The 57671-nt window shown below is 50.2% G+C and carries 51 protein-coding genes and 2 pseudogenes (1 of these 53 cut by a window edge); 24 read left to right on the plus strand and 29 right to left on the minus strand.

Annotated elements, in window-relative coordinates; genetic code table 11:
• The 7 genes from katG to M8T91_RS03070 all read right to left on the minus strand — a co-directional run.
• Positions 1 to 1595, minus strand: partial view of a catalase/peroxidase HPI gene (gene katG, locus M8T91_RS03040; RefSeq protein WP_301416700.1) — the 5' portion only. Its footprint begins 679 nt before the window's first position; 1595 of the gene's 2274 nt are visible here — the first part of the coding sequence; its start codon is at positions 1593 to 1595; its stop codon lies beyond the left edge, outside the window.
• A 339-nt stretch (positions 1596 to 1934) separates the two neighbouring features.
• A complete protein-coding gene (locus tag M8T91_RS03045) occupies positions 1935 to 2537 on the minus strand; it encodes a glutathione S-transferase N-terminal domain-containing protein (RefSeq protein ID WP_301416702.1) in 603 nt (200 codons plus the stop codon).
• An 84-nt stretch (positions 2538 to 2621) separates the two neighbouring features.
• A complete protein-coding gene (locus tag M8T91_RS03050) occupies positions 2622 to 2873 on the minus strand; it encodes an HP1242/YdcH family protein (protein ID WP_301416704.1) in 252 nt (83 codons plus the stop codon).
• 480 nt (positions 2874 to 3353) lie between these two features.
• Positions 3354 to 4046, minus strand: a complete 693-nt coding sequence (locus tag M8T91_RS03055) for a TetR/AcrR family transcriptional regulator (protein ID WP_301416706.1) — start codon at positions 4044 to 4046, stop codon at positions 3354 to 3356.
• A 204-nt stretch (positions 4047 to 4250) separates the two neighbouring features.
• A complete protein-coding gene (locus tag M8T91_RS03060; RefSeq protein WP_301416708.1) occupies positions 4251 to 5270 on the minus strand; it encodes a cytochrome d ubiquinol oxidase subunit II in 1020 nt (339 codons plus the stop codon).
• Positions 5267 to 6658, minus strand: coding sequence for a cytochrome ubiquinol oxidase subunit I (locus tag M8T91_RS03065; protein ID WP_301416710.1), 1392 nt, complete (start codon positions 6656 to 6658; stop codon positions 5267 to 5269). The genes M8T91_RS03060 and M8T91_RS03065 overlap by 4 nt, the downstream gene beginning before the upstream one ends.
• A 227-nt stretch (positions 6659 to 6885) precedes the next feature.
• On the minus strand, positions 6886 to 7458 hold the full coding sequence (locus tag M8T91_RS03070) for a GbsR/MarR family transcriptional regulator (RefSeq protein ID WP_301416713.1): 573 nt from the start codon (positions 7456 to 7458) through the stop codon (positions 6886 to 6888).
• A 451-nt stretch (positions 7459 to 7909) separates the two neighbouring features.
• Here M8T91_RS03070 and M8T91_RS03075 point away from each other — a divergent pair, with 451 nt between their 5' ends.
• Both M8T91_RS03075 and M8T91_RS03080 read left to right on the plus strand, forming a co-directional pair.
• On the plus strand, positions 7910 to 9220 hold the full coding sequence (locus M8T91_RS03075) for a parallel beta-helix domain-containing protein (RefSeq protein ID WP_301416715.1): 1311 nt from the start codon (positions 7910 to 7912) through the stop codon (positions 9218 to 9220).
• On the plus strand, positions 9213 to 10367 hold the full coding sequence (locus tag M8T91_RS03080; protein ID WP_301416717.1) for an SO2930 family diheme c-type cytochrome: 1155 nt from the start codon (positions 9213 to 9215) through the stop codon (positions 10365 to 10367). The genes M8T91_RS03075 and M8T91_RS03080 overlap by 8 nt, the downstream gene beginning before the upstream one ends.
• Before the next feature lie 107 nt (positions 10368 to 10474).
• On the opposite strand, the gene M8T91_RS03085 is transcribed toward M8T91_RS03080, so the two are convergent.
• The gene (locus M8T91_RS03085; RefSeq protein ID WP_301416719.1) at positions 10475 to 11182 is read right to left on the minus strand and encodes a TetR/AcrR family transcriptional regulator; all 708 of its coding nucleotides are present in this window, start codon (positions 11180 to 11182) and stop codon (positions 10475 to 10477) included.
• A gap of 47 nt (positions 11183 to 11229) precedes the next feature.
• On the opposite strand from M8T91_RS03085, the gene M8T91_RS03090 reads away from it, so the two are divergent.
• Complete coding sequence (locus M8T91_RS03090; RefSeq protein ID WP_301416721.1) at positions 11230 to 11535, plus strand: hypothetical protein; 306 nt, start codon at positions 11230 to 11232, stop codon at positions 11533 to 11535.
• 21 nt (positions 11536 to 11556) lie between these two features.
• On the opposite strand, the gene M8T91_RS03095 is transcribed toward M8T91_RS03090, so the two are convergent.
• The 6 genes from M8T91_RS03095 to rsxA form a co-directional block, all read right to left on the minus strand.
• Positions 11557 to 12270, minus strand: coding sequence for an electron transport complex subunit E (locus tag M8T91_RS03095; protein WP_301416723.1), 714 nt, complete (start codon positions 12268 to 12270; stop codon positions 11557 to 11559).
• A complete protein-coding gene (gene rsxG, locus M8T91_RS03100; RefSeq protein ID WP_301416725.1) occupies positions 12270 to 12974 on the minus strand; it encodes an electron transport complex subunit RsxG in 705 nt (234 codons plus the stop codon). The genes M8T91_RS03095 and rsxG overlap by 1 nt, the downstream gene beginning before the upstream one ends.
• The gene (locus tag M8T91_RS03105) at positions 12974 to 14026 is read right to left on the minus strand and encodes an RnfABCDGE type electron transport complex subunit D (protein ID WP_301416727.1); all 1053 of its coding nucleotides are present in this window, start codon (positions 14024 to 14026) and stop codon (positions 12974 to 12976) included. The genes rsxG and M8T91_RS03105 overlap by 1 nt, the downstream gene beginning before the upstream one ends.
• Entirely contained in the window at positions 14026 to 16077 is a 2052-nt protein-coding gene (rsxC, locus tag M8T91_RS03110; RefSeq protein ID WP_436970331.1) for an electron transport complex subunit RsxC, read from the minus strand. Before rsxC ends, M8T91_RS03105 begins: the two co-directional genes overlap by 1 nt.
• A 92-nt stretch (positions 16078 to 16169) precedes the next feature.
• Positions 16170 to 16784, minus strand: coding sequence for an electron transport complex subunit RsxB (gene rsxB, locus M8T91_RS03115; RefSeq protein ID WP_301416731.1), 615 nt, complete (start codon positions 16782 to 16784; stop codon positions 16170 to 16172).
• 9 nt (positions 16785 to 16793) lie between these two features.
• Complete coding sequence (gene rsxA / locus M8T91_RS03120) at positions 16794 to 17369, minus strand: electron transport complex subunit RsxA (protein ID WP_301416733.1); 576 nt, start codon at positions 17367 to 17369, stop codon at positions 16794 to 16796.
• A gap of 1171 nt (positions 17370 to 18540) precedes the next feature.
• On the opposite strand from rsxA, the gene M8T91_RS03125 reads away from it, so the two are divergent.
• Entirely contained in the window at positions 18541 to 19149 is a 609-nt protein-coding gene (locus tag M8T91_RS03125; protein ID WP_301416735.1) for a hypothetical protein, read from the plus strand.
• Positions 19150 to 20303: 1154 nt separating this feature from the next.
• A complete protein-coding gene (locus M8T91_RS03130; RefSeq protein WP_301416737.1) occupies positions 20304 to 21281 on the plus strand; it encodes a quinone oxidoreductase family protein in 978 nt (325 codons plus the stop codon).
• Positions 21282 to 21695: 414 nt separating this feature from the next.
• Here M8T91_RS03130 and mnhG read toward each other — a convergent pair whose 3' ends face one another.
• From mnhG to M8T91_RS03175, 9 genes are all read right to left on the minus strand, one after another.
• Positions 21696 to 22040, minus strand: a complete 345-nt coding sequence (mnhG, locus tag M8T91_RS03135) for a monovalent cation/H(+) antiporter subunit G (protein WP_301416739.1) — start codon at positions 22038 to 22040, stop codon at positions 21696 to 21698.
• 22 nt (positions 22041 to 22062) lie between these two features.
• Positions 22063 to 22365 carry a monovalent cation/H+ antiporter complex subunit F gene (locus tag M8T91_RS03140; RefSeq protein WP_301416741.1) on the minus strand — a complete coding sequence of 101 codons (303 nt, stop codon included), beginning with the start codon at positions 22363 to 22365 and terminating at the stop codon, positions 22063 to 22065.
• On the minus strand, positions 22365 to 22838 hold the full coding sequence (locus tag M8T91_RS03145; RefSeq protein ID WP_301416744.1) for a Na+/H+ antiporter subunit E: 474 nt from the start codon (positions 22836 to 22838) through the stop codon (positions 22365 to 22367). The genes M8T91_RS03140 and M8T91_RS03145 overlap by 1 nt, the downstream gene beginning before the upstream one ends.
• Position 22839: 1 nt before the next feature.
• The gene (locus M8T91_RS03150) at positions 22840 to 24363 is read right to left on the minus strand and encodes a Na+/H+ antiporter subunit D (RefSeq protein ID WP_301416746.1); all 1524 of its coding nucleotides are present in this window, start codon (positions 24361 to 24363) and stop codon (positions 22840 to 22842) included.
• Entirely contained in the window at positions 24360 to 24734 is a 375-nt protein-coding gene (locus M8T91_RS03155) for a Na+/H+ antiporter subunit C (protein ID WP_301416748.1), read from the minus strand. Before M8T91_RS03155 ends, M8T91_RS03150 begins: the two co-directional genes overlap by 4 nt.
• A 1-nt stretch (position 24735) precedes the next feature.
• Positions 24736 to 25155 (minus strand): Na+/H+ antiporter subunit B, encoded by a 420-nt coding sequence (locus tag M8T91_RS03160; protein ID WP_301416750.1) that lies wholly within the window; start codon positions 25153 to 25155, stop codon positions 24736 to 24738.
• Positions 25152 to 27437, minus strand: coding sequence for a hydrogen gas-evolving membrane-bound hydrogenase subunit E (gene mbhE / locus M8T91_RS03165; RefSeq protein WP_301416752.1), 2286 nt, complete (start codon positions 27435 to 27437; stop codon positions 25152 to 25154). The genes M8T91_RS03160 and mbhE overlap by 4 nt, the downstream gene beginning before the upstream one ends.
• Before the next feature lie 666 nt (positions 27438 to 28103).
• Entirely contained in the window at positions 28104 to 30227 is a 2124-nt protein-coding gene (locus tag M8T91_RS03170; RefSeq protein ID WP_301416754.1) for a di-heme oxidoredictase family protein, read from the minus strand.
• 809 nt (positions 30228 to 31036) lie between these two features.
• Positions 31037 to 31315 (minus strand): ArsR/SmtB family transcription factor, encoded by a 279-nt coding sequence (locus tag M8T91_RS03175; protein WP_301416756.1) that lies wholly within the window; start codon positions 31313 to 31315, stop codon positions 31037 to 31039.
• A 352-nt stretch (positions 31316 to 31667) separates the two neighbouring features.
• Here M8T91_RS03175 and M8T91_RS03180 point away from each other — a divergent pair, with 352 nt between their 5' ends.
• Both M8T91_RS03180 and M8T91_RS03185 read left to right on the plus strand, forming a co-directional pair.
• Positions 31668 to 32078 (plus strand): thioredoxin family protein, encoded by a 411-nt coding sequence (locus M8T91_RS03180; protein WP_301416758.1) that lies wholly within the window; start codon positions 31668 to 31670, stop codon positions 32076 to 32078.
• On the plus strand, positions 32071 to 32772 hold the full coding sequence (locus tag M8T91_RS03185) for a cytochrome c biogenesis CcdA family protein (protein WP_301416760.1): 702 nt from the start codon (positions 32071 to 32073) through the stop codon (positions 32770 to 32772). The genes M8T91_RS03180 and M8T91_RS03185 overlap by 8 nt, the downstream gene beginning before the upstream one ends.
• Positions 32773 to 32972: 200 nt before the next feature.
• Here M8T91_RS03185 and M8T91_RS03190 read toward each other — a convergent pair whose 3' ends face one another.
• The 3 genes from M8T91_RS03190 to M8T91_RS03200 form a co-directional block, all read right to left on the minus strand.
• On the minus strand, positions 32973 to 33905 hold the full coding sequence (locus M8T91_RS03190; protein ID WP_301416762.1) for a hypothetical protein: 933 nt from the start codon (positions 33903 to 33905) through the stop codon (positions 32973 to 32975).
• 600 nt (positions 33906 to 34505) lie between these two features.
• Entirely contained in the window at positions 34506 to 37721 is a 3216-nt protein-coding gene (locus M8T91_RS03195) for a gluzincin family metallopeptidase (RefSeq protein WP_301416764.1), read from the minus strand.
• Positions 37721 to 38590 carry an ATP-binding cassette domain-containing protein gene (locus tag M8T91_RS03200; RefSeq protein ID WP_301416766.1) on the minus strand — a complete coding sequence of 290 codons (870 nt, stop codon included), beginning with the start codon at positions 38588 to 38590 and terminating at the stop codon, positions 37721 to 37723. The genes M8T91_RS03195 and M8T91_RS03200 overlap by 1 nt, the downstream gene beginning before the upstream one ends.
• A gap of 213 nt (positions 38591 to 38803) precedes the next feature.
• Here M8T91_RS03200 and M8T91_RS03205 point away from each other — a divergent pair, with 213 nt between their 5' ends.
• The 7 genes from M8T91_RS03205 to M8T91_RS03235 all read left to right on the plus strand — a co-directional run bounded on the left by M8T91_RS03205 (position 38804) and on the right by M8T91_RS03235 (position 46275).
• Positions 38804 to 40321, plus strand: coding sequence for a sensor histidine kinase (locus tag M8T91_RS03205; RefSeq protein WP_301416768.1), 1518 nt, complete (start codon positions 38804 to 38806; stop codon positions 40319 to 40321).
• Entirely contained in the window at positions 40318 to 41007 is a 690-nt protein-coding gene (locus M8T91_RS03210) for a LytR/AlgR family response regulator transcription factor (RefSeq protein WP_301416770.1), read from the plus strand. Before M8T91_RS03205 ends, M8T91_RS03210 begins: the two co-directional genes overlap by 4 nt.
• A gap of 811 nt (positions 41008 to 41818) precedes the next feature.
• Positions 41819 to 43324 (plus strand): tryptophan halogenase family protein, encoded by a 1506-nt coding sequence (locus M8T91_RS03215; RefSeq protein WP_301416772.1) that lies wholly within the window; start codon positions 41819 to 41821, stop codon positions 43322 to 43324.
• 452 nt (positions 43325 to 43776) lie between these two features.
• A complete protein-coding gene (locus M8T91_RS03220) occupies positions 43777 to 43905 on the plus strand; it encodes a hypothetical protein (RefSeq protein WP_301416774.1) in 129 nt (42 codons plus the stop codon).
• Between the two features lie 213 nt (positions 43906 to 44118).
• A complete protein-coding gene (locus M8T91_RS03225; RefSeq protein ID WP_301416776.1) occupies positions 44119 to 44583 on the plus strand; it encodes a DUF3224 domain-containing protein in 465 nt (154 codons plus the stop codon).
• Positions 44584 to 44701: 118 nt separating this feature from the next.
• Positions 44702 to 45097, plus strand: a complete 396-nt coding sequence (locus M8T91_RS03230; protein WP_301416778.1) for a VOC family protein — start codon at positions 44702 to 44704, stop codon at positions 45095 to 45097.
• 239 nt (positions 45098 to 45336) lie between these two features.
• Positions 45337 to 46275, plus strand: a complete 939-nt coding sequence (locus M8T91_RS03235) for an esterase-like activity of phytase family protein (RefSeq protein ID WP_301416780.1) — start codon at positions 45337 to 45339, stop codon at positions 46273 to 46275.
• 105 nt (positions 46276 to 46380) lie between these two features.
• On the opposite strand, the gene M8T91_RS03240 is transcribed toward M8T91_RS03235, so the two are convergent.
• Positions 46381 to 47790 carry an NAD(P)/FAD-dependent oxidoreductase gene (locus M8T91_RS03240; protein ID WP_301416782.1) on the minus strand — a complete coding sequence of 470 codons (1410 nt, stop codon included), beginning with the start codon at positions 47788 to 47790 and terminating at the stop codon, positions 46381 to 46383.
• Positions 47791 to 48668: 878 nt separating this feature from the next.
• On the opposite strand from M8T91_RS03240, the pseudogene M8T91_RS03245 reads away from it, so the two are divergent.
• The 5 genes and pseudogenes from M8T91_RS03245 to M8T91_RS03265 form a co-directional block, all read left to right on the plus strand.
• Positions 48669 to 48866: pseudogene (locus M8T91_RS03245) on the plus strand (IS5/IS1182 family transposase); the annotation flags it as partial.
• A 283-nt stretch (positions 48867 to 49149) separates the two neighbouring features.
• Positions 49150 to 49524: a succinate dehydrogenase, cytochrome b556 subunit gene (gene sdhC, locus M8T91_RS03250; RefSeq protein WP_301416784.1), complete on the plus strand. Its 375-nt coding sequence runs from the start codon at positions 49150 to 49152 to the stop codon at positions 49522 to 49524.
• Positions 49512 to 49886 carry a succinate dehydrogenase, hydrophobic membrane anchor protein gene (gene sdhD / locus M8T91_RS03255; protein ID WP_436970316.1) on the plus strand — a complete coding sequence of 125 codons (375 nt, stop codon included), beginning with the start codon at positions 49512 to 49514 and terminating at the stop codon, positions 49884 to 49886. The genes sdhC and sdhD overlap by 13 nt, the downstream gene beginning before the upstream one ends.
• 3 nt (positions 49887 to 49889) lie before the next feature.
• Positions 49890 to 51662: a succinate dehydrogenase flavoprotein subunit gene (sdhA, locus tag M8T91_RS03260; protein ID WP_301416788.1), complete on the plus strand. Its 1773-nt coding sequence runs from the start codon at positions 49890 to 49892 to the stop codon at positions 51660 to 51662.
• Positions 51663 to 51681: 19 nt separating this feature from the next.
• A complete protein-coding gene (locus M8T91_RS03265; RefSeq protein ID WP_301416790.1) occupies positions 51682 to 52386 on the plus strand; it encodes a succinate dehydrogenase iron-sulfur subunit in 705 nt (234 codons plus the stop codon).
• Positions 52387 to 52790: 404 nt separating this feature from the next.
• Here M8T91_RS03265 and csrA read toward each other — a convergent pair whose 3' ends face one another.
• The gene (gene csrA / locus M8T91_RS03270; protein ID WP_301416792.1) at positions 52791 to 52979 is read right to left on the minus strand and encodes a carbon storage regulator CsrA; all 189 of its coding nucleotides are present in this window, start codon (positions 52977 to 52979) and stop codon (positions 52791 to 52793) included.
• Between the two features lie 986 nt (positions 52980 to 53965).
• Here csrA and M8T91_RS03275 point away from each other — a divergent pair.
• From M8T91_RS03275 to M8T91_RS03295, 5 genes and pseudogenes are all read left to right on the plus strand, one after another.
• A complete protein-coding gene (locus M8T91_RS03275; protein ID WP_301416794.1) occupies positions 53966 to 54157 on the plus strand; it encodes a hypothetical protein in 192 nt (63 codons plus the stop codon).
• Positions 54158 to 54248: 91 nt separating this feature from the next.
• Positions 54249 to 54653: a hypothetical protein gene (locus tag M8T91_RS03280; protein ID WP_301416797.1), complete on the plus strand. Its 405-nt coding sequence runs from the start codon at positions 54249 to 54251 to the stop codon at positions 54651 to 54653.
• A gap of 290 nt (positions 54654 to 54943) precedes the next feature.
• Positions 54944 to 55465: a hypothetical protein gene (locus M8T91_RS03285; protein ID WP_301416799.1), complete on the plus strand. Its 522-nt coding sequence runs from the start codon at positions 54944 to 54946 to the stop codon at positions 55463 to 55465.
• 70 nt (positions 55466 to 55535) lie between these two features.
• On the plus strand, positions 55536 to 56024 hold the full coding sequence (locus tag M8T91_RS03290) for a hypothetical protein (protein ID WP_301416801.1): 489 nt from the start codon (positions 55536 to 55538) through the stop codon (positions 56022 to 56024).
• Between the two features lie 187 nt (positions 56025 to 56211).
• Positions 56212 to 57308: pseudogene (locus tag M8T91_RS03295) on the plus strand (IS3 family transposase).
• Positions 57309 to 57311: 3 nt separating this feature from the next.
• Here the strand turns inward: M8T91_RS03295 and M8T91_RS03300 are convergent.
• Positions 57312 to 57587, minus strand: coding sequence for a phage portal family protein (locus M8T91_RS03300; protein ID WP_301416802.1), 276 nt, complete (start codon positions 57585 to 57587; stop codon positions 57312 to 57314).
• Positions 57588 to 57671 lie beyond the last annotated feature (84 nt).

The following is a 57671-nucleotide window of genomic DNA, read 5'->3' on the forward strand; positions in this document are numbered from 1 at the left end:
AGCACCTTGGCCAACTCATCGGGATCATTGACGGGCCAGTCCTTTTGGGGTGCCAATCGTATACGCGCTCCATTTGCGCCACCGCGCAGGTCCGAGCCGCGAAAGGTGGAAGCTGATCCCCAGGCAGTTCTCACCAGTTCCGGTATGCTCAATTCTGAATCGAGAATTTTGGATTTGAGCTGGGAGATATCCTCGTCATTGATCAGGGGATGATCCACTTTTGGTACCGGGTCCTGCCAGATGAGATCCTCGTCCGGGACTTCAATACCGAGATAACGTGCTCGGGGGCCCATATCGCGATGTGTGAGTTTAAACCAGGCCCTGGCGAAAGCACGCTGAAATTCTTCCGGGTTGTCCCGAAAGCGTTGGGCAATTTCCTTGTAAACCGGGTCAAACTTCAGTGACAGGTCGGTTGTAAACATAATGGGCGCATGGCGCTTGTTTTTATCGAAGGCATCCGGCACCAGGTTGGCTGCACTGGGATCGTCGGGTACCCACTGAACGGCTCCGGCGGGACTTTTTGTTTTTACCCAGTTGAAGTTAAACAAATTGTTCAGATATTGCTGGCTCCAGTTAATGGGCGCGGCCGACCATGCACCCTCCAGTCCAGAGGTCATGGTGTCCTCTGCATTGCCTTTACCACACTTGTTTTTCCAACCGAGCCCCTGTTGTTCTATGGGTGCGGCTGCGGGTTCGGGACCCAGGCAATCCGCCTTGACCGCACCGTGGGTTTTGCCGAAAGTATGACCACCGGCAATCAGTGCCACTGTTTCTTCATCGTTCATGGCCATACGACCGAAGGTATCGCGAATATCCTTGGCGGCAGCGATTGGATCTGGTTTGCCATTGGGCCCCTCGGGGTTTACATAAATCAGGCCCATCTGTACCGCGCCAAGGGGTTTTTCCAGATTGCGATCTCCCGTGTAACGCTCGTCAGCCAGCCAGGTGGTTTCAGGTCCCCAGTAGACCAGGTCCGGCTCCCAGTCATCCTCCCGACCGCCGGCAAAACCGAAAGTCTTGAAGCCCATGGATTCCAGGGAGACATTGCCAGTGAGAATCATCAAGTCACCCCAGGACAACTTGCGACCGTATTTCTGCTTGATTGGCCAAAGGAGTCGCCTTGCTTTATCCAGACTGGCGTTATCCGGCCAGCTGTTGAGGGGCTCGAATCGCTGTTGCCCACCGCGGGCGCCACCGCGACCGTCGCCGATCCGGTAGGTTCCAGCGCTATGCCAGGCCATGCGGATCATGAATGGGCCGTAGTGGCCAAAATCTGCCGGCCACCAATCCTGGGAGGTCTTTAACAGTACCTCAATATCACTCTTTACCGCCTTGAGGTCGAGGGTTTTGAATGCCTCGGCATAATCAAAGTCTTCGCCCATGGGATTGGACTTGGGAGAGTGTTGGCGAAGGGGTCTGAGATCAAGTTGATCTGGCCACCAAAACAGGTTTGACTTTGGTTGCCCCTCAACGGGGCCTTCACGGGTTACGGGAGCAGTCACAACTTCCTCCTCATTGGCAGCGAAGCTTACTGGCGCCAGTATGAATAGATTGAGTAAAAAAGCGACATAAAAAGAATTTTTTTTTATTAACATCGGAATCATCTCCCTCTAATAAGAAATGCAGACCTCAGCTCTTTACTATATAAGGTTTTTCTGTTGTTGTAGAAATAAATCATACATTGGGTATTTTTTACCAGTGGAAACTTGTCAGCTCTTTCATTTCAGCAGTGGGTTGCGGCTGTCGGCGCAGGGTCGGCCAGGATGATTCAATACATCCGATAAATTGTGAATATTCCAAAGGAAAATCATCCGCAAAGTGTCAGGCCATAGTGGCGCCACTAAAGTGCTCGGGTTAGCGGAGGTGGATATGACAGTTTAGTGAACAACTTCCTGACAGGATGGGAATATCCGGCCAAAGTGCGAAGGTTGGGGCTATTCGTGCAGGGTATTGGCGCTGAAGCTTTCAAGTGCTTCCAGATTCTTGGAAAAAACAGCTAACTGTGGCCGCTCATTACGCCATTCAAAATCTTCGTGCCGGAAGTCCAGGTAAGACAGCGCAGAGCCAAGGTTGATATGAAGTAGGCTGAGTGTATCGGGGAGCTGGGTAATTCTGGATTCGAAAAAATTTAATGTGCGAACAATTGCGTTATTATAGCGTTGCCACCAAAATTCTGAGGCCAACCCCTCTCGCTCCCGTACCTTTTCCACCTGCCGCAATACCAGTGTCTCCATAAGCCCGGTGCCGGCACTGTAAAGTGTTTTCAGGTTCCAGTCATTGTCCAGAGCTTTGCTTAAACGGCCATCGCCCAACTGTTTGTCCAGATAGGCGCAGATGACTTCGCTATCCATAATGGTAGTTCCATTATCCAAGCTCAGGCAGGGCACCTTGCCGAGAGGATTGCTGGAGGTTAACTCTTTGCCATTATGAAATGGGTGGGAGAAGTGCTCCGAGACACAGGATTGTAGCCCGTGTTCATAGACCACGATACGAACATTGCGGGCAAAAGGGGAGGAATAGGTCAAATAGAGTTGCATGGCACTACCTACCCGGTCTGATTGTCACTCCTGTTGAGTATGCTGAGGGGTGCTGGCGATGTCCAGAAAAAAGTTTGCACCAGCCTAGTGATGCGTAATAGTGCCAATAATGCGGTTATACAGATGCTGCTTCAGGTAGGCTCGCTGTTTTTTCAGGCTGGCATAGTGATCGTCGTCAGTGCCGATACCGCTTTCCTGAAGCCCGCGAATTCGTTTGTCCAGCCTTTGGTAAAGATCGTTTTCCAATTTGAAATTCATGTCTTCGTTGAGCAAACGCCTGATAATATCGGCATATTCGGGAAAATCCAGCAACAGTTCGTGTGAGGCTATGGACATAATAGAACCTCCACCTGGCTCAGTTAGAATTGTGCTTTCTATTCTAGTTTAGGTCCGAGCAGTCACAAACTGGCAGTTTCTGCAGGGTGCGGGAAAGAGATGACACCCAAAGAGGCCTTCCGCAACTGGGTTGTCAGCCTGCGCTGAAATACTGGATTAATGTGGGAAAATGATTTTCCTCAAGGGATTGTACAGCAGTGATCTGACAGTCAGTTGTGATGTGGGGTTGAGAACATGCTTTGCGGAAACTGTAGATAGGAAACAGGATGTTTACTGGTGCAGGCAATGGTTTGATCCAAAGAGCTATTCAGCAGATGGGGTGCTGCTAGAAAACTGTGCAAAAAGCACAAATAGAATAAGCGTCTGAAAGAATGGGCTGGCGCAAGAGAAAAAATAAACCCGATAACAGAAATTGTCGGTTTTATTGCCGGGTGGCGGGTTCGCCACCCGGGGTTTGCTGTGCAAGTGCCTGCGAATGTCTCAGGCCGATGCTTCCATAGGGGCAAAGCGCAACTGACGCCGCTGCAGCAGTTCTCCCAGATACAGTTTCAGATAGGCTGCTGCCGCCCGCTTTCCTTCAGCTGCGGCTTCGTTGGTAATTCGTCCAAAGCGCGAGTAAGCCTGGGAACAAAAGGCATCATTGATGTTGATGGCGCACATAAAGCGGTCGCGCCAGTCCTGTGATGGTGGCAACTCGAACTCGCGAGATAGATTCTTGATCAGAGTATCGGCAAGGCGCCAGTTATTTTCCATCTGCAACTGGCGTAGTGCCCAACTGGACTGCGGGCCATAGTGCACCTTTAATGCAGAAATATTGTCCTCGTAGTAGTTGCGCACCAGATCACAAAGCTGGTAGAGCATATCCTGCCAGCTTTCCGTAGGCAGAAAATCTGAATATTCTAGTACCAAATCGCCAAAAGATTTGTAGTGGCGCTCGGCCAGTGCGGTGAGACTGGCATCTACACTGGGAAAAAAATGATAGACAGAGGCTGCGGGAACTCCGGCTACCTGGCTTAAGTTGGCCAGACTGATATCAGTAGAGTCCTGGTCGGAAATCAGCGTTTCCAGTGCGTCGAGGAGCTTTTCGTACTTCTCGCGACCGTTTTTACGTTGAGGCTTGCGTGGACTGGCAGTATCGCGCCGGCTGATAGCGCGTCGATCAATTTGATTCAAGTTGCATTCCCCCCTTAGACAAGCGCAGGCTAGTACGTGCTAAAAATGCGCTTTACTTCCTTGTAAAAAATTGTCTTCTGGAACTGATCATTATCATCGTACCAATTTCGAAGAGCAAGAGAATTTTGTTAGATTTGTGGGATAGTTCCGTATTAAAAGAAATAATTTGATTAACTAAAGGTTTCGCAAATGGATTTTTTTCTGTTAGTGGTAGCGCAGCTTTGTTGATTTACCGCGAAATACCCAATAGGAAAAAGCGGTATATCCAAGAATAAACGGTATCACAATCAACGCGCCCACCAAAATAAACTGGAGAGAGGCATTGGCACTGGCCGCCTGCCAGATGTTCAATTGCCCCGGCACTATATCGGGATAGAAACTGAATGCCAGCCCGATAAAGCACATTAAGAAAATAATCACCACCGTGGCGAATGGCACTGCGCTGTGCCTGTCATTGGTTTTGGGGACTCGTGCAAGTAGAAAGTCATTGAAAATAAACGCCAGGAAACACAGGGTTGGGATCAGAAGGACAAACATGACCAGTGGGTAAGTGAACCAACGGTCGAAGACACTGGGATTGACCAGGGGGTTGATTGCGGACACAGCGATCACTCCCACCAGCATTGCGCGCCCGGCGCGACGCGCCCAGCGTGCCGCACGTTTCTGCAGATCTGCTTCGGCTTTCAGGATCAGCCACGTACCCCCCAGGTAGCTGTAGGCCGCGGTCACGCCCAGGGCGCTGACCGCGGAAAATAGCTGAGTTTCCCAGCCCGACCTGAACCCCATTACATACAGGCCCAGCATATAGCCCTGGGCGAGGCTGGTGGTGAGAGATCCCGCCTTGAAGATCCTGTCCCAGGCCAGCTTGTGATTTACCGCAGCTTTTGTGCGAAAGTCGAAAGCCACTCCGCGCATTATCAGACCTATGAGCATAATCGCAGCGGGTATATACAGGTGCATGAGCACCTGGTTATAGGCCATGGGAAAGGCGATCAGCAGCAGGCCAATGGCCAGCACCAGCCAGGTTTCGTTGGCATCCCAGAAAGGTCCGATAGATGCGATCATGATATCCCGCTGTGACTCTTCCTGTTCACCCAGGGGCAGAAGAATGCCCACGCCCAGATCGTAACCGTCCAGCACTGCGTAGACCAGAACTGCCAGGCCCATCAGGCCGATGAAGACAACCGGTAACCAATAGGTGGCTGCAGAGGCGCTCTCACTCATTGAGGCTCTCCCTTGGAATGCTTTTGGGTTGAGTTGGGCAGGTTGGTCAGGCTTCCTCCGGCTTGGGGTTCCTCGGTTTCAAATTCTTCCACTTTGACGGATTTCAATGCCATTACTTTTAATGTGTGTATGTAGGCGAATAGCAAAATGGCGTAGACAATGAGGTACAGGGCCAGGGAGAGACCGACACGCGAGGCAGGTATCTGGGTAACAGCGTCGGCGGTTTTCAGTACCCCTGTAACCAGCCAGGGTTGGCGACCGATTTCGGTAACGTACCAGCCGGCCAGGGTGGACACCCAGCCGGAGAAGGTCATTACTACCAGGGTTTTCAGTGCCCAATGGGGTAATTCCTTGCGTCGCAACAGCAGGTAACAGCCCCCCCAGGACACGACCAGCATAATGAGGCCCATGCCGACCATAACCCGAAAGGCGAAAAATACCGGCGCTACCGGTGGGTGATCACCGGGAAACTCTTCAATGCCTTTGACTTCTCCATCCAGGTTGCGGGTGAGGATCAAGCTGGCCATCTTGGGAATGGCAATCTCGAAATGATTGGTTTTTTCCTTGCCGTCGGGAATGGCGAAGAGCAGTAGGGGCGCCCCGCTTTCCGTTTTCCAGGCACCTTCCATGGCCGCCACTTTTTGCGGCTGATATTCAAGCGTATTCAGGCCGTGTAAATCCCCCACAAAGATTTGCACAGGAATAAATACCGCTGCCAGTATCAGACCGGTCTTCAGGGTCAGGCGCGGTGCACGCTTGGGATCTCCCTTCAGGATACGGTACGCGGAGATGCCTGCGACAAAGAAAGCTGCGGTCAACCCGGAGGCCAACAGCATATGAGTAAGGCGATAGGGAAAGGAGGCGTTAAAAATAATATCCAGCCAACTCTCAGGGTAAGCGACACCCCCGCGCAGTTCAAAGCCAGCGGGGGTCTGCATCCAGGAGTTGAGTGCAATGATCCAAAAGGCCGAGAGCGTGGTGCCAAATGCTACAACAAATGCGGAGAATGTATGTACTTTACTGGGAACGCGCTTGATGCCAAACAGCATAATACCGAGGAAAGTGGCTTCCAGAAAAAATGCTGTGAGCACCTCATAACCCAAAAGTGGCCCGGCGATATTCCCCACTTGCGCCATAAAGCCCGGCCAGTTGGTACCAAACTGAAAAGACATCGTGATACCGCTGACTACCCCAAGGGCGAAGGTCAGGGCAAATACCTTGACCCAAAAACGGTAGGCGCGCATCCAAATGGGGTTGTTGGTCTGATCGTAGCGCAGCTTGAAAAAAACAATGATCCAGGCGAGTGCGATAGTGATCGTGGGAAAGAGGATATGGAAGCTGATATTGGCGGCGAACTGTATTCTGGAGAGGATCAAAGTATCTAGCATGGAAGCCTCTGCTGGTCGGACATTGTGTTAACAGGATCACCAAGCGGCTCTTTCCGAGCGGCTGGGTTGTTGTCCAAAAATCCCTGGAAGCTGTGTGCCCCGAACGGTGTTCTCGGACTGGTATATCAGTGCAGGATAGGCGGCATTTCCGTTTGCCATGCCCAGAAAATACCCACTCAAGATTTCCTGCATTGTTTTAAGGCGTAAAGTTGCAAAGACCCTTGGATTCAGGGGGAGTGCTTTGGTTTGGCGCTTGGCACACCCCCGCTCATTTTGCTTCTGAACTCCAGCAGTTTGCTAATACCGGAGCCCAGCTTCATCAATTTAAGCAGATCCTTGTGTTCTAGTTTGCTCAAGGTGTTGGAAAATTCTTCCAGTAATTCCAGCAGGCTGTATACCTCCTGAATTTTCTCCTGAGCCTGGGTATCCTGTTTGTCCTGGGGCTCGCTGAGCAGTAGTTGGCGCAGCAAACTCAAAGTGGGGTCCAACTCTCGCTTGCGGCGCTCTGCAAACACTGTGCGGGCCAGATCCCAGATGGAGCCGGCGGTGGTAAAGTAGTCTCTGCGGTCCCCGGGTTGGTGATGTAGTTCCACCAGGCGCCAGGCCTGTAATTCTTTGAGGCCCATGCTGACATTACTGCGACTGATTTTCAGGGCCTTGGCCAATTGCTCGGCGTTGAGAGGGCTGGAGTGGATGGTAAGCAGAGCAAACAGTTGGCCGACGGTGCGATTAAATCCCCAGCGGCTGCCCATCTCACCGAAATGCAGAACAAAGGCCTGGGTTTGACTGGAAAGTATCATTTTCTAAATTTTCAGAAATTTCTGAAAATTATAGAGATGAATTGATCTGCGTCAATAGCAAATTGCCGGTATGCCATTTGGATTGGTGGTCAGGACTTAGAAGCCGTGGTGGATCAGTCATAAAATTGTATGACCAGGCAGCCAAAAACCGATTGCCGGTTTTTGGCAATGGGGCGAGGCTGTGCCACCAACCTGCAGTCGGCGCGATTACTTGAAAACCAGTTCGCTCTGTATCGCCGCGCGGGTCTCTCAACGGTAGCAATACAAGAGGTTGATGGAATACCTGACGGGGAAGCGGGTACACAATCGTGCCTTGAAGCGGGAATAAGGGTTGGATACTATCAACAGGCTTGCGTATGGTTGTTATTTTATGCGATTTAATTGGTACAAACGTACTTATTGATACCTGATTCAAGCAGCTACAGACAATAATCCGAATAAAGGAAAAAGCATGAAAACCTTGTCTCGCATGGGAGTGATCCTGGTGATGGTATTTGCCTCAGCGTGCTCCCAAGATGATAAAACAGATCGGGCAAATGTGGTTGATGCCGCAGTAGATTCCGATTTTCAAAAACAACTGCTCAGACAGCTTATTTCAGCAAAGCCCGGAGATGTTGTGCAGATACCCGAGGGGAAATTCCAGCTCAATCGCAGTCTTTCTCTGAATATCGACGGAGTGACCATTCGCGGCGCGGGAATGGATAAGTCGATCTTGTCGTTTAAAAATCAGATACAGGGAGCAGAAGGGTTACTGGTCAATGCCAGTAATTTCACTATTGAAAATCTGGCCATTGAAGACACCATTGGTGATGCACTCAAAGTTAATGAAGGTGAGAATATCGTTATTCGCAATATTCGTGTTGAGTGGACCAACGGTCCCGCGACAGAAAACGGCGCTTATGGTATCTATCCGGTGCAGACCAAAAATACTCTGGTCGAGGGCTCTGTTGCGATTGGCGCTTCGGATGCGGGAATCTACGTGGGGCAATCGCGCAATGTTATTGTGCGCAATAATCGCGCTGAATTTAACGTTGCAGGAATAGAGATAGAAAATACTATTGGTGCGGATGTGTATGGCAATGAGGCGACAAATAATACCGGGGGTGTTCTGGTTTTCAATATGCCAAACTTGCCGCAGCCTGGGCACAGCACCCGCATATACAACAATAAAATATTTAAAAATAATACAGAAAATTTTGGTCACGAGGGGACACCCGTAGCTGCGGTTCCCGCTGGGTCTGGAGTGGTCATTAATTCAAATGACAATGTGGAGATATTTGATAACGAAATAGCCGATAACAACACTGCCAACATTGTGGTAAGTAGTTATTTTACCGCTGGCTACTATAGCGATAAATCCACGCAAAAAGATTTCGATCCCTACCCTGAAGGTATTTACATCTACAACAATCGGTTTGCTGGAGGTGGCACTTCCCCGGATCACTTGGAGTTAAAGGCACTTAAACTCACTAAGTTTGGTTTGAATGGCAGTCTTCCCGATGTGCTCTGGGACGGTGTTATTAACCCCGAGAAACTGATCAACGGAAAGTTGCCTGGAGATCTGAGGCTCTGTATGGACAATGGGGATGCAGGAATCATCAATGTGGATTTTAGCAACGGATATAAGAATATTTCCACCGATATTGCGCCCCACAAATGTCATCTCAATAAACTGCCTCAGATTACATTGGATTTTGACCAGCCGGAAACGGAGCAAGAAGAGGATGACCACTTGGCAGTTCTAGAGGGTACAAATGCGTAGTTGGCTATTACGAGGCAGTCTTGCAGGGCTGGTACTCACCGTAGTGTTGTCTGGTGTGAGTGGCTGTGAAAAACCACGGCCGCAAGTTGCGCTGTTTGGTATAGATGCCATACCGGCGCGCCTTAGTGAGTGGCACTTGATTGAAGTTGTTGACGGTGCCTTAACGCCTAACACCGGGGTGGTACCTTACGATCTGAACACAGGGCTATTTACTGATTACGCCCATAAATTACGCACGGTCTGGATGCCGGTTGGAACCTCCGCGATATATGGTGAGGAGCAATTCGAGTATCCGGTCGGTACTATATTGAGTAAAACTTTCTACTATCCAAAGGGAGATGATGGCACTGTACTGCGCACAGACAGTTTTGCCGATGATTATGCACCTGGCCGGGCTGGAGAGGCACTGGACATGGCGCGGGTACGTCTGATGGAAACCCGTCTATTGGTCAGGCGTGAGGATGGCTGGCAGGCTCTTCCCTATGTATGGAATCAGGCCCAGACCGAGGCGGTTTTGGAGATTGCCGGCGATGTCAGCCGCTTGCACTTGAAAGCAGCGGAAGGAGATATTTCTGAATTTAACTATGTCGTGCCCGATGCAAATCAGTGTGCCGGGTGTCATGCAGACAATTTTACCGGCAGGGAAATTTCGCCACTGGGTCCCAGGGCAAGGCATTTGAACAAGCAGTATACCTATCGCCATGGCAGCGAGAATCAGCTGGTGTATTGGCAGAAGATAGGGTATCTCAGCGGGCTGCCAGAACTTGACAGTCTCCCCGGCCTGGCCAGTTTCTCCAATATGGATTTACCGCTGGAGGCGCGGGCGCGTGCCTACCTGGATATCAATTGCGGCCACTGCCACAACCCGGCTGGTGCGGCTGATACCTCCGGGCTGATGCTCAATCACAGTGAGACAGACTGGCGCAGACTGGGCTTGTGCAAACCACCTGTGGCGGCGGGCACTGGCAGTGGTGAACGCTTGTTTGCCATAGTGCCGGGGGAGCCGGACAGCTCAATCCTCAATTTTCGTGTCGAATCTGTTGATCCTGGCGCCATGATGCCAGAATTGGGGCGCAGTCTTGTGCACGAAGAGGGGGCAGAACTGTTGCGCCAGTGGGTGGCCGCCATGCAGGGCACTTGTTTATAAGCTGGTGCGAGTACGAAAAGTTTCACCTCTGCGTGCTGTTGAAGGAACGGAGGCCGTAACAGTGCTTGAGTGGCAATGCCTTTCGGCCCGCTTCACTTGAACGGGAATCAGCCGTAAGCTGCGGCTTCGACAACTGGTACGACGGTGGGAATCAAGCCGCGGACCATCATGATTACTGTGCGCTCGAGCAGAGGGGAATCGAGGGCTATGGAACCGCTCAGGATTTCGTATTCCAGCTTTAGGATTGTCCCGTGCGTAATTTGGGCTGCGGCTTCAGGGTCTGTCAGCCCCAGCAAATGGAAGAATTCCTGAATCAGGGTTTCTTTGGCCTGATTAGACATTTGCACGGCACGGGTCAACTGCTCGTTGCGCAGCGCTTCATTGCGAAATGCCAGTTCAATCAAGCGTTCGTCCCTGCTCTTTGCTTGGCTGCGTATGTGGATGAGAATAAACCGTGTCAGCTGTTGGACCAGTAATTTATGGCTACTGTGGGACAGGCGTTCCTGTGCGGAGAGGCTGCGTGCAGTGCTGAAACTTTCTTCCTGCAGTTGGCGCGTACTCTCCAGTCCCTGCTCTACAAAATACGTAAATGCGTCGCTGATAAGATCATTGAGATCTTTAAAATAATAAGTTGTGGCAGCCAGAGGAACACTGGCCTCACGGGCTACCGCACGGTGCCGGATTCCGCGAATACCCTCTTTTACGATCAGTCGCAGCGTGGCCTCAAGGATGGCTTTGCGGCGCACCCGGCTATCGGCTCTCTGGGCGCGGCGCCCGTGGTAGACCAGATCAGACTTCCCAGTGTCTAAAGTCATAGTATTGTCCTTCTTTTTATTTTATTGGCATTGACAGCAAGCCCAAGTTGATTGATTGCTCCATTCTAGCCAAACGAATTTTAAAAAGAGACAATAAACCGATTACACTCAATTACACGAAAATTACGCCATTAAAAAGTTTTTTACGCCTAAAAAGAGAACAAGTATACATAACGCTTGGCAGAAACGAATCGGGTTCTGCCACAGCTTTTCTGAGGAATGTTTTTGGTGCCAACACAGGTCAATGCCCAGTATTGCGTTATGCTTACCCGTTGGCGTGGGGCTTTGGAATACAGGGGCAACCAAGTATGTTGGCGGGCAGTCATCCGGCCAGTGAAGGAAAATCTGAGTAGCTGCCCCATGGTAACCGGATACTATACAATTCTGCCGGTAACCCTTACACGCTTGGAGCCGGGCACAATTTTAATCCTCTGGCTGCGGTGTTTTTCAATTCCTGTATCTATGGCATTTTTTGCTGCAATCAGCAGGCCGGTCACAAGGAAAGCGCCTGGAGGGAGTACTGCGACCAGTGCGCCGGGATAGTGGCTCCCCAGTACTGTAATGCGCCAGTCCTTTGCCATAGGGCCCAGTAAAAGATCCATATTGGAAAACAGGGTACCCTGACCCAGGATTTCCCGCACTGCACCTACCGCGATTAAAACCGCAGTAAAGCCGATACCCATCATCAAACCATCTACCAAAGAAGGCAGTGCCGCATTCTTGCTGGCGAAGGCCTCGGCGCGTCCCAGAATGGCACAATTGGTGACGATCAGCGGTATAAAAATCCCGAGCATCAGGTAGAGTTCATAGGTGTAGGCCTTCATCAAGAGCTCGACGCAGGTGACGAAAGTGGCAATGATCATCACCGAGGCAGGCAGACGCACAGTATCGGGCATCTGCCGGCGCACCAGGGACACAGCCAGGTTCGAGCTGGTGATCACACCAGTGGTTGCCAGGCCGAGACCGATGGCGTTCACCACAGAGCCGGTCACAGCCAGAAGCGGGCAGAGCCCCAGCAATTGCACCAGGGCTGGGTTGTTCTTCCACAGGCCATTGCGGGTGATTTCTCCGTAGCCGGGCGTTGTCATCAATTTCTTTCCTTTTTTGTTTCGGCCTCTTGCGTCCTATCCCCCTTGGGGTTTTCCACTTCCACTGCACGTTTGGAGACGGGGGCATTGAAAATCTGTTCGTGATAGCGGGCAACAAACTCCAGAACCTGGCGCACTTCGTTGACCACTGCCCGTGGTGTGATCGTGGCGCCCGTGAACTGGTCGAAGGCGCCGCCATCTTTTTGCACTTTCCATTCATTGGCCGGCGGATTATTCAGAGACAAGCCATCGAATTGCAGTATCCAGTCACTTTTCTTCAACTCTACCTTGTCTCCAAGTCCGGGAGTTTCCCTGTGGCTGGTCACCCTGACACCGGCGATGGTGCCGTCGCGGTTGACACCCACCAGCAGTTTGATGGGGCCGGAGTAACCATTCGGTGCTATTGCGGGGACAATCACGGCGGAAATACGCCCATTTTCTCCTCGCGCCAGGTTGATATTGCCACCCTGAGTGAGGCCCAGCCGGCTCCAGTAGCTCCTGGGGATGGGATAGGTATCCACCAGCAAATCATTGCTGTGCCGGTCCAGTGGGATGATCTCCAGCAGCGCTTTGGCAGACGCCTTGCGAATGGCACGCTCAATGGATTCGTGGGTGGTGATCTGGGTAATCGCCAGGGCGGCGGCGCACACCAGGGCAAACAGGGTCAGGACAGCGGCGTTTGCCGACATGGACTGTCTGAGCATCAGCGCTCCTCCAGATCGGTGGCGTGGCGCGGTCGCTTGTGGCCATAGGTGCGGGGCAGGGTGTAGTTATCGATAGTGGGTGCGGCGAAGTTCATCAGCAGCACTGCAAAAGCCACGGCATCCGGATAGCTGCCCCAGGCGCGGATAATATAGGTGAACAGGCCTACGCCGGCACCGAAGATCAGGCGCCCCTTATTGCTGGTAGCGCCACTGACCGGGTCGGTAATGATAAAGAAAGCACCGAACATGGTGCCACCGGAAAACAGGTGCAACAGTGGAGAACCCTCTGACAGAGAGCTGCCACTGTCATAGAAAAGCAGTGAGAGCAGCGCCAGGGTGGCGAGCATGGCCACTGGCGCATGCCAGGTGATCACACCGCGAAACAACAGGAACAGGCCGCCCAGCAGGAAGCCAAAGCTGATGGTCTCCCAGCCAACCCCGGCAATGGTACCCCTGCTAAATACCGATTCTACTTCATATAACTGCGACAGCAGGACCGACTCATTGAGGCGCACGATTTCCAGCGGTGTGGCGCGGGTAAAGCCATCAATGTTATAGCTGCCAAATACCAGGGAGATAGCTTCGCTGATACTCGGTGCGCTGCCGATAATCTCCGCTGGCCCAACCCAGCGGGTCATATCCACAGGAAAGCTGATCAGCAGCACGACATAGCCAACCATGGCGGGATTAAAGGGGTTGTAACCCATACCGCCATACAGGTGCTTGGCCAGGACGATCGCAACGGCGCTGCCCACCACTGGCAGCCACCAGGCGCAATAGGAGGGCAAGGCGATGCCCAGCAGCAGGGCTGTAACAAAGGCGCTGTAATCGGCCAGGTAGAAAGCGGCCGGACGGCCGCGCAGTCTCATCACTGCGGCTTCACACAACAGAGCAGTGACGACTGACAGCGCGATATTGATCAGTACACCGATGCCAAAGTAGATGACCATGGCCAGCACGCCGGGTGCGGTGGCTGCGGCCACCTGCAGCATGACCCGGGCGGTGTTATCTCCGGAGCGGGCGTGTGGAGAGGTCGCGCGCATCAGGGACATCACGGCTCTCCATTCTGGGCGGATTGTTGTTCACGCATCTTATCTTCCAACTTCTTCTGCAGCTTATCCAGGGCGTCCTCAAAGGCTTCCAGGTTTGTAGCATTTTGATCGCGGGCTTTCTGCAGGCGCACCTCGGCCTTGCGGATACGGTTGCGCAGGGCTTCGATATCCGCTGCCAGCCTTTCGGCGCTGCCCATTCCTGCGCGTGTTTCGGCGGCCGCCCGGGCTTTGGTAATGGCGCGTACAGCAGCATTGGTCACCTCATCCCCGGGTTCTCGCGCGGGATCGCGATCCGCGCGGCGCCTGGCCAGGGTGAGTTTGTGACGGGCCTCCTGCAATTTCAGCTCCGCTGCTTTGAGTTGTGCTGCCAACTGGTTGCGCTGATTTTGGGTGGCGGCTGCGAGCTTGCTATTCAGGCGCTCCACGCGACTCTTGGCGCTGGCTGCAGAGCGCTCTGCCCGGGCGAGAAGTTGCTTCGGGTCCTCCTGGCGCGCTTTGACCCGTGCCAGGGCGGCGGCTACAATATCCGCCTCTGCTGTGTCCGTTTTGGCTCCCTCAGCTTCGGGGTTTTGCTTCTGCTGTTCCCGTGCAAGCTCTGCGGCCTTGCGCCGGGCCACACGCTTTGCCTCTTTTTCTTTTTCCGCCTTCTCCAGGCGCAGCTTGCGGAACTCGAATCTGTCCCGTGCGCGGTCAGATTTTTCCCTTTCTGTATCAGCCTGGCGGATAGCACCCTTGGCGGCACGGTAATACTGCACCAATGGAATACTACTGGGGCAGACATAGGAACAGACGCCGCACTCGATACAATCGAACAGATTGTAGGCCTGCAGTTTTTCCTGATCATCGGCACGAGCGTACCAATACAATTGTTGTGGCAGCAGCGAGGCCGGACAGGCTTCAGCGCAGAAGCCGCAGCGTATGCAGGCCTGGGCGACCGGAGCAGGTGGCAGTTCTTCACTGGTTGGCACCAGCAGACAGTTGGTAGTCTTGATCACAGGTGCACACTCATCGTCGATGGTATACCCCATCATGGGGCCGCCGATGATCACCTTCTGCATCAAACCGCGATGGATACCGTGGTGCTTGAGGATATGGCGAATGGGGGTGCCGATGGGCACTTCAATATTGCGCTGCCGCTCAAGGGCCCTGCCGACAACGGTGGTCACCCGGCTAATGAGTGGTTCGCCGAAGCGCACAGCACGATAGACGGCCCGTGCAGTGCCCACGTTCAGACATACGATGCCCACATTGGCTGGCAGCCCCTGGTTGGGCACTTCGCGACCGGTGAGAATCTGGATTAACTGCTTCTCACCACCGGATGGGTATTTGGTGGGGATGACCACAATATCAAAGCGCGTACCTTTGACAGCCGCGCGCATGGCAGCAATGGCCGCGGGCTTATTGTCCTCGATGCCAATCAGTACCCGTTCGGGCATATCGAGGATATAGGATAGTATTGTTATCCCGTCGATAATCTCCTCTGCTTGTTCGCGCATCAGCATATCATCGGCGGTGATATAGGGTTCGCACTCGGTGCCGTTGATAATCAGGGTATCGATTTCCCTGCCACCGTGGGGGTCCAGCTTCACCGCGGTTGGAAAACCCGCCCCGCCCATGCCGGCAATACCGCAATCGCGAATTTTATCCAGCAGTGCCACCGGTGATAGCAGGGTAAAGTCCTCACAGGGCTCCAGCTCGCACCAGCGCTCTTCGCCATTGGTGCGAATCACAATACAATCTTCCGCCAGCCCCGAGGGATGGGGCACAGCACAGGGTTCTATTGCAATCACTTTGCCGGAGCTTGGTGCGTGCACAGAGCAGCTTACCAGGCCGTCGGCTTCGGCGATCTTCTGACCTTTCAGTACCTCGTCACCGAGTTTAACCAATGGCAGAGCACTGGCGCCGCTGTGTTGCAGCAGGGGGAGCACCAGATCCTCGGCCAGGGGAATCTTGCCGATGGGCTCGCCAGTGCTCTGGTCCTTGTTTCCGGGAGGGTGCACTCCGCCGGGAAAGTCACGGGGCCGCAGTTCCCGTGCCTTTTCGTTGGCGATCCGTTGTGCCTCGCGGGCACTGTGCCGTTCCTCTATCGCTTGGCGCCGCTGCAGTGTTGCCTGTGGCGCGCTCTGTATTTTCTTATTGGGGCTCAAGCTGCACCTCCCCTGGTTTCTTTCTGCGTGCTGTGGCGGTCAGTGGCGATCAGGTGGGTGTCGCTCTGGGGTTTCTGCGGATGCCAGCTTTGCAGAAGGGTCTCTACAGGCACCATGTCGATACAGTCTACCGGGCAGGGCTCCACACAGAGATCACAGCCAGTGCATTCATCGGAAATGACCGTATGCATAAACTTGGCGGCCCCGGCAATAGCGTCCACCGGGCAGGCTTGGATGCACTTGGTACAGCCAATACACTCCGCCTCGCGAATAAAGGCGACTTTCTTTACATCCTCGACGCCGTGTTCGGCATCCAGGGCCATGGGCTCCATATCCAGCAGATTGGCCAGTGCATTGATCGTGGGCTGGCCGCCGGGAGGACATTTGTTGATAGCGTCACCGTGGACTATCGCTTCGGCATAGGGGCGGCAACCGGGATAACCGCACTGGCCGCACTGGGTCTGCGGCAGAAGGGCATCCACCTGCTCCACCAGAGGGTCGCCCTGTACTTTAAAACGTATTGCAGCAAACCCCAGCAGCGCACCGAATACCAGTGCCATGCCACCGAGCACCAGCAGGGGGTAAGAGAGTTCGGAGATCCAGTCCAGCATTGCGCAACCCTATACCAGACCGCTAAAGCCCATAAACGCAAGAGACATCAGGCCGGCGGTCACCATACCAATTGCGGCGCCGCGAAAGGGCTGGGGGACATCTGCAGCAAAGAGCCGCTCGCGCATGGAAGAGAATAAAATCAGAACCAAAGAGAAGCCCACGGCGGCACCGAAACCATACAGGGTGGACTGCATAAATGTATGGGCCTTCATGGTATTTTGCAGTGCAACCCCCAATACCGCACAATTAGTGGTAATCAGCGGCAGGAAAACTCCCAGTACCCGGTACATGAGCGGGCTGGTTTTCTCGATAAACAGGCGCGCAAACTGCACCACGACCGCGATAACCAGAATAAAGGAAATGGTGCGCAGATACGCGATTCCAAAGGGCTCGAGTAGATAGGTGTTCACGAGGTAAGCGCTGATAGAGGCCAGTGTGAGTACAAATGTGGTGGCGCCAGCCATCCCTACGGCAGTTTCCAGTTTATTGGAAACGCCCATAAAGGGGCACAGGCCGAGAAACTGCACCAACACGTAGTTGTTGACCAGGATGGTGCTGAGCAGGATGACGGCGAATTCGGTCATAACAAGTCCGGTTGAAGCCCTGGGGCAAAACAGCGCGAGCGGCCGGGGAGTAGCCTGCAGCGCCCGGATGATACTGGCACTGGGCTTGGGGCTCCATCGAATGTGCGCCGGGCAGGTATTATGGGTGAGACGCTGGGGGCCTTCAACTCGGTGGGGTTGTGTTCTGGCGCCGGAGGCTATCAGGGCGGGTGCAATTAAAGCACCGCTAGGGACTCTTTGACATAGCCAGGTTGGACAATATACTCGCCACACTTGGCAAATCCGACCCAGGGGCTCCTGGAGGATGTAGGGCAGGCCTAGATGAATGAATGCGCCATCAATAACGATCCGCCGTTGATCTTCGTTTAATACAGTGATTATGAGGCCATGTGACTTATAGTTCACGTGCACTGGCAGCCACTGTATAAGTTACTTCTCCGCCAGGAGCAGGTCCGGGTGGAGACCAATCTAACCGACGGTGTTTATACACTGGTGTTCAAGAGACCAATACCCGCGTCAATGACCACGCCTTGGGTGTGGGTAAATCCTATACCGGTGAATACTTGTTTCTATTGGGTTGGGATCTCAGCCAATCCATCAAAGCGACAGCTGAATAATTTTGTCGGCCATGATCGTCGTTATTCATGCGCTGTTTGCCGTGTCAGGTGCATTCGCAAACAGCACTCGCATGATGATCACAGACTCTTGGGGTAGTGACCGGGTGGCTGCGATAACCGCCAACTTTCAAGTGGTCTGTTAGGACCTGCTCACACTTATTATAGAATCGACAATTAGCGTATAATGAAAGAAGAGCGGCATGGGTTTCTGATTGAAAGTTTTGTTCACTTTGGTCGATCAACAGTTGCGGTGCACATCGAAGCGGATATTGAAGCAGCAATTTCTTGAACCTGGGACCTAGAATTTCTGCGCGATAGAGTTTTCCTGATCAGCAAGAGAGCCGATCATGTCTAATCTCCTGAAAATTGTCTGGCAGGATACAAACTTCAAGAAGGTGCGCCCTGATCTTTTTTAGCCATTGAATAGATCAAAATGCAATCCACTGCTGGAAAATCTTTGGAACCCTGAGTTGGTATTTTCCAGGGAATCACTTAAAATAAAAAAATGGAGAAAAAGTTAATTTCACGCTTCCGATGAGTGCTTTCCTCGACACCAACAAAATCTGTTAATTCTTATGTCTGAATACACCGTTTACACCGCTATACATACAGAAAACATCGACGCGCTGCGCGACGAACTAAACAATCTGGGCTGGACCAGCTTCCTGCTGTCAGACTTTGCCCATCCACTGGCAAAAAGTGATGATATCGTTAACCAATGGCAAGATCTGTCCCATCAGCAAAAATGGCTGATTCTTGTTACCAAGCAGGCATGCGAAATCACCTTACTGGAAAATATCACGCATTCAATTGACCTGATGATTCACGAACGCCCTGAACTCTGGCGGATCTCCTTCAACACTAATGGTAACACGTATACGTTATTGTTTTCCGATAAACCCTGGGGCGATCTATGTGCCGTCGACCCGAATGATGATTGGCAAAGTATTGAACGAGCCAACAATATATCCGAGGACGACCTACAAATGATGGAAGATGTTTTCCAATTGAAGCGACAGACCTTTCAAGATTTCCTCAAAATGGGGCGCAGCATGGTATGGCAATTTCTTGAAGCGACCGGCTTGCCTGCGTTGGAAATGTTTTGTGATTACAGCTGTTATCATCCTGCCGCAGGCGAAGGTCGGTGTATGTTGTGGGATGAATATACTCAGCTGGCAGGTTGATTTTCCGCCTGCATTCGCAAGCCATAAATCACACCAGAGATAGGGGCAGGCTTGAGTGGAACTGACTTACAGCGATCAAGGTGATCATGGGGCAGAGGTGAATGGCAATCAGTGAGGCGTATTTAGGAATTCTGGGGATCAGCCTCAAATGGCAAATGATGGCCATAATAAAAATTTGAATTGGGGCCACTGTATCGGATTATCCTATTTGGCTAATTGGAATAGTCTGTCTGAAATAACGATGACATCGCCAAACATTTAACCGCATAGTGAAAATCTCGGAGGCCCCCCCCCTCTATCTGAATAGCGTACAAAGGTGAAAGCCATATGGGGGTATCCAATTCATGGAGCTATGAAGAAATACGTATCAAATATATCAGTTTATGTGCCGTTTTTTATGGGTTCCGGGATATTGCCACCAGATCTTGTGGAAACCTATCGCAATACGTTGAAGGAAATCATCGGCAACGTAGTCTACGAGTAGGATATTGATTTGGCAGAATTTAAAGTGCTTATCGATCATATCCATATGATAATTCGGACTGATGCGAAAATGGCACCGTCTTTCGGGTCAATACTCTCAAGATTTCCGGCTTTCGCAACATTGAAATCCGATTGCAGATGGTAAAGCCAACGTTGTCTCTTTTTCTTTAAACTTGAATAGGTCAATCATGCTCTATTTTCCTTGCCTGCTCTATATTGAGGAAAACAGATTGGCTCCTGGTTGTAAATCCTATCGGTTTGAGTGGATCGACAGGGGGTAGTTCAAGCTTTCGGCAGGGTTCTGGAGGCGTCTTGCATAGCCAACAGCCAAATGCAGGTGTAAAAATACCAGTCTGTCCGAATATCTGAAGCGACAAAACGCAGGGATTTTGAGTACTGAGAGAACCAACTGATTGCACTTTTTAACAGTGAGTATCTGGATAAGTGATGTGCTGATAAGTCAGCGTTATATACTCTGGAAGGCGTTGTCATCAGTGATGGTAGTGAATCTGGGATGATTGATAGTAATGAAATTATTTTGAATTAACCGGCAGGCTGATCTATTGCTGAGTGGCAATCGATAACACTGGATATTTTACACTCCAGTTTGTACCTGCTGATAGGGTTTCATCAATATAGCCTACCTACCTTTGTCTATTGGGAGAGGTCCAATGGTCTATGCAATTCAGGTTGCAAAAACGGGTCAACCATCCGTTCTTACACCCGTGGATATCAAGCTGCCAGAGCTGCAGGAAAACGAAGCGCGGATACGTCACAAGGCGATTGGTGTTAATTTTATTGACACTTACTATCGTTCCGGTCTCTATGATGCACCTGAGGGTTTGCCATTTATTCCTGGCAGTGAGGGGGCAGGTGTAATAACCGCACTCGGTGAAGCGGTAAGTGATTTTTCTGTGGGAGATCGCGTGGCTTACGCTGGTTCACTGGGGGCATACAGCGAGGAGCGCAACATTCCTGCCGGCATGCTAGTTAGGATTCCTGAAAATGTCAGCGATGAGCAGGCCGCAGCTTTAATGCTAAAGGGAATGACTGCAAGATATCTACTGCGTGAAACTTACAAGGTCAATGCAGAGACTACACTGCTGTGTCACGCAGCTGCAGGTGGGGTTGGGCTGATTGTTGGGCAATGGGCCAAAGCTCTGGGGGCTAGGGTAATTGGTACTGTGGGTTCTACAGGAAAAATTGATCTGGCTCGCGACAATGGCTATGAGTATGTGATCAATTACAGAGAGGATGACTGGGTAGCGCGGGTTGGTGAGATTACCCATGGGCGAGGTTGTGATGTTGTGTATGACAGTGTTGGTAAAGATACATTTCCTGCATCGCTCGATTGTATTCGCCCGCGCGGTTTGTGGTGTTCATTTGGCCAGTCATCGGGGCCTATTGAAAATTTCAGCATAAGCATGTTATCTCAAAAAGGGTCCCTGTATGCGACCCGGCCTATCTTATTTCATTATATTTCAAAGCGATGGGAATTTGAAAAAACTGTGGAGGAGTTATTTTCTGCTGTGACCAATGGTATTGTCAACATTCAGATCAATCAGCGCTATCCCCTAGAAGAGGCTGCAAAGGCCCATATGGAGCTTGAATCCCGTAAAACTACCGGTGCCTCGGTTCTTATCCCTTAAGTATTCCAGTTCGTTGAATGAAAGTTATAGCAAAAACATTGAAAATCACGAGTAAGTGAGAATTCTAATGGTATTTTAAACAGTTTGATAAGAATTGCTGTTGCAGGGAGTTAAGAGATGGTTATTTATTGATTTTGGAATAGTGCAGGTGCTCTCAAAGTTATTCAATTGCTTTTCCTGAAAGATTTATTCGAGTGCCCGTATTTTAAGGATTTGGGTGTTCCTGATGATGCAAGCTTGCCATAATTGTTCAGATTTTCCGATATGAAACTTCCAATAATTTTTGACAAGTTCGTGCTCTCCTGGGAAATAGGTCTGTGTGTGGAAATACATCAATATTCCACAGAGTTATACAAGTATTGCGGTGCAATTTTTAGTTATTTTCACAGGGGGGGGAATTGTAGGTTTAAACAGTTATTGTAGCTCTTTTTTTGGGTCCTTGAATCGAGGTTTGGCAAAACTGCCGCGCCACAAGGGTGTGCCAACCCGAAAGGCTGCGCGGGCTATCATATGTACCCCGATGGGAACCGTGAGCAACAAAAATAAAATGGCTGCTACAGCGCGAGCAGTAACCTGGGCATCCTGAAACAGTATGGCAACCCCGGCCAGAAGTAAACCACAGCAGAGCGTGGCAGCCTTGCCGGAGGTGCTCATGCGGGTATAGAAATCCGGCATACGCAACAAGCCCAGGGCAGCACTGAACCCAAAGAAGCTGCCGATCAGTAAAAGGGCTGCGATAAATAATTCATCCAAAACCACTATTATCTCCTTTCTCTTATGGTTAGAGCTTTTTGCCGCTTTTTTCGATAAACCGAGCAAAGGCAACACTGACCAGAAATGCCACCAACGCCAGTGCAATTGCCGCGTCGAGATATACGGGTTGTGCCGAAGCGATGGCCAAAAGCGCACAATAAGCTACAGCGAGAATATTGAGGACATCCAGGGCAACAACCCTATCTGCCAGTGTGGGCCCCAGGGCTATCCGCAGAAAACACATAACCAAAGCCAGCAACAGCATCAGGGAGGATATGCTGACCGCCAGCATTATAATCGATGAGTGAATGTCGGCAGTGGTTACAGGCATTAGGAGATGGCCTCCTTGACACGTTTTTCAAAGCCATGGCGAATCTCCTGGCGAAAACTGTCTGGATGATCCACAAACATGGTATGTACAATAAGTGTCGAGTTGTCCGGGGATATATCCAATACCATGGTGCCCGGTGTCAGTGAAATCAAATTAATCAGTACAAAAATCTGGTTGCGCTCGTGAATTTCCAGAGGGATTTGTACAATCATCGGACGACTTTTTAAGGTTGGTGAGAAAATCTCCCAGGCAGCGCGCAAGCTTGATAAGAAAAGCTCTTGTAAAAAAAATATTGAGAGATGAAAAAAATTCTGCAGGCGTTTAAAATATTTACTGCCTCCAGGCAGCTCTGGGGATACTCGCAGTGCCAGGTAACCGAGTAAGAAGCCAAATAACAAATTAACCAGAGTTGCATCACCAGTGAGGGCGGACCAACTGATTGCCAGTAAAAGATTAAGTAGAAATACACGCATACTAGGGGTTTCCAATGGATTGGGTGGGTTCTGGTTTCAATACAGCATCCAGGTAATCCCCGGGCTTAAGTAATTCACTTGCAGTCGCCAGCGCATAATTGATAAGCGGTTCAGGTAACAGGCCAAGGCTTAACGTCACCATTGCAAGAAAAGCCACCGGTAACAAGCGCTGTAGTCGTTCTGGTAAGGATAGCGCATACAAGTTGCTGCAATACCCCATTGGGTCTGGTTTCCAAAATACTTCTGCCCAGATTTTGCTCATGGAATACAGAGTGAGTGCTCCGGTAATTAATATCACTGCAGCGACCAGGTACGCGGTCTGGTCGAGACTGGCTTTTAGTAATAATAGTTTGGCCCAGAAACCGGACAGCGGCGGAAAGCCCGATAAACTGAACGCAGCGATAAAGAAAAAAGTGGACAACAGTGGACTTGCCTTATAAATTCCACCAATCTCACTCAGTTCAAAACTACCACTGAGACGCTGTACGGTACCACTGATCAAAAACAGGTTGGTCTTTGCCACGATGTTGTGAATGATATAAAAAACTGATCCAGCTAACGCTAATGGGGAGTTGAGTGCCAGCCCCAGAATCAGAAATCCGATTTGACTGATAATATGAAAAGCGAGGATTTTGCGAAACTCATACTGCGCTGCGGCACCCAATACACCGGTGAGCATAGTGAGCAATGCCGTACCCAGAAGAATATTGTGGGTAAAACCCGGATCATTGGGAAAGATCAGGGTAAAGGTGCGTATCAATGTATAGACACCGACTTTGGTAAGTAGCCCGGCAAAAACCGCAGTCACTGCCACAGGTGGCGTATGGTAAGATGCTGGCAACCAGAAAAACAGTGGGAATATCGCCGCCTTGATACCAAAAGCGGCAATAAAAAGCACTGCCAGAGCTGAAACAGCTACCGGATTATCCACAGCCGCCAGTGCAATATGCAGCTGCGCCATATTCAGTGTACCGGTCAGACCGTATATCAGACCAATGGAAGTCAGCATCAACAGTGTGGAAATCAGGTTCAGTGCCACATATTTGATGCCACCATCGAGTTGTATGCGCTCTCCCCCAAGCACGAGTAAAGCAAAAGAGGCAATCAGCATCACCTCGAACCAGACATACAGATTAAACAGGTCCCCGGTTACAAAGCTGCCACAGACACCTGCCAGCAGCAATTGGAAAAAACAGTGAAATCCGAGAGATACCCTGTACTTATCAATATCTGAAAGTGCAAACAGTGAAACACAGAGCCCCACAATGGCACTGATTAAAAGCATGATGGCGCTCAGGCGATCTGCTACTAACGTAATACCGAATGGGGCTTCCCAGTCACCCATTTGAGCTGCCAGGGGTCCATTTTTTTCCACCAATGCAATAATTGCGATTGCGACAATGAGCATCATTGTGCATCCCAGTACCGACAATGCACCGCAGAGATGGTGTCGAGCGCGTGCCGAAAAAGTGGCGAGCGCGGTCCCTATGGGTATTAAAAAAGGCAGCGCCAGTAACCAGCTCAAGGGGATACTTTCCTTTTTACTTTCACTGGCTCTGCAATACGTATGGTGTCTACGTCGAGGGTTCCCAGTACTTTATAAGCCTGTGCAATAAGTGCCAGGGTGAACGCGAGCAGACCGAACCCAATAACAATCGCGGTGAGAATCAAGGCTTGGGGCAGGGGATTGGCCACGGGCACAGGCGGAACCTCCAGTCCCTCGGGAATCAGCGCCGGTGAAGCCCGTGTTAGTCTGCCTGCAATAAAAATGGCCAGGTTGGCGGCATTGCTGATCATCACTAAGCCAAACAGGTAGTGTAATAAATCCCGAGCCAGCATCAGGTACACACCGGTAGCGATCAGAATGCCAACAACAATTGCGAGTGGACCTTCCAAGTTACTTGACCTCTTCCAGAGCAAAAATCAGTGTCAGCACTGAACCAAACACCGCCAGGTAAACACCAATGTCGAAAATCAAAACATTGCTGATATAGATCCCCCCAGTATTTTGATGTCCTGTCAATTGAAACCACTGGCCAGAAAAAGGGGCTCCTTTGGATAGAGCTGCCAGGAGCCCGGATAATGCTGCGATTAATACGCCAGTTGCCGCCAGATTGCCGGGGGGGATGCGCAATGCCCTTTGCGCTGCCTCCATGCCCCAGGCCATGGCGAAGAGTGCGAATGCCGAAGCGGCGATGAGTCCCGCGATAAATCCACCACCGGGATAATTGTGTCCGCGCAGCAGCATGTATACAGAAAATACCAGAAGTAATGCTACAAGCACCCGGGTTGCGCTTTGGAGTACCAGGGAATTCACTGCTTCCCCCGCCGTAATCGATGACCCAGCAGAGTTACTGCCGCTATAGCAGCGGTGAAGACAACAATAATTTCACCAAAAGTATCCAGCGCACGAAAATCCACCAATATAACATTGACAATATTACGGCCATGTGCCTGAGGCACTGCGGCTTCTTTAAAGAAAGTGCTGGTAGGGCTGTCGAAGGGTGTTTGCAACACCACCAGGATACTGAGGGTAACCAGCAGGCCGAGTAGGCCACCCAGGGCGGCATCCCGCGGGCGAAAAAGGATTTTGCGCCCAGGACTGAACACCGGGAGGCGCGGCAGTATGGCTGCCACCAACACCAAAAATAAAGTCTCCACAAGTAGTTGGGTAATGGCCACATCCGGTGCACCAAAAAACAGATAAATCAGTGCAATTCCCACACCCAGGGCTCCAAGGGCGCAGATGGCAATGAGAGGCTTGCGTGCAGTCCCGGCCATCAAGGCCCCACCTATGGTCAGCAGTATGGCTGCCCACTCTTTCAGGTTCAGTCGCGGCCATTCGAACACTAGCGGATACTGCCCGGTGCGTATGAATGCATAGGCAAGGACGAGGGATATGGTGAAAAAAACGACGGTCAGGTAGTGGCGCATAACGCCATTTTGCAGAAGGTCGGTTTGTAGGGCGGCAACAAGCCGTACCTTCTCCAGGAACTTGTCCCAAAGCAAATCGGCGTTTGTCGGAGCGTGGCTGAAATCCCACGTCAACCAATCGCGCAGCCTGGTCAGTCCCAGATACATGGCGATTCCCAGCCCAAATGTAAGGATACTCAGGAGCAAGGGAATATTAAGGCCATGCCAGAGTTTCAAATCGATGGTTTCAGAAGTGTCGAGAATTGCAGTCACTGCGGGTGCGATCAACTCATCGTTTACCAGTTCTGGGGCCAGGCCAAAGGTCAACCCCAAACCACCAAGTATCAGTGGGCTTATCCACAGTCCAGCGGGTGCCTCTTGTATCTTGGGCAAAACATGATTTGGTTTGCCTAAAAAAGGTTTGAGGGCGACCATACCGGCAACTGTCACAGTGACAGCATTGGCAAACACTGCTGCCGTGGCAACCAGTGCGGGTTCGGATGCCACGGCCAGCGCACCTTCATATTTCAGTTCCTTGCCGATAAACCCCAGAAAGGGGGGGAAGCCCGCCATCGACAGGGCTGCTGCCAGTGCTATCACAAAAGTGATATGCATCGACAGGCCGAGACCGCCCAGTTTATTGATATCGCGCGTACCAGCCTGTTTATCAATCACTCCAACCACCATAAACAACGCGGCTTTATAAAGGGAGTGCACAAATAGGAAAGTGATTGCTGCGGCGATCACTATTGTGGCGTCTGAGCCCAGAAACATCGTCAGGGTACCAAGGGCGATTAACGTGGTGTAGGCCAGGGCGAGTTTTAGGTCTGTCTGGCGCAAAGCTGCAACGGCTGCCACCGTAGCGGTAGCGGCCCCTGTACAGGTTAAGGTCCACTCCCAGATATCGGTCTGCCCCAATACCGGGTGCAGGCGCGCCAAGAGATATATGCCCGCCTTCACCATGGTGGCTGAATGGAGATAAGCACTCACCGGCGTAGGGGCTGCCATCGCATTGGGCAGCCAGAAGTGGAAAGGTAGTTGGGCGGATTTGGAGAAAGCGCCGATTAACAGGAGCATCAGGATGGCGAAATAGAGCGAACTGGCCCGGACGGCCTCTCCAGAAGCCAATACTTGCGTCATTTCATAACTACCCACTACCGAGCCGAGCAACACCAGTCCCGTCAACAGGCAGAGCCCGCCTAAAGTGGTGACCAGTAGTGCCTGCAATGCTGAACGGCGCGCAACAGCACTGCTGTTGTTAAAACCGATCAGTAAGTAGCTGGCGATAGAGGTGATTTCCCAAAAGACAAAGAGGGTAATCAGGTCGCCAGCCAGCACTAAACCCAGCATCCCAAGGATAAAAAGGTAGAGATATAAAAAAAAGCGGCGCAACTGTGGATGTCCGTGCAAAAATGCCAACGCATAGATGGCCACGAAGGTACCGATTCCACTGATCAGAAGGGCAAAAAGCAGGCTCAGGGCATCGATATAAAAGCGAAAGTAGACGTCCAGGTCAGCTATCCAGGCAAAGCCGAAAGAGAATGTCTGACCACTCGCGATATCCGGCATTTGGAGTAGGAGCAATAGTGTTAGCAATGCCGGGGGTATGGGTGTCAGTGAGGTGAGTTGTCTCCCCGGCATCGCCCGTCCGTTATTGCGATTTTCGCCGCCTCCAGTTGCACTCATGAACCTGTTCTCAGTTGCCATGCACTAGTTTAGGGGGGAAATTGCAAGCGAGCAGGTCGCGAAATGGGTGTTACGCCACTCGAGAGGGGTCTTACAGATGAAAGAGCATCATTAAACGGGTGTTTTCACTGAAAAATAATAACTGTCTCATGCATGTACTTGTGCAGCAATTATAAAGTGGAACTAGATGCCAGGATTACCGGAATCCAGCAGATGATCCACAATCAGCGAAGGTATAAAGCCTCTATGTCGTAAATGTCATGCTGAATAAAAAGGCATTGCACCCTTTTAATACAACCTCCATGGGGATTTATGAATGCTGAGATAGTGCAATGAGAGGAGTGGCTAGTGGCGCATATAGAAACTTTAATGATTGAGGGTGCCCCGGATATTAAAAATTATCCGAAAAGCCCACCCATCCATGAGTAGTAGTTAGATATTCCTAAGATAGTGCAGGGCCTCTTAGTGACTAAATAGTGTTAGATTAAAATGAAGTTATTTGTAAGATCATTAAGTTAGGCTGCTAAATTTTTGACGAAATGGTAATCCCCGCACTCTCCTATGCAGGGATTATATGAGATAGGAATTATCGCGCTAAGATACTATCCCGTGAATTGTATAATTAAGAAATTCATGGTAATTCACAATACTAAATCCGGATTTCTTTCACTCGCTTCCCTCATCAGGAATTTGAAATAGGGCTCCCAAGTTAATAGATCCATGTTCAGCGGGATCCTGGGGGTTGTTGGTGGCAGGGTTCCCGGGGTTTAAATTTGATGCTGTATCGTCGGGAGGAAATAGCACCAATGTTTGCAGGAATTCCCTCAGTTGAGCCTGTTGGTCATCACTCAGCGCAACGTAAGCGTTTCGGGACTGCTCAGCTTCACCACCGTGACGCCTAATAACCTGATCGAGATTGATACTGCGGCCGTCATGTCCATAGGGACTGCTTGAACCAACACCCCATAGTGGCTCGGTAATAAAGTGTGTAACCAGGGTGCCGTCGTACTCTCGTTCATGAAAAGCTGGCCCGAGGTCATGGCGTTTTAAATCCGAAAAGAAATTTTCGACCACAAATGGCTCCTCTTTGGGTAGTAACAATGGATAGGTGTCACCATCATCGATCGCGATAAAACGCGTTGAAGCAGTGGCAAATAAGTCGTTAAAGATGGCATTGAACGGGTCGTATTGCGTTTCCACATCGGCGACGCGTCGATCGGCGTTGATCATCAGCTGTTGCACATGACAGCTGGTGCAACCAATACTCTCCATTAATTCATATCCAGACTGCGATCGACTGGTAACTCTGTATTGACCCGGCTTAAAATAGTTCAGTAAATAAAATTCCAAATGATCAATCAATGCGGCATCAATTTCATTGGTTTTGCCATCATCATCTGGATCCTCGTTGGTACTGCATGACGGTGGTCTTTCGAAGGTGTCCAGCTCTGGATCGAAAAGGAATCCCGCGGGGCTGATCATCGCCAGTGGGTTATTGCTATCAGTGACAGCACACAGGATAGGGTCCACGGCCTGTAATCCCATTTCATCCTTAAATGCGCCGATCGCAAATTCGCGGATTGATATGGTGCCTCCTTGAGCAAAGAAAGGACGAATGCGCAAATCTGCATCCACTCCCTGTACATTGCTGGTATCAATGCTGCCATCAGAAAAAGCGGTGATAGTACCAAAGCCGATACCTTTTGCCAGCAGGTTTTTGATTACGGTGCCAGGACCCTTATCGGGTATTGAGACGGTCGCTCGGCCATAGCTAACAAATGTGCTTTCGTCACTGGCGGTTTTTTTGTTATTGAAACCTCCCAATACCACTGTGTGTTGTCCGGCGGACAGATTGCGAGTAAGAGAGGTGGTTTGTATGCCGGTGTTCATATCGCCTCCACCGTTACCATTCCCCCTCAGTGAGGCAAGCACTGTTTCCTGTCCATCAATGGCAATAATTGCGCTGGAGATTTCGTCGCTTTCATATTCTGATGTTTGGATTACTCGAAAATCAAAATCAAAAGTGACCTCCGCAGCCTGGGTCATGTTAAAAGTCGTTTGCCAGCCTCCAGACATATTTGTAATAATCTGGTTATCAATACCGCCCAGAGTGATCAATACGCGTATGTCACCACTATCACTTGCAAGCTGTCCAGAACTATAGGCTGGCTGATTGGTGCCGAAAGGATCTTCTACAAACTGAAAACTTCCAGAACCTGCTTCAAAATCCTCCTTTACAAGAATTTGTCCGGGTATGCCATTCATGGCTTCATGAATGGCACTGGCCCTCGTGGCACGCAATTCAGAGGTCATTTCATCACCAAGTTGTTCAACGAGCCCCAGGCCAAATAAGTGGGGTGCATCCCGGCTGTCGGGTCTTGTTGCGACGTCTCCGCCAAAACCGGCTGAGCCTTTCGGTCTGCCATGACATGCAGCACAGCTATCTGTTAACCCCGCACCCAACGCACGCATTGATGTTACATCACCGCTGGAAAATGCATTGACACGTGGCCCCAGTCCTTCAGCCATGGAAAATTTACGTTGAAAAAGTTGACGTCCCCGCCTAATTGAACGAGCGGGGTCACGCTTGATCAAATATATTGAAGAGCCGGGAATATTGTCGGCGCCTTGACCGGTTCCGATCTGCTGTAGCAATGATTTTTCTATAGTGCCGCCGGGAGCATTGATAGTATTGTTTTGATTCACCAATGATTTATCGAGAAGTTGAGCAAACGTGAGTGGGGCAAAAGCTATACACAAAAATAACAGTACCAATTTTTTGATACGCATATCAAAATCCTCCTCAATCTATTAAGGCAACGCGTCGGCTTTTAGCGATCACGCGCTTATATATGACTAAGGTACGGCTGTATCCTTAATACAGCGGAGTTAGAATTCCTGTATGTATCGCTATTAGCGGGCCTAATGAATGATGTGTTTTTTATGCATGAGTGAGTATCAATACCTTTTATTATCTAAGTATTTCTCAAATCTCCTGAAATCAACAGGAAATGCTCGACGCCTAATCCTATACAGCCCAGTGGCGCCTAAAAAGAGAATAAAGTGAAATTGACACCCTCTCTTACCCTAATTAGTACCAATATTCAAGAGGGAGAGCTTCCTTTAGGCGTAGAAGTAAACACTCATATGGTAGATTCCTGTCTCAACGAGCGATTTATATCAACCAATCACTGCTTGGTACGGCACTGGTTTAAACCGAAATAGAGCGCATCGGCAACCGCTATTCCATGGCGGTGTTATCTTCAGACCTCCTGTTCGTATCGAGGCAGTCACCTGCATAAAGTTCGTGGTTGTCGGGAATCGTAATTACGGGTGCGGGTGCGTACACTTATTTGAAATACCCTGGGTCTTTCCACAGATTCCCAATTGCCGATTTCGGTGTATTGATCATATGGGAAAGCATTTGCTCTTTATCAGACTGACTTATAAATTCAGCTTTTGGATTTACTTGCCAGATTTGGGGAAATGACAGGATGTTTTTCGTTTCTGTTTTTTTCCTTTACTCTCAGCGGCAAGCATTTCTACATAATGTGTCATTTTTTCCATCCTCCTTGCCAAAGTGTGGCTTGTGTGTTGATCTACCTTTCTGCGGCCGTTAATTGCCCCGCCTTGATTTTGCAGATACGTACACGACCGGTTTTATTCCAAGAGATCAAGCCCGGATTCTCCAGCAGACTGATATGGTTTATGAAAGAAGGCAGCGCCATGTCGAAGGATTCAGCCAGCTTTGTGACCGAGGCTGGCTTGTGGGTCAAATATTGAATTGCGCTGCGGCGCGTTGGATCTGCCAAAGCGTGAAACACCCAATCGAGTGCATTGCAATAGTTCTCCACTTGGCTAACAATGGGGGCGGTCACTGCCCGAATCAACAGTCAAGTACTCGACCGGATCATTCTTCAGTGGTTTTTGCTCGTGAGGGAGTGGTTGTATTCCTCTGACCGTGCTTCTTTTCACGGGTTCGCCGCCTGCCACGATTCAAATGAGCAACCTGTAGTCAGATACCTCTCTAATTAGGCTGGAAAGTAGTACACAAGGATTACGGGCTCTGGGAGCATAAGCTAAACATCCACAAAGAGGCTGTTTTGCCTGCTATAAAATTTCCAGCCATTCTGTGTAATGATTTGCTGTGAATGGCGACTAAGGTTAGTGATGTAACCGATTGGCTGTTTAGTGGTGCCCCCACCCCTTTTTATTGAGGATAAGATGAGTATGAAAGTTCTTCACTGCTTTCTTCCCGCCCTAATTGTCACTTCACTACTGTTTGTCGTACCCCGGGTATCAGCTGGGGAGGCCTTTTCCAAAGAGCGCTTTATGGAGCTGCAGGTTGCCAAGCAGCCAGTTTTGATAGATGTGCGAGCAGACTGGTGTCCTACATGTAAAAAGCAAAGGCAGATTCTGACCCAGTTCCAGAAGGATAATCCCCAGTGCGGTCTGACAATTCTGGAGGTGGACTTCGACCGCCAAAAAGACTGGGTCAAGCATTTCCGAGCGCCTCGCCAGTCGACCTTGCTGCTCTATCGAGGAACCGAGCAGGTCTGGTTCAGCGTTGCTGAAACACGCCCCGATGTCATTCGCCAGAAAATCTTTGATTCAGTGAAGGCCTGCGGCAAACATGTTTGAACTGAGTGCGCTTCCACTGGCCTTGATTGCGGGTACGCTAAGTATTCTCTCGCCCTGTGTCTGGCCGTTGGTGCCAATGGTGGTTGGCGCCTCTAGCAGTGCTGGGCGCTGGGGCCCTTATGCTCTTGCCACAGGGCTCAGCCTGTCGTTTGCCCTGGCAGGCACCGTGTTGAGTTTTCTGCTGGTCTCTTTGGGATTGGACCCGGAGCTGTTCCGCTATATTGCGGCAATTCTGCTTATCGTTGTTGCTCTTGTATTATTGATCAAGCCACTTTCCGACTGGTTGACATTACACTTATCGAAAATCACGGTTGGGGCAGGCATTGCCGGTGACGGTGCCTGGGCAGGGCAGTTTGGTATTGGCTTTCTCACGGGAATAATCTGGCTGCCTTGTGTTGGTCCGACTCTGGGGGCTGCTATTGCGCTCGCTTCCATGGGGCAGCAGCTGGGTCAGTCATTTATGGTGATGTTCTCTTTCGGGGTGGGTACTGGCGCAGCACTGCTCGTAGCCGGAAGCCTGTCACGAAAAATTTACAATCGCCTTTCGCCATCGATTGGGGGATTTGCCCTCGGCGGCAAGGTTGTACTCGGCATCATATTGTTGCTGCTTGGTATCATGGTGCTGAGTGGATTTGACAAAGTAATGGAGGCTTGGGCGTTGAATTGGATGCCCGAGTGGACACTGAGTCTGTAACAGTTTTCCATCCCTTTGTCGCACGTTGTCCCTTCATAGAGAGAAGTGCCCAGCTTTTTCCATCGGGGCCATTGTGGCCCCCAACTCTGCGTGAAGCCTTTTTTTGGTTTCCCGGATAGCTGGCTTCGGAGGTGGTGATTTCATATAACCTCTAAATAGGCCAGTAGCGTTTACGAATGAATTGCTCAGAACCCTGTTTGTCAGCAAAGTTGATTGCGTGAACAGGGAATGCGATAACCTGTGCTCCAAAGGCGGTAGGTTACGTTGCCCACAGTGATTGAAAAGTGCTGACGATCATAGAGCAAAGTACCGATAGAGACAGAGAAGTTATCATTGATTAAAGAGGTAGTTTCAAGTTTGTCGGTAATAATTGGCCCATAATCTACGCCATTATAATAAAGCTTGTTCAATGGGATAAATTCCTTGATGCCAAAGACTGAGAATGTCGAACTATTTTCACCGCTGAATAGTTCAGACAGATTGGTTGGTATTCTTGTATCAATCTCGTCATCAACATAATCATCAATTAGAGGATCAAGAATAAGGCCCAGTAGTGGAATATCCAAGTCAACATCGATATCAGCAGATAAAGGTGCATTAACATTGGTAATGTTAACAACGCCATTAAAATAGTCGTAAGTGCCGTTAATAGTTATGTTGGTTACATCAAGATTAATTATGGCTTCAGCATACCAACTCTTTTTTAGTCTGGCAAAAGCATCTACATTTACACCACTGATAGAGAAATTCAACACATTACTAACACCACTTGCGGGAATAAATGACACAGTCAGAATGCCATCAGTATGAATAGACTTGCTTGTGATTTTCAAATTTTCATCATCTGAAAATTTGACTAAGGCTTGATTAATTGCATCACGCATTGGGTAGTCAATAGCCTCAAACCGCATCAAGGTCACCTTGGAGAGGTTGCGACTGGCTGGAGTGCCAGGAGAAGGGTCACTACTGCCAAAAGCAGGGTGATCTTTTCGGTAGAATTCATAGTTATTGTAACTGCCAGATTCATGCACAGCGGTAAAATATTCCCAGCCATTAGTAGGTAAAGCACTAGCCGAGAGGCTTGCAAATATTGCGCCGATCCCAAAAGACCTAGATAGCCACTTACTTAACAAAATGTAATCCCTTTCAGGTGTATATGAACACGTTTTCCAAAATTGTCTCTGATGTCTGCCAACAGAGTTCGTCTGTACAAAATTGACAGCATGAACACACTACTCATTTGAACTGGAAAATCAAGGATATTTTGAACAATAGAGGATTTGCCACAGGGTACCGATGCCCAAATAAGATCCAGGACTGTAAGTAAATATGACTCGGATTTTTGTTTCGAAGGCTATCATCAAAAGCGAATTGTAAAAAAATTGCTTATTGAGTTGAGCAATCTGATTGATGAAGTTGAGTTTTGAACCAATTTGAGTAAATTTCAGGCAAGGTAACGTAAAAATTACTGAAAAGACCCCCCTCGAAGTTTTGATGGTGTCCACGTCACAACTACAGCAAAGAGTATATAAAATTGACCATAATTCCGTAGCTATTAGCTTTTACGCATTATCATGTCGTAATTGTGACAGGGAAATGTTCGGAGACTATCCCGCTTGAAATTATTCAATTACCCATGTAATGAACCGAAAATATCTCCGGGCAGAGGTTAATTCTTTCTGGTTAATTGGTATTGCATTTGGCAATTGCAGAACTCAACTATGTGGGAATGCTCAGGGGTGTTCTGTTGCCAATTCATTCAACCACTGGGTCACAGGTACAGGGCGGATAAACAGGGTCTCGATCAATTCGCGCTGGGCAGGAACCTGGCGCACAAGGGCATCGACAAAATCCACAGAGCTGGCGGGCGGGGCGGGATAGCCATGCTTTTTGTTTAACTCGCCAAGAGCGGCAAGGATAGAGGTATCGCCTATTGCCTGGCGCAACCGGGCAAAAGCCAGGGTAGCGCGGGAATACTGGTCATGGGGGGACTCGGCGCTGACCAGGCTGAGCAAAGCTTTGCGGTTATGGCCTTCGGCCGTTTCATAACGCGCGCGTTCATAGGCAATCAGCGCCCGCATGGCAGCTCTGCCCCGGTAACGCTCCAGCATCACCAGTTCTATGTATTTGGCCAGGGACTCCACCAGGAATGCGCTGTCTTTCGCAATACCATTGCCAAACCAATGACCGAACCATTGATGCGCAGTTTCATGTACGGCGCGCCGATAGGCCTGGCTGAAAGGCAGTTTTGCATTCTGCAGGCTGCGAAAGCCGACCCGGCTGCTAATTAGCATCAATTGCGGCAGAGCATAGCCAGTGGGGCCGATATCGGGCTTTTCCACCAGGGTCAGGGTATGGCCGTTATAGGGACCGATATGTGAAGATAAAAAACTGACTGTTTGCGCCATGGCATCCAGCGTCATTTCCACATTGGTCCGATGTTGCGGCAAATAAGCTACCTGTAGTGTTGTTGTGCCCAAGCGGCGGCTACGCAGTTGCACGGGTGCCGCAATAAAACCCTGCAGATTGCGTACCGGCTGCCGGGTGACAAAGTGGCGGAACTGGCGCTTATCCTGCTGCCAGCTTTTCACCAACTCGCCCTGGGTAAAACTTTGATAGCCGAGTGGGGTAGAGATTTGTGTATCCATTTTCGACCAGTCGTAGCCATCCCCGCTTTTATCCCTTGAGATCAGGGCCTGTTCCACAGTCTGCTGCGGTTTTTCCGGCAGATCAAACTGGCGGCGCAGGTCCTTGTTGTCAAGTTCGCGTATTGGCTGATAACCGATAGTTGGGAAGTAGGGAACAGCACGCAGATAGCTGAAGTTTTCGGTGAGTATCTTATGCGCAGGCAGTGGCTGATAACCGTTTTGTATCAGCACCAGCCTGAAATCCAGTCTCAGGGATTGCCCCGGGAGCAGTGGCGTTGTCAATTGATACACTCGCTGGCCCAGCTTGCGGTTGTATTCCACTTCGGCTTCTGCATTCAGGCTGATATGGCTCAGTGGGGTTTGCCAGTGCTCACCCACCAGCAGGGTTTGCACTGCCTGGGAGTGGGGGTTTTGCAGCTGATAGTGTCCATTCACCCGTACCTGGCGTTGCCTGGGAAAGAAATCCACCCGGGTGTTGACTTTGGCAATGACCGGCATCGGCAGCCCGGCAAAAGACCGATAGCCTTTTTCATAATCACCCAGCAAAACCGCGCGGCTGTCCGGGTCCAAATTGCGACCGTTGGCATCCAGCCCGGTCTGGATGCCTATCCCTTGCTGCACCAGCAAGCCGGCCAGCGCAGCAAAACCCAGCAAGAACGGAATGTTTCGCCAGTGCATGCCGGTTTTTCGACCCTGCGGGTTTACCAGAATGGCGGTGAACAGCAGCAGTGCAGCCAGCAGGCACCAGAACAGGGTAAAGGCCCGGAAGCCGTCCAGATTGGCGCTATAGCCGATATACCCATCCGCAGCCATCAACGGTGTAGCAAACGGGCGCAGCAAGGGGTGATGCATACCCAGCAAGACGGCAAGGGGGGTAAAGCGCAGGATCAACAGCAGACAACAGAGTACCAGTGCAGTAAGGCGATTGCGCAGAACTGCCTGAATGGCCAGAAACACGGTTCCCAGCGCTGCCAGCGGCAGTCCCGAGTAGAGGATAAAACGTCCATAGTCACCCAGCTCTATAGGGCTCTGTTTCAGCCATTGGCACACTGTGGATGCCATGGCAGCCAGCAGCAACAATGCCAGGAGCAGGGCCAGCAGGCTCATCACTCTGGCCAGAAGCGCAACGGATGGGAAGAGTGGAAGGGCATCAACAATACCCGCGATATGCAACCGTTGATCGCGCCGGGTCAGCCAATCACTGAAATACAGCAGCAGTATTGAGCCAACCAGCGGTACCAAATCCCACATAGTGCGGTTGATGGCATCCAGGCTCCGCCCAGCCAGCTGTGCACCGGGTTCTGCATGGTTGAAAGAGGGGTAAGTTTCGCCAATGACCACACAATACCAGACCAGGCCCAGCAACCACACCACCGGGGATTGAAAAACTTGCGCACACTGCATGCGCACCAGGGCTGTAAACTGTACAAGACCCCTCGGTTTAACCGCGCTAAAGGCGAACAGGGCTGGAGTTTGTACGCGCGGCTGGCTTAAACGCTGTGCTGAGGGTTTTGCCCGAAACGCGAAACAACGCCCGGCCAGGTGAAACGCGATAAAGGCCATTGTGAAGGCAGTAAGGCAAATCAGTATCCTGTTTGCACTGAGCAGGAGTACATCAGGCTGTTTGGCCATTAGTGCTGTAAGACCAAGCCAATCCAGGTATCCCATAGCGCCTAACAACCAGGGTGCGGGTGTTTGGGAGCTCGCCATCAGCGGTGAGCCGCTGGCGCTGGCCAGCAGGATATAACTGATAAACCACAACAAACCGCCCATATAAACCAGCAGTGGCGATAGACTCAGGTTACGCAGTAGCCAGAAAGTCGACACAAACAGCAATACTGCCGGTATACCGATCAGCAGTTGCAAGCCCTGTAATTTTAAACCTGCAGTCAGCAAGCCAAGCGTATCCGGTAGCTTTTCGGCACTGCTGATTAGGCCAGCTAGCACACCAAGTGCCGCCAGTACACCGAGCAGGATTAGCACCAGGCAGAGGCCGATGGCCTGAATGGCCTGCTGCCTGGCCTGGGATAGTGGGGCCGCCAGGGTTAACTCGTGCATCTTATGGCCAGTGGCGCGATACAGGGCAAATCCCGCCAGCAGACAGCTTGCCCAGGGCAGTGCCATCAGGCACAAGGCACCCACCAGATGGAACAGATGCGGGTCACTGAACAACTCTGCCTGGCGAATATGGATGCCCCGGCCGACAAAAAAACCGAACAAGCCCGCCAATGGTGCCAGTATCCAACAAAGCGGTTGGCGCAGGATGAGTTGCACCTCATTAAAAATGCGCGCGCCAGCCATCAGGCGATTACCCCTGTGTGTTTTTGCAGGGCCAGAAAATAGCTGTCCTGCAGACTGGGTGGAACGGGTTCAAATTCCGCAGCCGGGCACTGTTGGCTGAAGAGACGCACCATCGGCTTGCCATAGTGCAGGCGCTGGCCGAGCAGTTGTGTATTGCCAGGTAATGGGTGTTTCGCCGGCCCCTGCCAAATCTTTCCGTCCAGGTAACTGAATAAGGCGCGGGTATGACCGCAGGCAACAATTGCACCGTCGATCAATAGGGCGGTGTGCCCAGCCAAATGCTCAATATCCTCAACAATATGGGTGGAGAGCAGCACCAGGCGTGTTTGGGCAATATCGTGCAATAGCTGGTGCAGGCGCAGCCGTTCGACCGGGTCCAGCCCTGCGGTGGGTTCATCGAGAATCAGAATCTGCGGGTTGCCTAGCAGAGCCTGGGCTACCCCAAAGCGCTGCAGCTGTCCACCGGAAAAATGGCTTGGCTGCCGGGTTGCCTGTCCGGTGAGGTTGGTCAGCGCCAAAACCTGATCAATCTGCCGGCGGCGCTGCGGTTTGTCCTGCAAGCCCTTCAGTATTGCCAGGTGCTCAAGCAGGGCGTAGCAGGAAATATGCGGGTAGACACCAAAGTGCTGGGGCAGATAACCCAGCCGGCTGCGTAGTCGATACGGTTCTTGAGCCATATCCCGCCCTTCAAACAGGATACGACCGCTGTCTGGCGCCTGTATGGTGGCAATAGTGCGCATCAGGCTGGACTTGCCCGCACCGTTAGGACCTAGCAGGCCCAGCATACCCGTGCCCAACTGCAGCGAGATATCTTTAAGGGCCCGGGTGCCATCCCGGTAGGTTTTGTTGATATTGTGGAGCTGTAGCATTGGGGTATCCCGTGGTTTTTTATCAGGCTAACCATGGACGCATAGGGCATAAAGGCTTTGATGATGAAGCAGTTGGTTTTTATGACATAATGGATTCAGTGGGGTAAATTGTCGTTTATCAGTAAAAAGAATAGGTTTGTCATGATTTGGCTGACAGCCCCTGACAACTAGCCAACAATTGACATTTGTGCTTTGCGAGCAGGTTTCCCCAGCATGGCGAGATTGGTCAGTTCTCCCCCGAACCCACAAGCCCTATTGCCTCTGTTGCCGGTATTGGTGGCGGTTTTGGCGGAAACCGTAATCCGCCTGCACAATGATGTAGCGCAAATCCAAAGCCACGACTTCGGCGTTCACGGGATTTGGGCGCTCTATTGGTCGCCGGCACTGCAACTGCTGGCGGAAAGCCTGCCGCTGTTGATAGCGCAGTTTCTGCTACCGTCTTTATCCGGCTGGCGGCGTTACCTGTGCTGGACATTGGGGTTTATCGCCTATCCGGCCTGCAGCCTGGCGCTACAGGAAAGGCTGCTGGACAATAGGGAATTGATGCTGGGTGTACCGTTTTGGGGCTTAGCGGCGGGGCTGTCGCTGATGTATTGGTTGCACCAGGCCTACCAGCACTTACCGGGCGCCCGTAGCAGGCCATCCTGGTGGCGCTATCTGCTGTCGCTGGATGCGGCCCTGCTGCTGTGTCTCGGTGGTTGGGTCATACTGATGAGCGGTATTTTTGTGTATAACCCTGACCCCATGCACAACCAGCCGTTGGAACCCAGGTTGGATATTGGCCAGATGCTCAGACAATGGTCACTAACCTTGTATTACCTGTGGCAGTTTTCGCTGATGGCGCTGGTGGTATTCGCCTACTATTGGGTCAATCGTTATTTGCTGATCCGAAAGGTGTTGGCGGGCCGGGGTGTCTATTTGTTTTTGCTGTGCAGTGCCGGCTGGTTGCTATTGTCTTATCCGCTGTTTGGCGCTCTGGTATTACAGCTACCCTTGAATATTGCCGAACTGAGCCTGTTGCCCTCGGAAAACCATAACCCCTTCGATACCCTGAATCTGCTTGTGGCGACCATTATCTGGGCGGTCAGTCTGCCTTTGATTCTAGCCTTTGAACGCCAGCAAAGCGCCCGTGAACTGGCCGAACTCACCCGGGAACAGGCCCGAGCCGAGCTTAAAGTACTGCAGCAGCAGGTTAACCCGCATTTTTTGTTTAATACCCTGAACGGCCTCTATGCCCTGTGCCTGGCACAATCGGCCCAGGCCGCGCCTTTGGTATTGAAACTGTCTGACCTGCTGCGTTATGTGGTTTACCAGGGGCAAAAACCCAGAGTGTCGCTGGAGGATGATCTGGCCTACCTGCAGAACTACCTGGAATTACAGCAGGTGCGAGCGGGGCGTCGCTGCCGGATCGAAACGGATTTCCGGGTGCCTGATGGCAAGTGGCAGATTGCCCCTTTGCTGTTGATTATGCTGGTGGAAAATGCCTTTAAACATGGAGCGGAAGTCAGCCAGGACGAGTGCCATATCCGGCTTTCCCTGCGGATACAGGGCACAGGGCTAGACTTTGAATGCAATAACAGCCTGCCCCGACGGCCAGCCAATCAGAGGCCGGATAGTATGGGTTTGGCAAATCTGAAACGCCGCCTGCAATTAAGTTATCCGCAGCGCTTTACCCTGCAAAGCGAAGCACAAGAGCAGCACTGGCATGCCCGGCTTAGGCTACAGCTGTGAACACCCTAATTATTGACGATGAACCCCTGGCCCATGAAGTGCTGCTGCATCATAGCCGCGCCCACGCCGATATCCAGATAGTCGGGCAGTATCATAACGCCGCTGAAGCTCTGGCCTTTCTGGCCAGACAGTCGGTGGACCTAATTCTGCTGGATATTCTTATGCCAGTACTGTCCGGTCTGGATATGCTGAAAGTGATGCTTCGGCGGCCGCAGGTGGTTTTGTGCACTGCTTACCAGGAACATGCTCTGGAAGGCTTTGAATTGGATGTGACCGATTACCTGCTGAAACCCGTCAGTGCCGAACGCTTTTCCCGGGCGCTGGATAAGGTGCGACGCCGAACTGGAGAAGAGGCAATATTTGTAAAGCCGGCCGTGCAGAGCCATATTGCAATTCGGGTGGACAGGGAGCATCGCAAAATTGATCTGGACAAGGTGCAGTGCTTTGAAGCCTATGGCAATTATGTCAAGGTATGGCTGGAGGATGGTTGCCTGCTTACCGCCGCCACTCTTAAAAATTTCTCCGAAACCCTGCCCAAAGGCCGGTTTATTCAGGTGCATAAATCCTTTTTGGTGAATAAGGCCAAAGTGGTTGCACAGAACAGCAAAACAATTAGGCTAGCCAGTAAAAAGCTGGTGAAGATTGGTAACGCTTACCGAGGCAATCTACCCGGATTGTGGCAATAATACTTTGCTCTTGCGTAGGTGAGGCAGCGTGAAGAGACCGAAAAAGTACTGTGTCACTAAAAACCAATTATACTATGGATATTGGACCTATTGATTGTTAAGCCGATTTCAATCAGTGTCCGGTTAGGCCCATAATCTTCCTGGCCGACTGGTAAAAAGCAGTCTTGAAATCCTGCCATAAAATTTTTCGGGATAAGCTGAAGTCGCACCCAGTTTAGGCTCTGTTGCTCAAGCCTGAAGGCTGGCCGATGCTTTCTGCCGAGCAGATTTTGAGAAAAGCGACTCAAAGTTTGTCGATAGTTGGAATATTGCCAGGAGAAACCCTGTTCGGGCCGACAGGCGTGCGAGTGTGATTGCCCCTGGTCTCCAAGCCCAGTGGGTGCAGGCGAGATCGGGTTCATTTCGAGCTGCGACGTCGAGCGAGTCGATTGGATTGCTTTTTATAGGGCCTAATACCTATTCTGGTGGTGTGCAGGAAAACCGTGAATATCGAGACCGATAGCACATGCCCTCTTTTTACCCGATGGTCATGCAGCGTTACTGAGCCATTTGGCTGTATGCTAACTGGTTATCCTCGGCATTCACCAAGGTTGCATTAAAGACAACTCCAAGTGCATACTACAAAAAACAAGAAAGAAGCCGAAAACAGGATCAATGCTTGATGTTGAATGGCTAATAGGGGGCCTATTGTCTTTATACTCTGTTCGTTTTTGCTAGTTTATCCTGGCAATTCATAAATTGATAACTGATATGATTCTGCCGCTTGGCGCGTGTTGTGACAAAATAATAACGAAATTTCAAAGAGTATTGAATGAAAGCAACTCAAGTTAAATCCATCGTCATTTTAGGCGGTGGAAGTGCAGGCTGGATGACGGCAGCCTCACTTATTCATGCAGCACCGAAACATTGCAAGATTACCTTAGTGGAATCAGAAGAGATTGGTACCGTTGGTGTTGGTGAAGCCACTATTCCACCCATTAAACAGTTCAACCAACGCTTAGGTATTGATGAGAATGCATTCCTGAAGGCTACAAAAGGGACTTTTAAGTTAGGTATAGAATTCGTTGACTGGACAAAAAAAGGCCACAGTTATTGCCATCCTTTTGGCCAGTTTGGCGCTGACTTTGATAGCTTGCCTCTATATCACTACTGGCTAAAAGCAAAGAGTGAAGGTGACCATACACCACTGGATCATTACTCAATGGCTTGGATGCTGGGTAAAGAGAACAAGTTTGATCAACCGCTTAGAGATCCACGATACATGATGTCGACTTTCGACTACGCCTATCATTTTGATGCAGCCCTCTATGCGCATTTCCTAAAAGAGCGTGCGATGAAACAAGGGGTAAAGCGCAAAGAGGGAATCGTAAAGCAGGTCGATGTAAACCAACAAACACAAACGATAAATCATCTGGTTCTCGAAACTGGAGAAGTGATTACTGGAGACTTTTTTGTTGATTGCTCTGGTTTTAGAGGCATACTGATTGAAGAAGCGTTGTATGCTGGTTATCAAGATTGGCGCCATTACCTTCCTGTTGATAGCGCAGTAGCCGTGCCTTGTGAACATGGTGGTGAGTTATCCCCTTATACACGTTCAACGGCAAGGGAGGCAGGCTGGCAGTGGCGTATTCCTTTGCAGCATCGTGTTGGTAATGGCTATGTGTACTGCAGTAAATTTATCAGTGATGAAAGTGCGACAAGCACACTGATGGAAAGCCTAGAGGGGCGACCATTGGCAGAGCCGAAAATTATCCGGTTTAAAACTGGGCGGCGTAATCAAATGTGGAAAGGTAACTGTGTTGCTATCGGTCTTTCTGCGGGTTTCTTGGAGCCACTTGAATCAACAGCCTTGCATCTCATTCAAACTTCAATTAATCGACTCATATCGCTATTTCCTGTTGAAAAGAATGATCAGTTATCTGCAACAGAGTACAACCGAATAACACTCGCAGAGTATGATGTATTGAGAGATTTTATTATTCTTCACTACCATGCAACACAGCGGGATGATAGTCCGCTTTGGCAGAAAGTGTCGAGCATGGACATCCCGGAAAGACTTGCTTATAAACTGGCTCAATTTAAACACAAAGGTCATATCGTTTATTGTGAAGATGAACTATTTAAGCGGGTTAATTGGTTGGCTGTATTGGTCGGGCAAGAGGTGATGCCGAAAACCTATGATCCTATTGTCGATATGCGAGAGCACGTTGATTACAAAAAAATTCTGAAAGAGATTAAGCATGCTATTGATGAAAGTGTTAAGCGAGCACCTACTCATCAACAGTATATCGATAAATTTTGTAAATCGGACCGATAATACTCAAAAGAAGAATATTGAAGGAAGTGGACATTAACTTGTGTGTAGCAACTCGGTTCTGATTTGACAGCTATTTTTTTAACCCGGTATCTGTCAGTTTGGAGGTGGGTTAAGTCCTTCTCCGACTAAATCGATTTACCATCAAATAAAGTTTCTATTGGCGTTTGGCAGCAGCATATCCTGCCTTAGTATGTTCGAGCATTGTTATAGTATGCCACCTATTCGTCCAGGTTTTTCTGCAATGCCTGCGCATCTAAGTAGAGTTTTTACTGAAAATAATCTGATAATCTCGTTTAAGCCGGTTTTACTGTGGCGTATGCAAATACGGTTTGTCTGTGAAGGCAACACGTTCAAGTGATAACCGGATCTGGTGTTTGAGTGTTTGAAAGAAAGTTATATGTCTGGTTGATGAATTGTTCCCAAATAGTCAACCAACCAGGGAATGCGGCACAATGGGCAAGAATACTGCTGTTGGATATGCAAAGCGACAGGGGGTGATCGAGCTGCTGACAGAGCCACTCATTCTGTGGCGAGGGGAGGGTGGGCCAGAAAACGGCCTTTACCGCTCCGAAGTACTGTAATCAACGGGAGATGCATCCTGTGGCCAGAGTGCCAAGTTGATTTGTCAAATGGTTAAGGTAGTGGTGGGAGGGTCCCTTTTGTCGTAAAAAGCTACATATTGGTATTGAAAAACAATCTGTATAAATTCACAGTATTCAATTCTGTGGTTTTGCTCTGATGGATGAACCGGAGTATTGCGTGATGGGTACTATAGTCACTCGTGGAATTGCTGTATGAGAAGACTGAGAACGATCATACCATTGTTACTCTTGATGCAATGTGGTTTCAGTGTATCTGCCAGCGATTTTAAAGGTAAGGAGCAGATTATGTCAGCTTCAGGAGCATTTGAGATCCAACTGGACCCGCAAGGAGATGATAATATCCCTGCGGGAAGGATGATTTTCTCAAAAAAATATACCGGTGGGCTTGTTGGTAGTGGTGCCGGGCAAATGTTGAGCAAAAGAACCGATGGGGGTATTGCCGTTTATATGGCCATTGAAGAATTTAAGGGCAGCCTGGATGGACAGAGTGGCTCTTTTACCCTTGTCCATAAAGGGTACATGTCTGGAGAGACGCAACGATTGGAGATTAATATACTTCAAGGTTCCGGAAAAGGGGAATTAAAAAAAATCTCCGGTTCCATGCAAATAATTCAGGAAAAGGATCAACATAACTATGTGCTCACCTATAAGCTGTAAAATACCTGGCTGATTAAGAGTGGGCCTTCAGTCTGGGCCATTTTTCGGGAAATAATAGTAACGATAATAAGGGTTCTGGTGGCCACCAGATCAAGTGAAACAATCAGGGGTTAACTCAATGTTTGATCATTTAAGCACATATGCGACAGATTATGATGCAACGAAAAAATTTTACGAAGGTGCCATGGCTTCTCTGGGTTATACAGTGCAAATGGAGTTTGTGGCAGAGTGGAATTCAGAATTTCCCACCCAAAGAATGTGCGCGTTTGGCCCAGAGGGTAAGCCTGCCTTTTGGGTTATTGAGGTTAAAGAAAACTACACACCACGACATATTGCTTTCTCGGCAGTCAACAGGCAGGCTGTGGATGCATTTTATCTGGCAGCTATTGAAAGTGGTGGTAAGGATAATGGCAAACCTGGTTTGCGTCCCACCTATCATGAACACTACTATGGCGCTTTCACAATAGATCCTGATGGTAACAATATCGAAGCGGTATGCCACATACCCGAATAAATTGCTGGCAGGGACCAAGGCTACTATGCTGAGCACTAACTGAGGTTGGTATATCACTCATTGGAGGCTGGTAGGCACTTAAAGACACGCTTTATGGCATTTCGCCACAATAGTGTGGATTTCATCGAGATCGATGAAAGAGGTGCCTTAGGATGAAAATACTATTCCAGTCACAAATAAACTCAGTGGTCATATCAACTTCTGCACTTTGAGAGCTTCAGTAATTCACTGGGCTGACTATGATTGAGCGTGTTTATGCTGTTGTTGGTGGTGTACTGCTGTCCTCTTTGGGGTTGGCTGCTGAAATCAGTAGTGCCAAATTGTTGGCGAGTTATTGGGTGGATGGTAGCGAGGGTCTGGGTCTTTCCGGTTTGAGTTTTTGTAACGGCCAACTGCTCACTGTTTCCGATAAAAAATCAGATACCATTTATACTCTTGAGCTGGAAAATAAGCGTGCCAAGGCGGTGCCTTATCTGGAGATTTCTGGGCTCAGGCCACCAAAAAAAGACAAGCCCACAAATCTCTGGTATTTCTTCCTGGATTTAACACGGCGGCCTTCCGCAATGGACTTTGAAGGAATCAGCTGTAAGAATAACGCTATTTATATTCTGAGCGAGCGCTTCAACCGTATTGCCAAAGTCGACAAGCAGGGTAAAGCCCATTGGCTGGAAACAAACTGGTCTCTGGAGGCAAAGACCCAGGGTTACCTGCAAGGGTTCAATCTCTCAAGTGAAGGAATAGTCAAAGTTGAGGATGATTTTTGGGTAGCTTTAGAGAGCGAACCCCGCGGCCTGGTAAAGCTGGCCTCCAATGGGAGTATCCAGATCTTTCAACTGCCACCTGTCGATGGGCTCAAATTTCAAGGGGGCTCCGAGGATCTGACGGCCCTGGATTATTTTAACGGGGCCCTGTTTACCTTGGAGCGCAACGCCCACGCCGTATGTAAAAGAGCCCTACCCAACCTGCAAGCGGAATGGTGTCTGGATTATCGTGCGCTAGAATTATCACCGGAGCTGGGGTATGAAGGGACCCGGACCGGTGGTATGGGCGATGGATTGGCAGTTCGAGAACAAGGCATTTTTGTATTGTTCGACAACAGCAATATCAGCCGTATCCAGGACCCGAAGGATCGCCGTGCGCTCTTGTTGCAGCTGGCTTTCCCCGAGGGTACTCGTTAGTGAATGGAGTCCCTGGTGTTTTACAGGGAATGATAACAGGCTCATGCATCGCGCTTTGAGTTGGGTATTTTTCCCCGGTATCAGCTATAGGCACACGCATTAATGCTAAAATGAAATCATTTTGCTTGGATTAACCACCTTCATAACACTCATGGCTGCTTTCATGACGGGAATAGCGAAGGGGGAAATCTGTCTTCCCAGCGGAATATCATGATGCTCAATTTTCGCCAGCATGTCGAAATCGTCATTCTGGCCTGTAAGGTCATCACAAATGGCTTTGCCGATGCGCACTGTCTGAGCAACACCATGGCCACTCCAGCCATGTACCGTGTATATGGGGGTTTTGCCTTCACTTTTTCTGCTATCCGTTGCACCATTGAGTGTAAAGTCACTCACGCCACTCCATGAATAGTCCAGTTCAAATTCACCGTAGCCTGAAAAAACTGTATTTAATCGGCTAAGTAGATAATCGTTGACCTCTTGTGTATGCCAACAGGTTCCACTCCCCTCACCACCGAAAAGCAACCGGTTGCCATGCACGGGGCGATAGTAGTCAATGGAAAATTGTGTATCATAAACCGCCATTTCAGAAGGTATGAGTTTGTCTATCACACCAGATTTGAGTGGTGTAGTGACACCGACATAGGTATAAAAAGGAAAAGTGGTTCCCCCGGCATCTGGGTCCAAATGAAAAGTAGATTGGTGGATGGCAAGAACCACACCTTTGAGTGCTTTGACCGTGGCCTCTTTGGTGATGGCCACAACCCCATCCGTAGTTTCTTCCAACTCAACAACCTCGGTTTTCTCGAATATTTTACCACCTGTACTGGCAAATCCAAAGGCCATCCCCCTTACTAGTGCCAGTGGGTGAATTTGCCCTGCCAGCTTGTCGATGACGCCACCAGCATAATAATCAGAGCAAAGATAGTCTTTCAGCTGATGGCGACCCACCACGCTGGCATTGCGGTCACCAAGTGCACAGCGTGCATCAACTCCTTCCAATAATGGGGACAAATGGGCTGAATGCACCGCTGCGGTGATATGGCCTTTTTTGTGTGCAATATCGAAACCATAACGCTCTGTGATATCGTTAATTAACGCCATCGCCTCATCTGAGGAAAATTGCCATAGCCGTTTTGCCTCGTCAAAACTCAATTGGGCCAACATATCTCCCGCTTCCCAACGCGCCAGGCCGGGCGTGATTTGCCCGCCGTTACGGCCTGATGCGGCAGAACCAATATGATTTTTCTCCAGAACAACAACCTCGTAACCGGATTCTGCCAAATGCAGAGCTGCCGATAAGCCGAGCAAGCCACCACCGACCACAATCACATCGCAGGTGCAGTCTGACACAATACTGGTACTGTTTGTCCATGGAGTCAGTGAAGCTTCATAGTAATTTGCCGGATTGCTGATGGAAGGATCAGATACCCAATTCCACAGAGGGGTTTCCAATCCTATCGTCGATGACACAAAATTTAACTTGTCCAGAAGCTCCGGTTTTTGGCTTGTCATTAAAATACTCCAGAACACTCAAGTGAAGATAATCAAAATAACCAATGCCACAGAAAATAGTAACATGATAGTTAATATTGGCTGAAATGTTGCAAAAATCAAAAAAATTACGATGTTTTGGAAAGCTTGTAACTCTACTGTACGAACAGGGATGTCACATTTTATTTTCCCTAAAATGGCTATAGATGAAGCTGTGCCCGTATTGGTTTTGGAAAAGTGCTGATACCTGCTAACGATGCTTTTAATACCCGCGGTGGCTCCATTCGGCTGAGAATAAGTTCCGGTCGTCAGCTCTCAACTGGTTGCCTCTTCAATACACGAAACGATTGGAAGTATTTATGTCAAAACGTCAATCCCACTCCACTCCGGCAGGTCAAGAAAAGCGACTTTCCCATCCATTATGCTCACTTTCTCGACGGCCTGTTTATTAAAGGTTCGAAAAGGAACACTGTGGGATTTTCTACAAAACCAACTTCGAGAACTCTCTGTAAAATCTTGACCTGGTGTACCATCTGGAGGGCGCCTGCACGTTGCTGTATTTTCTTGCTCCTGCGATCAGTCCCGGCAACGGAAACCCATAGTTGAATCCCAGCGCACAATCGGGATTCAGCGAGTTACGTTGGAATTATTCATTTCGGTTTTCCCTGGATTTCGTTCGGGATTATACCAAGAGTATTGACTCGTCTTGTAATCCCTGCGCTATGGCTCTTTCTGCTTGGGCCGTTGGTCTTTACAGCTTGACCAGTTTTCCCTAATGGCTGAGTTTCATTATCGAGAGTGCATTGTTTCAGACCTGTAACAGGTTGGCCCATCATCTATCAGTGAGATGGCGACTACCGCGTGCCTTACGTAAGTGTGTGCCGATTGGGAGCCACGTTGCCAACGATCAGGATGGGGCAATAGGGAAAAGTCGGGTGGGGAACACAAGCAAGATCCATTTAGCGGTTAACGCTTACGGGCAACCGATTGCACTTGAAATTACGGTTGCCCAGATCAATAACTGCACTCAAGCTGCAAGCCTGATCGCCAGGACAGAAGGTGTGGAAACCATAGCCGCAAACAAAGGTGATGATGCTTTAACATAAAAACCTCCATTGTTTTGGCGCAAACAGGCCTGGATGAATGATATCAACGCCATCCACGCGATGGCTCCTTTTACAGGTGAGCTGACTGCTATTATATTTCGATTGACCGGGAATGTGGTTTTTTCAACAGGCGGTTACTCCGCACAGCTTGCGCAGGTACGGTTATTTGCATAAGACGTATGTAAGCTGCGTGTGATGCAATCGGCAATCAGCCTGTCCCTTTCTTGAAAAGCTAACGGGCGCCCGGTCGTTCAGGGCAACAAGGTATTTTCCTGTGAACAAAAACAGACCTGTCAATCTGGATCTTTCCACTATCCAGCTTCCCGCTGCCGCTTTGGCTTCCATTTTGCACCGCATTTCCGGCGTTGTGCTTTTTGCTGTCGTCGCGCTGTTGCTCTATATGCTCGATGTCAGCCTGAAATCGGAGCAGGGCTTTGCCGATGTGGCGGCAGTATTTAACAGCCTCCCTGCCAAGCTCGTGCTGTGGGCCTCACTGGCCGCGCTTATTTATCATCTGCTGGCCGGGGTGCGCCACCTGTTGATGGATATGGGCATTGGTGAAAGCCTGGAAGGTGGCCGCCGCAGCGCTGTCACAGTACTGGTGCTGAGTGTCATCCTTATTTTACTGACGGGGGTATGGTTGTGGTAAGAACAGTTACAAGTTTTGGCCGTAGCGGCACTTTTGATTGGTTGTACCAGCGCGTTACCTCGGTGGTGCTGATTGCCTATCTCCTGTTTATTGTCGGCTTTATTTTCCTTACAAAAGACTTTGGCTACCAGGCTTGGTCAGAGTTGTTCGCCCAGCGCTGGATGCGTGTGTTCAGTCTGGTGGCCCTGCTGTCGGTCATTATTCACGCCTGGATCGGACTCTGGTCTGTTGTCACCGATTACATCACCAACCGGGTGATGGGGGGCAAAGCCACGGTGCTGCGCCTGTTCGCGGAAGCCGCTCTGGCGGTAGTTGCCGTGTTGTACACGGTGTGGGGCATCGAAATTCTCTGGGGTGTATAAGCGATGGCGAACACACGTACAATTTCCTTTGACGGGATTGTCATCGGTGGCGGCGGCGCCGGCATGTGCGCGGCACTGCAGATGGCCCGCTCCGGCTACAAAACCGCGGTCATCAGCAAGGTCTTCCCGACCCGTTCACACACGGTGTCCGCCCAGGGCGGTATCACCTGTGCCATCGCCAGTGCCGACCCGAATGACGACTGGCGCTGGCACATGTACGACACGGTGAAGGGATCCGATTACATCGGTGACCAGGATGCCATCGAATATATGTGCTCTGTGGGTCCCGAGGCGGTGTTTGAACTGGAGCATATGGGACTTCCTTTCTCCCGTACCGAAACGGGCCGTATTTACCAGCGTCCGTTCGGCGGTCAGTCAAAGGACTACGGCCGCGGTGGTCAGGCCGCGCGCACCTGTGCGGCGGCAGACCGCACCGGACACGCCCTGCTGCACACCCTTTACCAGAACAACATCAGGCACGACACGGAGTTCCTGAATGAATGGTTTGCCATTGACCTGGTGAAGAACCAGGACGGCGCGGTTGTGGGTGTGATCGCTTTGTGTATCGAAGATGGCGAGATCGTCTTTATCAAGTCCAGGGCGACGGTGTTCGCCACCGGTGGCGCCGGTCGAATCTACGCCTCCACCACCAATGCCCATATCAATAGTGGTGACGGTGTGGGGATGGCCCTGCGCGCGGGTATGCCGGTGCAGGATATGGAGATGTGGCAGTTTCACCCCACCGGTATCTATGGCGCCGGCGTACTTGTCAGCGAAGGCTGTCGCGGCGAGGGCGGTTACATGATCAATAAGGATGGCGAGCGCTTTATGGAGCGCTACGCACCCAATGCCAAAGATCTCGCCGGCCGCGATGTCGTGTGCCGCTCCATGGAGCTGGAAATCCTCGAGGGTCGCGGTTGTGGTCCCAAGGGCGACCACGTACTGCTGAAGCTCGACCACCTGGGGGAAGCATTGCTCAACAGCCGCCTGCCGGGTATCTGCGAGCTGTCCAAGACGTTTGCCTATGTGGACCCGGTGAAGGAACCGATTCCGGTAGTGCCCACCTGTCACTATATGATGGGCGGTATCCCCACCAATGTGCACGGCCAGGCCCTGACCCAGGACGCGGCCGGCAATGACCATATCATCGACGGCCTCTACGCTTGTGGTGAGGTGGCCTGTGTCTCGGTGCACGGCGCCAACCGCCTCGGTGGCAACTCCCTGCTGGACCTGGTGGTCTTTGGCCGCGCTTCGGGCCTGTTTATCGAGAAGGCCCTGCGCGAGGGAATTGAGCACCGCGAGGCCTCCGAGTCGGATATCGAAGCGGCCATGGCGCGCCTGAACCGCCTGGAGACCTGCGAGACTGGCGAAAAGGCCGCCGGTCTGCGCAAGGAACTGCAGGATGTGATGCAGGACTATTTCGGTGTATTCCGCCGCGGCGACGATATGGCGGAAAGTGTGAAGAAGCTGGCGGGTCTGCGCGAGCGTATCGAGAAGGTGCGCCTGGACGACAGGAGCCGCGCCTTCAATACCGCCCGTATCGAAGCGCTGGAACTGCAGAATCTGCTCGAGGTTGCCGAGGCCACTGCGATTGCCGCCGAAGCCCGCACCGAGAGCCGCGGGGCCCATTGGCGGGAAGACTTCCAGGAGCGCGACGACGAGAACTGGCTGAGTCACACCCTGTATTTCCCCGCGGAAAAACGGGTTGGCAAGCGTGCGGTAAACTTTGCGCCAACCACCATGGAAGCCTTTGAACCAAAAGCTCGCACCTACTGATTCGGGAGCGAAATAGAGTATGTTGAAAGTCAGCATTTACCGCTACAACCCGGAAACCGACAAAGCGCCCTATATGCAGGACTACGAGTTGGATACCCAGGGCAAGGGACTGATGGTGCTGGATGTACTGGAGCTGCTCAAGGCCGAAGACTCCACCCTGTCTTTCCGGCGTTCCTGTCGCGAGGGTGTGTGCGGTTCCGACGGCATGAATATCTCCGGGCGCAACGGCCTCGCCTGCACCACGCCCCTGTCGGAAGCGGCACCGAAAGGCAAGCTGGTGCTGCGGCCACTGCCGGGCATGCCGGTGATCCGCGATTTGGTGGTGGATATGGAACAGTTCTACGAGCAGTACAGGAAGATCGAGCCATACCTGCAAAATGATACCCCGGCGCCCGCCATTGAGCGCCTGCAGTCCCCGCAAGACCGTGAAAAACTCGATGGCCTGTACGAGTGTATTCTGTGCGCCTGCTGCTCCAGTGCCTGTCCATCCTATTGGTGGAACCCCGACAAGTTTATCGGACCCGCCGGGCTGCTGCAGTCCTACCGCTTTCTGGCGGACAGCCGCGATCTGGCTACCGAGGAGCGGCTCTCCAACCTGGACGACCCCTTCAGCGTATTTCGCTGCCGCAGTATTCAGAACTGTGTGAATGTATGCCCGAAGGGATTGAATCCCACCCGCGCCATCGGTCATATTCGCAGCATGCTTTTGGCTCGCGCCGTTTAGTGAAATCAGGGCCACCCGGCAGTGTCTGCCCAATGCGGGCCGGCATGGGAAACCCATACATTGTCAGCCCCGGTGAAATATCCAAATTCCGGGGAGTCCCGTTGTGAATCATTGATTGCTAAATTGAGCTGTTAACTACGCATCCTGCAGATAGCGATTTCAAACGGGCTGGCAGGTTTGCGTACTGAACAGGGCGCCGACGCCAGGGGATCACACGGTACCGCAAAAGACGCGTTAGCAGGGCCGCGGGCGGCCCTGGATAGCACTCTGCGTGAGGGTGATTGAAAACCGACAAGCTGCTGGCGTTGGTGCAATACATTTTATGGGTGATCCCAAACCATTAAACCCGCGGCCTCACCGGGAAATCCAGGCCCATGGTGGGCCCTGGTGGGAGGCACTGTTTCTCAGTAGCTGTCATTGCCCAGTGCCCGTTCCTTTTGGATGCGCAGATACACTTCCTCCCGGTGCACAGGTGTGGATTTGGGGGCCTCTATGCCCACTCTCACCTGGTTACCCGAAATACCCAATACGGTGACAGAAACGTGGGTTCCAATTCTGAGATTCTCGCCGGTTCGGCGTTTTACAACCAACATAAGCCTTTCCTTCCGGGTTGCAAATCCCGGGCTGACTTTTCGTGATGGGAATACTGGGAAAGTAACCTGTGAAGGCACTACAAGGGGGCGCGCGGGAACGGTAGGCGGTAAAGCAGAATCGGCGGATGCAACGCGCCCAAAGCCTGGGCAACCGCGCCAGGCGCCTGCAGGGGCCCCGCTTTATTGAAGACGAGCGGGCTTCTAGCGTATTATACATATAGCCATTTTGATACTGTGTTTATCAATTTGGTTAGCTGGCCTTTGGTGTTCCTAGCACCCTGGGTCAGCGCCTTTTACTTACGCTTAGGTCACACTACCGTTCTCCTGTTGCAGGGAAGGATCTATTAGAAGCTGCCTGGGCCGCCCGAATTTTTCGGGTTTCCTGTGCCTACCCTGGGGTATGGGCTCACAGAAACCTGCACAATCACGGCCCAGAATGCAGATAAACGCCCATGAATTTTACGCTGCTTTACTACTAAAGAAAACTGAATACAATTCGATAAGATAATTTTGGCGCCTATATTTCCAGTCGCCTGCGCCTGGAAAAGCACAATGCCCCACTCAAAGGTGCAAACTGACCAAAGGACCGGAAGGGAACGCCGCGGGCTTTGTTCACGAAACCAACTCTGGTAATTTTCTGTAAACCCCGGCCCTGCGAAACCGTATCGAGGACGCCTGCGCGCGGCTGTATTTTCCTGCTGCTGTGGTGAGTCCCGGCAATGGCACCCTGGAGCTGAATCCCAAGGCGCAACTGGGGCTCAACCAGATCATCTGCCAGATCCGCGAGCTGTTGACGACGGCTAAGCATCACTAACGATAAGCAGTGAGGGCGGCGGTGGCCGCCCTTTGTATCAATTTTATGTAATTGCTTGATTTTTATTGAACATTTTGGGTGGGTGACGCAGAATTGCTTCTGAGATCGCAAACGGGATAAAATTTTTCACAGTGAGCACCATATGTAGATAATGTGTTAAAAGGAGTAAAGTGTGAAAATTGAACCAACGGCCACATATTTACAATTTATTGCGGTAATTGGTGCGGTCTTAGCAATGCTTTATGGCCTAAACATGGTTTATAAGCGTATCAAAGCTAAATGGGCCATCAACTCTAAAAGTTATTGGTGTTGTTCTATTTATTCCAACACTTCTAATTCTTGCAATAATAGAAAATTGGATTAGGAAGAACATAACAATATAAGAAAGCATCACTCTGCGGACTTGACGGGCTAATGCACGTAGCTACTTTGGGCGTTAGCAGTAAAGGAACATCATGTTTAATCGCATTGAATATAGAAAGCTAAACTCCAGGCAAAAAGAGAATTTCAATTTTCAGAAAGTTGCTGCTGAGCTGGCTGACTATGGCTTTAATTGCATGTGGCTCAACGATGACTGGCAAGGAGCTGACTTTATTGCTTGCCATATTGATGGAAACACTTTTCTCAAGATTCAGTTGAAGGGCCGCCTAACTCTTGAAAAAAAATACAACGGCAAAGATATTTATGTAGCCTTTAATCAAGATGAACAGTGGTATATTTATCCGCATGATCAGTTGCAATCAGAATTATTAGAAATGGGTCTTATGTTGGGCTCCAAGTCATGGGAGGAGAATGGTGGCTATAGTTGGCCAAAAATTCCCAAAAATATAGCAAAGCATATGAGCCAGTATGCAGTATAAAATTGTAAAGAAATGGTGATAATTAGCACGCAACGCGTGCCAGAGTCAGCACTAGGTGCCTCCCTGTTTGGCCAAGTGTTAGTGCTGTTTTTTTGTGCCTGCAATATCGTCCTGTGCAGTGTGTCCGTGTTATGGCCGGGTGGACAACGGGGAATACAAGACCCGAAAGGGAAACATCCGTGGTGGCTCCTTTAGGCCGAAAGTGACACCCGGCCACTATTTTTTGGACGGATTGGGGATTGTGTCGGAAAAGCGAGTAAATACATAGTGTTACAAATGATGGACAGCTTGTGAGCATCTGGAAACTTATTGAAAAATTGATTTATATAGTTTTTACTTGTACTCTGATAATAATTATAGTGGCTTTTTTTACCTTTCATCAGTTCATGAGCGAGCAATGTACCACTATCTCTGATATTGCTAATAACGAGGAAATAGTTAACTATCTCGATGATTGGGCAACAGATAATATAGTCGACAAAGGTTATTACTTTGTGGCAGGTATGCATGGCGATATTACTGCGAGAAAAGATGAGAGCTTTATTGATATAACTCCTTTGCCAGATCCAAGTATAACTAATATTGAACTAAAACATTTTCGATTTGGTATCCGTAAAATATCGGGGAATTTTGAAGATCCAATTACAAGCCGTAACGTGGCCATGTTCGATTTTGGGCGTGGTCGTGATCGTGTAATTTTATTAAAAAATAGCGAAAGATTAACTAGCTATCGAGAGCATCATATTGAGTCAGGTCATCTTTTGAAGATAAATGAAAACGTATATGCCTATTGTGCAAACTCAAGATTTTAAATGTAATAACTTAATCAGGCTGAGCAGTGGATAGAATTACCTTTTTCACTAAGTTAAAAAAATCTTCAGTGTGTCTGCACCATGCTTGCTTATATGGTTTGTAATTGCGTCTATCACTAGCGCGAGAAATAATGAATATGAAAATATTGTAAATGCAATATCTAAGACTGAACAGCTAGGGCAATGTGCTATCAATACTAATGTTGAAAGAAATTGGCCTTTTAGTTGGACTCCAGCATCAATGAAGGTTTCACTAACAAAAGATGATGTAACTGTAAAAACGTCTACAAGAAAATTTTTTCTGCCTGATAGAATAGAACAGTCGCCAGGAAGTTATTATTATTACTTTAACTGGTCCGAAATAAAAGAAAGTGCAATTATCCCATCGTTTTTGGAGTTCGAGCTAGATAGGCAGCGTGAATTGAAATGGATAAAAGTAGGGAAATGCCCGCCCACCCAAGAAAAGATATATTTTGATACTGAATATGGAGAGAGAAATAACAATAAAACGTATGAAGAATGTAAAAATTTAGAATATGTTGCAATTAAATGCTCTTAACAAAAAACACAATGGAGGTTTTTTGGCTCACTTGTGCTGTCGCTACGCTTGCTGTGAGCATTAGGTGATCGAATGTTTCGAAGTATTTTCAAAATCATAGGCATATTATTTCTTCTAGTAATATTAATAATACTGTGTTAATAATTAATTATCAGATTGAAACAAGAAATCACATAAGCCGGAAGAAATTGTCACGAAGTTGCGCCAGATTGAGGTGCTCTGCGGTCAGGGAATGTCGCGTTTGGATGCGATACGCCAGATGCAAATAACTGAACAGACGTTCTATCGCTGGCGTAAGCAGTATGGCGGGATGGGAACCGACCAACTGAAGGAACTCAAGCGACTACAAAAGGAGAATGAGCGGTTGCGCCGAGCAGTATCGGATCTCACGCTGGACAAGTTGGTTCTGTCAGAGGCTGCCAAGGGAAACTTCTGAGCCCTTCACGTCACCGTGCTTGTATTGACCACCTACGAAGTCGATTTCACATTTCTGAGCGTCGTGCGTGCCGTGTTTTGGGCCAGCATCAATCCACGCAAAGGCGCCTGCCTGTTGGTCGTTCCGACGAAAACCGCTTTGTTGCTGACATGGTCGAGCTTGCGCGACAGTACGGTCGATACGGCTATCGCCGGATTGCAGCTTTACTGAGAGATGCGGGCTGGCAAGTAAACAACAAGCGCGTGGAACGACTGTGGCAGCGTGAGGGGCTGAAGGTTCCAATGAAACAACCAAAGAAGGGACGGCTCTGGCTAAATGACGGGTCGTGTGTTCGACTGCGTCCGGAGTATCCGAACCATGTCTGGTCGTATGACTTTGTTCACCATCGGACTAGCGATGGGAAAGCATTCTGAATGCTGAACATCCTGGACGAGTACACCCGAGAATGCCTGGCAATCCGGGTGAAACGAAAGCTGAACTCAACGGAAGTGATTAATGTATTAACAGATCTGTTCATTTTACGCGGTGTTCCCGCCTACATCCGGTCAGACAATGGTCCGGAGTTTATTGCACAGGCGGTCAGGGGCTGGATCACATTTGCTGGTGCAAAGGTGGCTTACATAGAGCCGGGTTCACCCTGGGAGAATGGGTACTGTGAAAGCTTCAACGCCCGGCTCAGAGACGAGCTTCTAAACGGTGAAATATTCTATACGTTACAAGAGGCGGAAATTATTATTGAGGAGTGGAGGAAGTACTACAACACCAAGCGGCCACACAGTGTCTTGGGCTACCGCCCACCGGCCCCGGAAACCACCGTGGAGAAAGAGCCACGGCCCGCTATGCACTAACATTTAAACTGGACCACCTTGGTGGGGCTGATCAAATTCATCTTTGGTGGCAATCTCCCCCACCGGGATAATCTGCACCGACTTCTCCTTGCCGTCCGGAATATTCACAAACAGGGAACGGAAGTTGCCCGCCCCCTTGCTCTGGCGCACCTGTTCCTTGATGAGCTGTTCGTCTTCCGCACTCAGGTTTTTATCGGCGGTGTAGAAGACATAGCCCATATGGGCGCCATTGCGGTAATACTTGCGTCGGAACAGGGTGCTGTCTTCGTTCAGTAACACCGCCTGCACACCGCCGAGATACTGGGGCCTGCCGTAGATCTGTTGCTTGGGGTTTGTACTCCTTGAGCTGGATCACCTCGCCGG

It is taken from the genome of Microbulbifer sp. MI-G (genome assembly GCF_030440425.1).
Classification (GTDB): Bacteria; Pseudomonadota; Gammaproteobacteria; order Pseudomonadales; family Cellvibrionaceae; genus Microbulbifer; species Microbulbifer spongiae.

What these genes read in the sequence shown, in the direction of transcription:
- M8T91_RS03045 (WP_301416702.1), bottom strand. Translation starts at nt 2,537, where the DNA reads ATGCAACTCTATTTGACCTATTCCTCCCCTTTTGCCCGCAATGTTCGT.
- M8T91_RS03050 (WP_301416704.1), bottom strand. Translation starts at nt 2,873, where the DNA reads ATGTCCATAGCCTCACACGAACTGTTGCTGGATTTTCCCGAATATGCC.
- M8T91_RS03060 (WP_301416708.1), bottom strand. Translation starts at nt 5,270, where the DNA reads ATGAGTGAGAGCGCCTCTGCAGCCACCTATTGGTTACCGGTTGTCTTC.
- M8T91_RS03065 (WP_301416710.1), bottom strand. Translation starts at nt 6,658, where the DNA reads ATGCTAGATACTTTGATCCTCTCCAGAATACAGTTCGCCGCCAATATC.
- M8T91_RS03070 (WP_301416713.1), bottom strand. Translation starts at nt 7,458, where the DNA reads ATGATACTTTCCAGTCAAACCCAGGCCTTTGTTCTGCATTTCGGTGAG.
- M8T91_RS03075 (WP_301416715.1), top strand. Translation starts at nt 7,910, where the DNA reads ATGAAAACCTTGTCTCGCATGGGAGTGATCCTGGTGATGGTATTTGCC.
- M8T91_RS03080 (WP_301416717.1), top strand. Translation starts at nt 9,213, where the DNA reads ATGCGTAGTTGGCTATTACGAGGCAGTCTTGCAGGGCTGGTACTCACC.
- M8T91_RS03085 (WP_301416719.1), bottom strand. Translation starts at nt 11,182, where the DNA reads ATGACTTTAGACACTGGGAAGTCTGATCTGGTCTACCACGGGCGCCGC.
- M8T91_RS03095 (WP_301416723.1), bottom strand. Translation starts at nt 12,270, where the DNA reads ATGACAACGCCCGGCTACGGAGAAATCACCCGCAATGGCCTGTGGAAG.
- rsxG (WP_301416725.1), bottom strand. Translation starts at nt 12,974, where the DNA reads ATGCTCAGACAGTCCATGTCGGCAAACGCCGCTGTCCTGACCCTGTTT.
- M8T91_RS03105 (WP_301416727.1), bottom strand. Translation starts at nt 14,026, where the DNA reads ATGTCCCTGATGCGCGCGACCTCTCCACACGCCCGCTCCGGAGATAAC.
- rsxB (WP_301416731.1), bottom strand. Translation starts at nt 16,784, where the DNA reads ATGCTGGACTGGATCTCCGAACTCTCTTACCCCCTGCTGGTGCTCGGT.
- rsxA (WP_301416733.1), bottom strand. Translation starts at nt 17,369, where the DNA reads ATGACCGAATTCGCCGTCATCCTGCTCAGCACCATCCTGGTCAACAAC.
- M8T91_RS03125 (WP_301416735.1), top strand. Translation starts at nt 18,541, where the DNA reads ATGTCTGAATACACCGTTTACACCGCTATACATACAGAAAACATCGAC.
- M8T91_RS03130 (WP_301416737.1), top strand. Translation starts at nt 20,304, where the DNA reads ATGGTCTATGCAATTCAGGTTGCAAAAACGGGTCAACCATCCGTTCTT.
- M8T91_RS03140 (WP_301416741.1), bottom strand. Translation starts at nt 22,365, where the DNA reads ATGCCTGTAACCACTGCCGACATTCACTCATCGATTATAATGCTGGCG.
- M8T91_RS03145 (WP_301416744.1), bottom strand. Translation starts at nt 22,838, where the DNA reads ATGCGTGTATTTCTACTTAATCTTTTACTGGCAATCAGTTGGTCCGCC.
- mbhE (WP_301416752.1), bottom strand. Translation starts at nt 27,437, where the DNA reads ATGAGTGCAACTGGAGGCGGCGAAAATCGCAATAACGGACGGGCGATG.
- M8T91_RS03170 (WP_301416754.1), bottom strand. Translation starts at nt 30,227, where the DNA reads ATGCGTATCAAAAAATTGGTACTGTTATTTTTGTGTATAGCTTTTGCC.
- M8T91_RS03180 (WP_301416758.1), top strand. Translation starts at nt 31,668, where the DNA reads ATGAAAGTTCTTCACTGCTTTCTTCCCGCCCTAATTGTCACTTCACTA.
- M8T91_RS03185 (WP_301416760.1), top strand. Translation starts at nt 32,071, where the DNA reads ATGTTTGAACTGAGTGCGCTTCCACTGGCCTTGATTGCGGGTACGCTA.
- M8T91_RS03195 (WP_301416764.1), bottom strand. Translation starts at nt 37,721, where the DNA reads ATGGCTGGCGCGCGCATTTTTAATGAGGTGCAACTCATCCTGCGCCAA.
- M8T91_RS03200 (WP_301416766.1), bottom strand. Translation starts at nt 38,590, where the DNA reads ATGCTACAGCTCCACAATATCAACAAAACCTACCGGGATGGCACCCGG.
- M8T91_RS03205 (WP_301416768.1), top strand. Translation starts at nt 38,804, where the DNA reads ATGGCGAGATTGGTCAGTTCTCCCCCGAACCCACAAGCCCTATTGCCT.
- M8T91_RS03215 (WP_301416772.1), top strand. Translation starts at nt 41,819, where the DNA reads ATGAAAGCAACTCAAGTTAAATCCATCGTCATTTTAGGCGGTGGAAGT.
- M8T91_RS03220 (WP_301416774.1), top strand. Translation starts at nt 43,777, where the DNA reads ATGGGCAAGAATACTGCTGTTGGATATGCAAAGCGACAGGGGGTGATC.
- M8T91_RS03225 (WP_301416776.1), top strand. Translation starts at nt 44,119, where the DNA reads ATGAGAAGACTGAGAACGATCATACCATTGTTACTCTTGATGCAATGT.
- M8T91_RS03230 (WP_301416778.1), top strand. Translation starts at nt 44,702, where the DNA reads ATGTTTGATCATTTAAGCACATATGCGACAGATTATGATGCAACGAAA.
- M8T91_RS03235 (WP_301416780.1), top strand. Translation starts at nt 45,337, where the DNA reads ATGATTGAGCGTGTTTATGCTGTTGTTGGTGGTGTACTGCTGTCCTCT.
- M8T91_RS03240 (WP_301416782.1), bottom strand. Translation starts at nt 47,790, where the DNA reads ATGACAAGCCAAAAACCGGAGCTTCTGGACAAGTTAAATTTTGTGTCA.
- sdhD (WP_436970316.1), top strand. Translation starts at nt 49,512, where the DNA reads ATGGTTGTGGTAAGAACAGTTACAAGTTTTGGCCGTAGCGGCACTTTT.
- sdhA (WP_301416788.1), top strand. Translation starts at nt 49,890, where the DNA reads ATGGCGAACACACGTACAATTTCCTTTGACGGGATTGTCATCGGTGGC.
- M8T91_RS03265 (WP_301416790.1), top strand. Translation starts at nt 51,682, where the DNA reads ATGTTGAAAGTCAGCATTTACCGCTACAACCCGGAAACCGACAAAGCG.
- csrA (WP_301416792.1), bottom strand. Translation starts at nt 52,979, where the DNA reads ATGTTGGTTGTAAAACGCCGAACCGGCGAGAATCTCAGAATTGGAACC.
- M8T91_RS03280 (WP_301416797.1), top strand. Translation starts at nt 54,249, where the DNA reads ATGTTTAATCGCATTGAATATAGAAAGCTAAACTCCAGGCAAAAAGAG.